The sequence below is a fragment of the Ruegeria sp. YTSC192 genome (assembly GCF_059609705.1).
Genome location: NZ_JBXWMG010000012.1, coordinates 1 through 56942 on the forward strand (window position 1 = coordinate 1; position 56942 = coordinate 56942).

The 56942-nt window shown below is 59.2% G+C and carries 53 protein-coding genes, 1 tRNA gene and 1 pseudogene (1 of these 55 running past the window's edge); 19 read left to right on the forward strand and 36 right to left on the reverse strand.

All coding sequences use genetic code 11. The features are described 5' to 3' along the window. A pseudogene (glyA, locus tag AC2FD8_RS16065) lies at positions 1 to 157 on the forward strand (serine hydroxymethyltransferase); the annotation flags it as partial. Positions 158 to 227: 70 nt separating this feature from the next. On the opposite strand, the gene AC2FD8_RS16070 reads toward glyA, so the two are convergent. Further along, positions 228 to 602 carry a hypothetical protein gene (locus tag AC2FD8_RS16070; RefSeq protein ID WP_496857758.1) on the reverse strand — a complete coding sequence of 125 codons (375 nt, stop codon included), beginning with the start codon at positions 600 to 602 and terminating at the stop codon, positions 228 to 230. A 47-nt stretch (positions 603 to 649) separates the two neighbouring features. Between AC2FD8_RS16070 and AC2FD8_RS16075 the strand changes: the two genes are divergently transcribed. After that, on the forward strand, positions 650 to 1450 hold the full coding sequence (locus tag AC2FD8_RS16075) for an alpha/beta fold hydrolase (protein WP_496857760.1): 801 nt from the start codon (positions 650 to 652) through the stop codon (positions 1448 to 1450). A gap of 9 nt (positions 1451 to 1459) precedes the next feature. Here the strand turns inward: AC2FD8_RS16075 and AC2FD8_RS16080 are convergent, their stop codons facing one another. The 5 genes from AC2FD8_RS16080 to AC2FD8_RS16100 form a co-directional block, all read right to left on the reverse strand. Next, positions 1460 to 1837: a rhodanese-like domain-containing protein gene (locus tag AC2FD8_RS16080; protein ID WP_496857762.1), complete on the reverse strand. Its 378-nt coding sequence runs from the start codon at positions 1835 to 1837 to the stop codon at positions 1460 to 1462. Positions 1838 to 1910: 73 nt separating this feature from the next. Further along, the gene (locus AC2FD8_RS16085; RefSeq protein ID WP_496857764.1) at positions 1911 to 3263 is read right to left on the reverse strand and encodes an HlyD family type I secretion periplasmic adaptor subunit; all 1353 of its coding nucleotides are present in this window, start codon (positions 3261 to 3263) and stop codon (positions 1911 to 1913) included. A 2-nt stretch (positions 3264 to 3265) separates the two neighbouring features. Beyond that, a complete protein-coding gene (locus tag AC2FD8_RS16090) occupies positions 3266 to 5482 on the reverse strand; it encodes a type I secretion system permease/ATPase (protein WP_496857766.1) in 2217 nt (738 codons plus the stop codon). 38 nt (positions 5483 to 5520) lie between these two features. Further along, positions 5521 to 7452, reverse strand: a complete 1932-nt coding sequence (locus AC2FD8_RS16095; RefSeq protein ID WP_496857768.1) for a type I secretion protein — start codon at positions 7450 to 7452, stop codon at positions 5521 to 5523. 131 nt (positions 7453 to 7583) lie between these two features. After that, positions 7584 to 10166, reverse strand: a complete 2583-nt coding sequence (locus AC2FD8_RS16100) for a beta strand repeat-containing protein (protein WP_496857769.1) — start codon at positions 10164 to 10166, stop codon at positions 7584 to 7586. Positions 10167 to 10766: 600 nt separating this feature from the next. On the opposite strand from AC2FD8_RS16100, the gene AC2FD8_RS16105 reads away from it, so the two are divergent. Together AC2FD8_RS16105 and AC2FD8_RS16110 are read left to right on the forward strand one after the other, a co-directional pair. After that, entirely contained in the window at positions 10767 to 11519 is a 753-nt protein-coding gene (locus AC2FD8_RS16105) for a response regulator transcription factor (RefSeq protein ID WP_496857771.1), read from the forward strand. Further along, positions 11494 to 12009: a hypothetical protein gene (locus tag AC2FD8_RS16110; protein ID WP_496857772.1), complete on the forward strand. Its 516-nt coding sequence runs from the start codon at positions 11494 to 11496 to the stop codon at positions 12007 to 12009. Before AC2FD8_RS16105 ends, AC2FD8_RS16110 begins: the two co-directional genes overlap by 26 nt. 11 nt (positions 12010 to 12020) lie before the next feature. On the opposite strand, the gene AC2FD8_RS16115 is transcribed toward AC2FD8_RS16110, so the two are convergent. From AC2FD8_RS16115 to AC2FD8_RS16135, 5 genes are all read right to left on the reverse strand, one after another. Further along, positions 12021 to 12106, reverse strand: a tRNA-Leu gene (locus AC2FD8_RS16115). A gap of 120 nt (positions 12107 to 12226) precedes the next feature. After that, a complete protein-coding gene (locus AC2FD8_RS16120; protein ID WP_496857774.1) occupies positions 12227 to 13345 on the reverse strand; it encodes an alanine racemase in 1119 nt (372 codons plus the stop codon). Beyond that, on the reverse strand, positions 13342 to 14589 hold the full coding sequence (locus tag AC2FD8_RS16125; protein ID WP_496857776.1) for a D-arabinono-1,4-lactone oxidase: 1248 nt from the start codon (positions 14587 to 14589) through the stop codon (positions 13342 to 13344). Before AC2FD8_RS16125 ends, AC2FD8_RS16120 begins: the two co-directional genes overlap by 4 nt. 88 nt (positions 14590 to 14677) lie before the next feature. After that, positions 14678 to 15199, reverse strand: coding sequence for a DUF2478 domain-containing protein (locus AC2FD8_RS16130; protein ID WP_496857778.1), 522 nt, complete (start codon positions 15197 to 15199; stop codon positions 14678 to 14680). A 69-nt stretch (positions 15200 to 15268) separates the two neighbouring features. Beyond that, complete coding sequence (locus AC2FD8_RS16135; protein WP_496857780.1) at positions 15269 to 15934, reverse strand: NnrU family protein; 666 nt, start codon at positions 15932 to 15934, stop codon at positions 15269 to 15271. Between the two features lie 141 nt (positions 15935 to 16075). Here AC2FD8_RS16135 and AC2FD8_RS16140 point away from each other — a divergent pair, with 141 nt between their 5' ends. Then, positions 16076 to 16762, forward strand: a complete 687-nt coding sequence (locus tag AC2FD8_RS16140; RefSeq protein WP_496857782.1) for a hypothetical protein — start codon at positions 16076 to 16078, stop codon at positions 16760 to 16762. A gap of 4 nt (positions 16763 to 16766) precedes the next feature. Here AC2FD8_RS16140 and AC2FD8_RS16145 read toward each other — a convergent pair whose 3' ends face one another. Then, positions 16767 to 17126 (reverse strand): c-type cytochrome, encoded by a 360-nt coding sequence (locus tag AC2FD8_RS16145; protein WP_496874322.1) that lies wholly within the window; start codon positions 17124 to 17126, stop codon positions 16767 to 16769. Positions 17127 to 17269: 143 nt separating this feature from the next. Here AC2FD8_RS16145 and AC2FD8_RS16150 point away from each other — a divergent pair, with 143 nt between their 5' ends. After that, positions 17270 to 17707: a DMT family transporter gene (locus AC2FD8_RS16150; RefSeq protein WP_496857786.1), complete on the forward strand. Its 438-nt coding sequence runs from the start codon at positions 17270 to 17272 to the stop codon at positions 17705 to 17707. Here AC2FD8_RS16150 and AC2FD8_RS16155 read toward each other — a convergent pair. From AC2FD8_RS16155 to AC2FD8_RS16165, 3 genes are all read right to left on the reverse strand, one after another. Beyond that, positions 17691 to 18377, reverse strand: coding sequence for an ABC transporter ATP-binding protein (locus AC2FD8_RS16155; protein WP_496857788.1), 687 nt, complete (start codon positions 18375 to 18377; stop codon positions 17691 to 17693). The genes AC2FD8_RS16150 and AC2FD8_RS16155 overlap by 17 nt on opposite strands. Continuing rightward, entirely contained in the window at positions 18370 to 19665 is a 1296-nt protein-coding gene (locus tag AC2FD8_RS16160) for a lipoprotein-releasing ABC transporter permease subunit (RefSeq protein WP_496857790.1), read from the reverse strand. Before AC2FD8_RS16160 ends, AC2FD8_RS16155 begins: the two co-directional genes overlap by 8 nt. Before the next feature lie 76 nt (positions 19666 to 19741). Then, positions 19742 to 20728: a DUF6492 family protein gene (locus AC2FD8_RS16165; RefSeq protein ID WP_496857792.1), complete on the reverse strand. Its 987-nt coding sequence runs from the start codon at positions 20726 to 20728 to the stop codon at positions 19742 to 19744. Between the two features lie 332 nt (positions 20729 to 21060). Here AC2FD8_RS16165 and AC2FD8_RS16170 point away from each other — a divergent pair, with 332 nt between their 5' ends. After that, positions 21061 to 21417, forward strand: a complete 357-nt coding sequence (locus tag AC2FD8_RS16170; RefSeq protein ID WP_496857793.1) for a hypothetical protein — start codon at positions 21061 to 21063, stop codon at positions 21415 to 21417. Here AC2FD8_RS16170 and AC2FD8_RS16175 read toward each other — a convergent pair. Further along, a complete protein-coding gene (locus AC2FD8_RS16175; protein ID WP_496857795.1) occupies positions 21414 to 22295 on the reverse strand; it encodes a glycosyltransferase family 2 protein in 882 nt (293 codons plus the stop codon). The two genes, AC2FD8_RS16170 and AC2FD8_RS16175, sit on opposite strands and share 4 nt — an antisense overlap. Beyond that, positions 22279 to 23619, reverse strand: a complete 1341-nt coding sequence (proS, locus tag AC2FD8_RS16180) for a proline--tRNA ligase (protein ID WP_496857797.1) — start codon at positions 23617 to 23619, stop codon at positions 22279 to 22281. Before proS ends, AC2FD8_RS16175 begins: the two co-directional genes overlap by 17 nt. Positions 23620 to 23785: 166 nt before the next feature. On the opposite strand from proS, the gene AC2FD8_RS16185 reads away from it, so the two are divergent. The 5 genes from AC2FD8_RS16185 to AC2FD8_RS16205 all read left to right on the forward strand — a co-directional run bounded on the left by AC2FD8_RS16185 (position 23786) and on the right by AC2FD8_RS16205 (position 29571). Continuing rightward, positions 23786 to 25150: an FAD-dependent oxidoreductase gene (locus AC2FD8_RS16185; protein WP_496857799.1), complete on the forward strand. Its 1365-nt coding sequence runs from the start codon at positions 23786 to 23788 to the stop codon at positions 25148 to 25150. After that, complete coding sequence (locus AC2FD8_RS16190; protein WP_496857801.1) at positions 25150 to 26124, forward strand: isopenicillin N synthase family dioxygenase; 975 nt, start codon at positions 25150 to 25152, stop codon at positions 26122 to 26124. The genes AC2FD8_RS16185 and AC2FD8_RS16190 overlap by 1 nt, the downstream gene beginning before the upstream one ends. A gap of 89 nt (positions 26125 to 26213) precedes the next feature. Further along, on the forward strand, positions 26214 to 27287 hold the full coding sequence (locus AC2FD8_RS16195; protein ID WP_496857803.1) for an AI-2E family transporter: 1074 nt from the start codon (positions 26214 to 26216) through the stop codon (positions 27285 to 27287). Then, positions 27288 to 27977: a P-loop NTPase family protein gene (locus tag AC2FD8_RS16200; protein WP_496857804.1), complete on the forward strand. Its 690-nt coding sequence runs from the start codon at positions 27288 to 27290 to the stop codon at positions 27975 to 27977. Positions 27978 to 28026: 49 nt separating this feature from the next. Further along, positions 28027 to 29571, forward strand: coding sequence for a Ppx/GppA family phosphatase (locus AC2FD8_RS16205; protein WP_496857806.1), 1545 nt, complete (start codon positions 28027 to 28029; stop codon positions 29569 to 29571). A 7-nt stretch (positions 29572 to 29578) separates the two neighbouring features. Here the strand turns inward: AC2FD8_RS16205 and AC2FD8_RS16210 are convergent, their stop codons facing one another. The 6 genes from AC2FD8_RS16210 to scpA all read right to left on the reverse strand — a co-directional run bounded on the left by AC2FD8_RS16210 (position 29579) and on the right by scpA (position 35064). Then, positions 29579 to 29953 (reverse strand): hypothetical protein, encoded by a 375-nt coding sequence (locus AC2FD8_RS16210; protein ID WP_496857808.1) that lies wholly within the window; start codon positions 29951 to 29953, stop codon positions 29579 to 29581. 37 nt (positions 29954 to 29990) lie between these two features. Beyond that, positions 29991 to 30983, reverse strand: a complete 993-nt coding sequence (locus AC2FD8_RS16215) for an endonuclease/exonuclease/phosphatase family protein (RefSeq protein WP_496857810.1) — start codon at positions 30981 to 30983, stop codon at positions 29991 to 29993. A gap of 3 nt (positions 30984 to 30986) precedes the next feature. Then, entirely contained in the window at positions 30987 to 31667 is a 681-nt protein-coding gene (locus AC2FD8_RS16220; RefSeq protein ID WP_496857812.1) for a TerB family tellurite resistance protein, read from the reverse strand. Between the two features lie 45 nt (positions 31668 to 31712). Further along, positions 31713 to 32201: a GNAT family N-acetyltransferase gene (locus tag AC2FD8_RS16225; RefSeq protein ID WP_496857814.1), complete on the reverse strand. Its 489-nt coding sequence runs from the start codon at positions 32199 to 32201 to the stop codon at positions 31713 to 31715. After that, the gene (locus AC2FD8_RS16230; protein ID WP_496857816.1) at positions 32198 to 32800 is read right to left on the reverse strand and encodes a VOC family protein; all 603 of its coding nucleotides are present in this window, start codon (positions 32798 to 32800) and stop codon (positions 32198 to 32200) included. The genes AC2FD8_RS16225 and AC2FD8_RS16230 overlap by 4 nt, the downstream gene beginning before the upstream one ends. Positions 32801 to 32937: 137 nt before the next feature. Further along, entirely contained in the window at positions 32938 to 35064 is a 2127-nt protein-coding gene (gene scpA / locus AC2FD8_RS16235; RefSeq protein WP_496857818.1) for a methylmalonyl-CoA mutase, read from the reverse strand. A 165-nt stretch (positions 35065 to 35229) separates the two neighbouring features. Between scpA and AC2FD8_RS16240 the strand changes: the two genes are divergently transcribed. Beyond that, positions 35230 to 35676, forward strand: a complete 447-nt coding sequence (locus AC2FD8_RS16240; RefSeq protein ID WP_496857819.1) for a DUF4174 domain-containing protein — start codon at positions 35230 to 35232, stop codon at positions 35674 to 35676. Between the two features lie 76 nt (positions 35677 to 35752). Here AC2FD8_RS16240 and AC2FD8_RS16245 read toward each other — a convergent pair whose 3' ends face one another. Together AC2FD8_RS16245 and AC2FD8_RS16250 are read right to left on the reverse strand one after the other, a co-directional pair. Beyond that, positions 35753 to 37798 carry an ATP-binding protein gene (locus tag AC2FD8_RS16245; protein WP_496857820.1) on the reverse strand — a complete coding sequence of 682 codons (2046 nt, stop codon included), beginning with the start codon at positions 37796 to 37798 and terminating at the stop codon, positions 35753 to 35755. Positions 37799 to 37914: 116 nt separating this feature from the next. Beyond that, positions 37915 to 38118, reverse strand: a complete 204-nt coding sequence (locus AC2FD8_RS16250; RefSeq protein ID WP_496857822.1) for a hypothetical protein — start codon at positions 38116 to 38118, stop codon at positions 37915 to 37917. 650 nt (positions 38119 to 38768) lie between these two features. Here AC2FD8_RS16250 and AC2FD8_RS16255 point away from each other — a divergent pair. After that, on the forward strand, positions 38769 to 39941 hold the full coding sequence (locus tag AC2FD8_RS16255; protein ID WP_496857824.1) for a DcaP family trimeric outer membrane transporter: 1173 nt from the start codon (positions 38769 to 38771) through the stop codon (positions 39939 to 39941). Positions 39942 to 40022: 81 nt separating this feature from the next. Here the strand turns inward: AC2FD8_RS16255 and AC2FD8_RS16260 are convergent, their stop codons facing one another. From AC2FD8_RS16260 to AC2FD8_RS16270, 3 genes are all read right to left on the reverse strand, one after another. Beyond that, on the reverse strand, positions 40023 to 40373 hold the full coding sequence (locus AC2FD8_RS16260) for a hypothetical protein (RefSeq protein WP_496857825.1): 351 nt from the start codon (positions 40371 to 40373) through the stop codon (positions 40023 to 40025). A 130-nt stretch (positions 40374 to 40503) separates the two neighbouring features. Beyond that, positions 40504 to 40890: a DUF6497 family protein gene (locus AC2FD8_RS16265; protein WP_496857827.1), complete on the reverse strand. Its 387-nt coding sequence runs from the start codon at positions 40888 to 40890 to the stop codon at positions 40504 to 40506. Positions 40891 to 41094: 204 nt separating this feature from the next. After that, positions 41095 to 42627, reverse strand: a complete 1533-nt coding sequence (locus AC2FD8_RS16270; protein WP_496857829.1) for an acyl-CoA carboxylase subunit beta — start codon at positions 42625 to 42627, stop codon at positions 41095 to 41097. Between the two features lie 181 nt (positions 42628 to 42808). On the opposite strand from AC2FD8_RS16270, the gene AC2FD8_RS16275 reads away from it, so the two are divergent. Further along, positions 42809 to 44014: a multidrug effflux MFS transporter gene (locus AC2FD8_RS16275; protein ID WP_496857830.1), complete on the forward strand. Its 1206-nt coding sequence runs from the start codon at positions 42809 to 42811 to the stop codon at positions 44012 to 44014. A gap of 65 nt (positions 44015 to 44079) precedes the next feature. Further along, positions 44080 to 45480, forward strand: a complete 1401-nt coding sequence (locus AC2FD8_RS16280) for a helix-turn-helix domain-containing protein (RefSeq protein WP_496857832.1) — start codon at positions 44080 to 44082, stop codon at positions 45478 to 45480. A 57-nt stretch (positions 45481 to 45537) separates the two neighbouring features. Here the strand turns inward: AC2FD8_RS16280 and AC2FD8_RS16285 are convergent, their stop codons facing one another. From AC2FD8_RS16285 to AC2FD8_RS16310, 6 genes are all read right to left on the reverse strand, one after another. Next, the gene (locus AC2FD8_RS16285; RefSeq protein ID WP_496857834.1) at positions 45538 to 45777 is read right to left on the reverse strand and encodes an HP1242/YdcH family protein; all 240 of its coding nucleotides are present in this window, start codon (positions 45775 to 45777) and stop codon (positions 45538 to 45540) included. Positions 45778 to 45856: 79 nt separating this feature from the next. Continuing rightward, entirely contained in the window at positions 45857 to 47515 is a 1659-nt protein-coding gene (betA, locus tag AC2FD8_RS16290; RefSeq protein ID WP_496857836.1) for a choline dehydrogenase, read from the reverse strand. Positions 47516 to 47597: 82 nt separating this feature from the next. Beyond that, entirely contained in the window at positions 47598 to 49106 is a 1509-nt protein-coding gene (gene betC / locus AC2FD8_RS16295; RefSeq protein ID WP_496857837.1) for a choline-sulfatase, read from the reverse strand. Next, positions 49085 to 49675, reverse strand: coding sequence for a choline-binding transcriptional repressor BetI (gene betI, locus AC2FD8_RS16300; RefSeq protein ID WP_496857839.1), 591 nt, complete (start codon positions 49673 to 49675; stop codon positions 49085 to 49087). The genes betC and betI overlap by 22 nt, the downstream gene beginning before the upstream one ends. Positions 49676 to 49762: 87 nt before the next feature. Continuing rightward, positions 49763 to 50632 carry a DMT family transporter gene (locus AC2FD8_RS16305; protein WP_496874323.1) on the reverse strand — a complete coding sequence of 290 codons (870 nt, stop codon included), beginning with the start codon at positions 50630 to 50632 and terminating at the stop codon, positions 49763 to 49765. A 79-nt stretch (positions 50633 to 50711) separates the two neighbouring features. Next, positions 50712 to 51311, reverse strand: coding sequence for a LysE/ArgO family amino acid transporter (locus tag AC2FD8_RS16310; RefSeq protein ID WP_496857842.1), 600 nt, complete (start codon positions 51309 to 51311; stop codon positions 50712 to 50714). A gap of 86 nt (positions 51312 to 51397) precedes the next feature. On the opposite strand from AC2FD8_RS16310, the gene AC2FD8_RS16315 reads away from it, so the two are divergent. Next, on the forward strand, positions 51398 to 52315 hold the full coding sequence (locus AC2FD8_RS16315; RefSeq protein WP_496857844.1) for a LysR family transcriptional regulator ArgP: 918 nt from the start codon (positions 51398 to 51400) through the stop codon (positions 52313 to 52315). A gap of 4 nt (positions 52316 to 52319) precedes the next feature. Continuing rightward, positions 52320 to 53009, forward strand: coding sequence for a nitroreductase family protein (locus tag AC2FD8_RS16320; RefSeq protein ID WP_496857846.1), 690 nt, complete (start codon positions 52320 to 52322; stop codon positions 53007 to 53009). A 17-nt stretch (positions 53010 to 53026) separates the two neighbouring features. Here the strand turns inward: AC2FD8_RS16320 and AC2FD8_RS16325 are convergent, their stop codons facing one another. Both AC2FD8_RS16325 and AC2FD8_RS16330 read right to left on the reverse strand, forming a co-directional pair. Next, the gene (locus tag AC2FD8_RS16325) at positions 53027 to 54307 is read right to left on the reverse strand and encodes a permease (RefSeq protein ID WP_496857848.1); all 1281 of its coding nucleotides are present in this window, start codon (positions 54305 to 54307) and stop codon (positions 53027 to 53029) included. Positions 54308 to 54463: 156 nt separating this feature from the next. Further along, on the reverse strand, positions 54464 to 55204 hold the full coding sequence (locus tag AC2FD8_RS16330; RefSeq protein WP_496857850.1) for a YebC/PmpR family DNA-binding transcriptional regulator: 741 nt from the start codon (positions 55202 to 55204) through the stop codon (positions 54464 to 54466). Positions 55205 to 55314: 110 nt separating this feature from the next. Here AC2FD8_RS16330 and AC2FD8_RS16335 point away from each other — a divergent pair, with 110 nt between their 5' ends. Continuing rightward, on the forward strand, positions 55315 to 56942 hold the 5' portion of the coding sequence (locus AC2FD8_RS16335) for an SLC13 family permease (protein WP_496857852.1). The gene runs 145 nt beyond the window's last position; the window shows 1628 of its 1773 coding nt (coding positions 1–1628); its start codon is at positions 55315 to 55317; its stop codon lies off the right edge, out of view.

Sequence of the window (56942 nt, forward strand, 5' to 3'; positions counted from 1 at the left end):
TGGCGAGGTCGAATTCCGCCAGATCGCGGACTGGATCATCGAAGTGGTCGACGGTCTGGCCGCCAATGGCGAAGACGGAAACGCTGCGGTCGAGGCCAAGGTCAAGGCCGAGGTCGCCGACCTCTGCGCCAAATTCCCGATCTATCCGAACCTGTAATTCTTTTCGGATATTCAAACAAAAAACGGCGTCAGAAATGGCGCCGTTTTTCATTGCGATACCGCTTGGGTCAGATGAACCCGCGCCAGCGCAGCACGACCAAAGCCAATGCCGCCAAAGCGATCAGACCCAGCGCGACCGTGCCAAGAAAGCTCAGAAACCATCCCCATCGGCGATCCGCCAGATTGATGGCATTCAGATGGCTTTGCACCTCATCCGAGGCTTTCTCAAGCTGCGGCCCGTCCAGAACCAGACGCAGTCGCGGATGTTCAGCCATCTGCTCAGCCTGCGCCAACACCATGGCCTGCTTGTAGACTTTTTTCGGCAAACGTCGCTTGGCACGACGCACCGAGGCGATCAGCGTCTTGTCCTTGATGCCCAGCTTCTTGCGCAGCAACTGAATGGTTTGTGCGATCTGGGTCTGGATTTCTGTTTCCTGCGTCATCTGCGCCTCCTGACGGGACAACTTAACCGGCCTGAACTGGGGCGACAATGGGGCTGGTCGTTCAGCGCCGTCGCGCGTATCACAAGGCTATGCTGAACACGATTATCCATGGCGACCCGACGGACACCCCTCCCCTGTTGATTGCGCACGGGCTTTATGGCTCGGCCCGCAACTGGGGTGTCATCGCGCGGCGTCTTTCAGACGAGCGGCAGGTGATTGCCGTCGACATGCGCAACCACTCTCAGAGCCTTTGGAGCGATGAGCATGGCTATTCCGATCTTGCGTCCGATCTGGCAGAAGTGATCGAGAGCTTTGGCGGATCAGCCGATGTTGTGGGGCATTCAATGGGGGGCAAGGCCGCCATGATGCTGGCCTTGCAGCATGGCGATCTGGTCCGCAAACTGGTGGTCGCCGATATTGCGCCCGTGACCTACGGCCACAGTCAAATCCAGTTCATCGAAGCGATGCGCGCCGTCGATTTCTCGCAAGTTACACGCCGATCGGATGCGGCTGAACAGCTGGCAGAGCAAGGGGTTGATCCGGCATTGCAGAGCTTTTTCACCCAATCGCTGGATGTCGAAGGGAAACGCTGGCTTCTGAACCTTGAAGCTCTGGCATCCGAGATGCCCAAGATCATGGGGTTCCCTGAGGTTGACGCCCAATGGGATGGCCCGGCGCTGTTTCTGGCCGGGGCCAATTCTGACTATGTTCTGCCCGAACACCGCGACAAGATCAAAGCCCTGTTTCCCGCCGCGCGTTTTGCCAAAATCCCCGGGGCCGGGCATTGGCTGCATGCCGAAAAACCGCGTGAGTTCGAGGCCGCCGTCCGGGCCTTCCTGAACGCGTAACCTGCGGCCCTATGCGGGCGCAGTCTCGCCGCCGCCATTGACCCAATCCGACAGGCCGCCAAGGTTATAGACCTCGTCATAGCCCATATCCTTCAGGAGCCTCCCAGCCAGCGCCGCGCGCCCTCCGGCAGCGCAGTAGAGGACAATGGCCCGGTCCTTGCGCAGCTCGGGGTCATGGGATTGCAATGTGTCATCGGCACGGAACTCAAGCATGCCGCGTGGGATGTGATGCGCGCCGGTTGCACGACCTGATTGCTGAAGCTCGACCATGTCGCGCACGTCCAACAGCAGCGCTCCGCCTTCGATCAGCGCCTTGGCCTGATCCACATCGATGCGCGCGACCACAGCATTGGCCGCTTCCATCATATCCTTGACTGTCAGTGGCATTTGCACCGCCCCTTTTTTTGCCTACACATGCGAGGGTTAGCATGCGATGACGGGTTGGTGTAGCCAAATCGGCCTATTGTTCACGAAACGCGCGCGACATGCTGTCTGAGACGGGCTTGGCGATATAGGCGGCAAATGTGCGTTCTTCAGTCTGGATCATGATCTCGGCTGGCATGCCCGGAGTGGGCACGAACCCCCGGACGCGCTTCAGCTCCTCGGGTGTCAGTGAGATGCGCGCCAGGTAGACCTCTTGTGGAATGCCCTGGGAATCTTCGATCAGCGAATCAGCCGAAACATAATAGACTTCACCACTCAAAACCGGAGTTGTGCGCTGATTGAGCCCAATCAGGCGTACTGTCGCCTCTTGCCCGGTTACGACGCTGTCGATCTCGGTGCGGGGAATTTGCGCCTCGATGATCAGCGGGGCGTCTGCTGGCAGGATCTCGGCGATGGGCTCGCCGGTCTCGATCACGCCGCCGGAAGTGTGGTAATGCAGGCGCACAACGGTCCCGGTGACGGGCGCACGCACGACCGCGCGGGCCAGAACGCTGCGGGCCTGTCGGGATTTCTCGCGTACACTTTCAAGGTCGGCTTCGATCACGCCCAACTCATCCAGCGCGGCCTCGCGATAGGCGGAACGGGTGCGGGAGATCTGCTCTTCGTATTTCAACAGCATCTGGTTGATTTCGGCGGCTTCGGCCTGCAAGCGGGCCTGCTGACCATCGGCCTCGGCCTGAACGCGGCGGATCGTGTTGAGATCGCCTTTGCGCACCAGTCCTTTTTCGAACAGGGCTTCCTTTGTCTCGAACTCTTCTTGCAGAATATCCGAACGTCTCTGCATGCTTTTCAACTGGGCCTCAAACCCGCTGGCGCGGATCTTTAAGGCCTCCATGTTGCGTGCCAAAAGCGCGACGTCGTTCAGCAGCGTTTTGCGCGAGACATCAAAGCTGAGCCGTTGGCCATCGAGGATCGTCATTACCTCGACATCATTTGACGCCTCGATCAGGTCGGGCGAGAAATTGAGCTTTTCACGCTCACCATATTCCGCCAGCAACCGCTCGGTCATGGCTTGCAGGCGGATTTTGCGAATGAACAGCTCTCTCTCATTAGCCTCAGCCGAGGTCTGATCCAGCGTCATCAGTACCTGACCGGCCTGTACGGCCTCACCTTCCGAGACTTTGATATCCTCGATAATCCCCCCCTCAAGGTGCTGAACGATCTTGTTGCGGCCGGTGGCAACAAAACTGCCCTGCGCGATGACGGCCGCCGCCAGCGGCGCGCTGAAGGCCCAGACACCGAAGCCGCCGAAACACACGACCAGCATCACGAACCCCACCACGATCAGACGGTTGATCGAGCGCGGCACTTCGGAATACCAGACGGTCGGCTCGGACGGAGACGTGTTGACGGGTACGATATCGTTCATGATCAGCCCCCCTGCTGGCCTTCAATGCCGGTTTGTTTGCGCGGCGCGTTCAGTTGCTGCAGCACTTGTTCACGCTGGCCGAACAAGGCGACGCGCCCGTCGGTCAGCAGCATGATCTTGTCCACCACATTCAGAAGCGTTGGTTTTTGCGTGATCACGATGACGGTGATCTTGCTGTCCTTGGCCTGCGCAATCGCCCGCGCCAGCGCCTGATCCCCCGCCACGTCGAGGTTCGAGTTCGGCTCATCCAACACCACCAGACGCGGGTTGCCAAAGAAGGCGCGCGCCAGCGCAATGCGTTGTTTCTGCCCACCCGAAAGGGGCGATCCGTCAGCGGCGACAACGGTTTCATAACCTTGCGGCAGGGTTGCAATCATGTTGTGGACATCGGCGAGCACGGCAGCATCGTGGATTTGTTCGTCGGTCGCGTCCTCTCGCATCCGGCCAATATTGTCTTTGATAGTACCGGGGAACAGCTGCACGTCCTGCGGCAGATAGCCGATGCTTTCACCAAACTGGCGAGGGTCCCAGTTGCGGATATCCATCAGGTCCAACCGCACACTGCCCGAGGTCGGCAGGATCGACCCAACAAGCGTCTTGCCCAGCGTCGTCTTGCCCGCGCCGGAATTGCCGATGATCGCCAACGTCTCGCCGGGATTGAGTGCGAAGGTAATCCCGTTCAGCACGACGCGTTTGGTCCCGCCGGGCACATAGAGCAGGCGTTCAACATCCAGTCGCCCCTCCGGGCGTGGTAGCCGCAGTTTTTCGAACTGAAGCGCGGAATTGGACAGAAGCGCATTGATCCGCCCATAGGCCCCGCGGGTCAGTAGAAAGCCGTTCCACCCTTCAATCGAGCCTTCGATCGGCGCAAAGGCACGCCCGGCGATGATCGAGGCGGCAATGACCATGCCTCCGGTGATCTCACCTTGCAGCGCCAGAAATGCGCCCCACCCAAGAATGGCGATCTGTGTCAACAGACGCACGGCCCGCGAAATAGCAGCGAAGATCACATTGCGATCCTGCGCACGCACCTGCCATGTCAGCGATTGCGCGGTATCGCGGCCCCAGATCCGCACGGCCTCGGGGATCATCGCCAGCGCGTTGATGATCTGGCTGTTGCGAGACATCGAATCCAGATGCTGGTTCGCCATGGATTGGGCCTTGTTCGCCTCGGCAAATGGTTTCGCGGTTGTTTTTTGGTTGATCAGCGCAATCGTCATCAACAGCAGGGCCGTTACGACAACGATCATGCCAAGCTGCGGATGCACCAAGAAGATCATCAGGATGAAAAGCGGTGCAAAGGGCACATCCAGAAATGAGATCAGCGTACCTGAGACCAAAAAACCCCGCACCTGCTGCAGATCCCCAAGTGTCTGATATTCGCGCCCATTGCCGTGCAATGAGGCATGGGCCGCAGCACTCAGGACAGGGGCGCCCAGCCGCGCGGCCACTTCGACCGCCGTGCGCATCAGCATGAACCGACGAACCGCATCAAATGCCGCTTGAAAGATCACCGCACCGGCAACGATCGTGGTCAGCATGATCAGCGTGTCCAGTGATCGGCTGGTCAGGACCCGGTCGCTGATCTGGAACAGGTAGATCGGAATGGCGAGGATCAGAACATTGGTGGCGCAGGTCAGCACCAGAACGAACACCAGATTGCGATAGATCGCGCGCATCGAAACCCGCAACGTACGCTGGAAATCCTCGGGCGGGGTTCGCTTGTGAAAGGTGTGGGGTGGCCCATTGCCATCACCGCCGCCGGATTTGGTCGGCGGCAACGGCTCGTTTGCCTTGGCCTCAATCGTAGTGCCTATGCGACCCCCACCATCGTTGCGCGCAGAGGGGGTCTTGCGCGCTTTCGGTGTGTTGGTGTCAACAGGATCAGAGGCCCCGGCATTGGCCACCCCAGAACCGCAACCTTCAGAGGTTATATCTTGCAAAGGGTGCGGCTGTTCGCGCCGAAGGGGAGGATCGGCGCGGTGAGTGTTCTTTGGTTCTGTAGTACAGCGCTCAGCTGCGATTTGCTCCTTGTTCGTCGACGCGTCAGGCGTATCGACGCGCAGCGCATCATGCAGCAGAAGCAGGGCTGAATCTTTGGGTTCTTGCGGCGCATTCAATCCTTTTTCGGTACGCGGCGCTCTGGACACGGCAACGCCACCATTTCGATCCAGAGGGCTGGAACAGATGGTGCGGCGCGACGAAAACACAATCGACATAAACTAACCTTCCGGTCACTCGTTATGATTTCAGGAATTCAGGCCAGCATGGTCTGCAGGCCGTCGTCAGCGCCCGCCATCTCGGTCGGGGCTGTTTGTTTGGCGACGGTTTCGTGGATCTTGGCCAATTCGCTATTGGCCTCTTCCATCAACACGGCGATGGCATCATTCGTCAGCTCAGCGATGTCGTGCTGATCAGGTACATCATACAGGCTGGCCTGATGCAGAAGCAGGTCCGAATAGGTCTCCTCAGCCGCCATCACAACCGAGTCGATCCCCGCCTTGGCAACGTTGGCCGCATTCAACAGGGCATTGCTGCCCGCGATGATTTCCGTCTCGGCAGCCTTGGGCCCAGACACATGCACATCGTCCTGATCCAGTAGCATGGTGACCTGTTCCATGATGTTGACCTGAAGCAGGTCGCCCTCGATTTTCAGGGCGCGGATCTGCTCCATCCCAGCGAACATCGGATCGTTGAGCAACGCATCCTCAAGCGCGTCCATATCCGCTTCACCCAGCGCCATGGCATCGGCCATGTCCTGGTGAAGCTCCTTGTGGCTGTCCTCGCCCGTTTTCGAAACAGAGGCCTCGTTCATGACAAGGTTTTCATCACCCTGCGCCGAGATTGAGCCGCCCGATACGATATCGTCATCCATCAACACGTTGGTCTGGAACAGCATATCGACCGAGATCATGTTGCCGTCGATCATGATCACATCATAGTAGCTGCCCAGCTGGACAATCTCGGTGACATTGACCATCTGATTGTCGCCCATCGCATAAAGCGTTGTGCTGGCCGAGATTTCGGCCTGGATGTGGTCGATATCCGTGGCGTCGATCTCTTGCTTGATGAAATTCGCAACGACCAGATCGCCACTGATCCAATCGACCGAGGCAAAGGCGGGCTGCCCTTCAGCCCCCTCAGCCTGATTCAGCCAATAGGCGGCTTTCGCCTCAAACCCGACCGAGGCTGACTGCACCACCTTGGTTCCGCTGCCCCCGCCTTGTTCGATCTGATCCCAGTCGGAAATCACAGCGACCTGGCTGATCACGGTCAGATCCATCGCCTTGCCGCCCACGGCAATATAGGGTGCATCAATCCAGGCAATCGTTGCCGCCACTTCGTTGACCGCAAGATTTCCGCCCGCGATGACCATATGGCCGTCGGCAAAGTCCTCATCATCCGAACGGTCCCATTCTGCGGGCAGCATATCCGGGGTGTCGGTTTCCTCATCCGGTTGGTGATAGGCTGGAAGCAGATCGTCCCATTCCAAGGCCTCTTCAAACTTTTCGCCGTTTATGATCACTCCAAGTGCATCTTCGCCTTGGAACTGATGAACCGTGACACCTTCGATATCGGGGTTCATCGGGTTCACGATCTGCTCGGCGATCTCAGAGAGCAGTTCAAGCGACGCATAATCGGCCAGCGCGAACGAAGGCGCCGCGACTGCATGGAAAGTCAGCGCGGCTTCGAGCATGTCCTGCCCTGCACTTATCAGGGCCTCGACATCGCGGAACTCCCCTTCTCCGACAACGTCGTTGTCGCGCAGGAATAGTGTCTGGAAGGTGTAAGTGACTGCTGATCCGATCAGTTCGTTCTGAAACTGGAACAGCATCAAAGGCGGTGCATCTGCCGGACCCAATGCCGCTTCGCGGACCGCCTCAGAAGGACCCGTCGGTGGGTCGAGGAAAACGCTTGTCTCATAGTTCGGGCCGTTTGCCGGGGGTGGTGGCGGCAGCTCGGCCAGAGGAGTTTTGAATTTGAAAGGGATCGGGCCATAGTCGCCCGGATCAGCCTTCAACGTGGCCTTGACCTGAATTCTCGTGGGGTCTGACAATTCTTCAAGCTCGACTTTCCGCCGTAACGCGGTGAACTCTTCATACTGGTCTCTCAATCGGGCTTGTTCGATCGTCAGTTCAAAAGTTCCAACAAAATGTGCAATCGTTTCGGTAATACTGTCGAGGGACATATTAGGATTCCTTGTCACCCGTGGCGGCCGAAAATTTCCGCTTTGGGTTTGCTAAGCCGGGGCCACATGGCGCGCCCCCGGCGGTTTTGAAAAAGCTCGGGCTCTGATAATGGCAGAGCCCGAAACGGGTCTTAGACCTCGGTATCGTCGCTGGCGTAGGAAGACGTCATCGAGCCGCCCACCATGGTCGTGTCGACCGAGTTGCCAAGGACGTTTGCGCCCATGACGATCGACTGGTTGAACGCCGCCGTATCGACAACAGCCGCAGCCGAGGCATAGGATTCGCCGTTCACGATGCCATCGCCAGCGTTGTCGGAACCCCAGGTCCCGGCATTGCCGCCTGCACCACCTGCACCGGAATTGGCACCCGAGGCTTCGCCACCAGTATTGGTCGCGCCGGTTGTCATACCACCGGTCGAGCTGCCCGAGACCGCGCCGCTGGTTCCGCCAGCCGCGGTGGCCGCGCCACCATAGCCGCCATCACCGGACATGGCCGAACCTGTCGCACTGCCGGTTCCGGTCGAGGTCGCATCGTTGTCAGCCGACCCCGCGCCGCCATACCCGGCAATCGCTTCGGCCAGACTGTCAGCGGTTCCATCGGTGTCAGCTTCTGCAAACACCTCGTTGTCACCACCATCGCCAGCGGTATTGGTCGCATCCGCAGATCCAGCACCACTACCGGTCGAGGTCGAAGTCGGCGAGGTCGTTCCACCTGCACCGCCGGTCCCTTCAGCAGTCGATTCACCGGTTCCGGTTGCTTCGGCTGTGCCGTCGGTCGCATTGCTGCCACCGGCTCCGCCTGAACCATCGGGGGTTTGCAGGTTGTTGGTCGCACCTGTCACGTCACCCGGGCTTTGCGAGATGTCAGGACCTGTCGCAGACTGGTCGCCAACGCCTTGCGCGTCCGAGCTTGTGTCAACGCGGCCGCCACCTGCGCCACCGGCACCTGCACCGCCGGGACCATTCCCGCCCATGCCCATGCCACCGGTACCTGCACCGCCCGGACCATTACCGCCGGAACCGGCACCACCGGGGCCGTTGCCGCCAGCACCCGTACCACCGGGGCCGTTACCGCCCGAGCCTGCGCCGCCGGGGCCATTGCCACCAGAGCCTGCGCCACCCGTTCCGGCACCACCAGTTCCGGTTGCATCGCCGGCTGTTCCGCCGCCGCCCGTTGTCGGATCAGGATCGGCCAGATTCAGGCCAAGACCCAGATTTTGCTGGTTCAGCGCAGACAATGCGCCTTCGGCCGTCCCAGACGCTCCGCCCGAGCCTGTGCCGCCGGGGCCAGCGCCGCCCGGACCATTGCCGCCGGTCCCTGTGCCGCCCGGTCCGTTGCCACCGGTGCCCGAACCGCCCGGTCCGTTGCCACCTGTGCCAGCTCCGCCCGGACCATTGCCGCCAGTCCCGGCACCGCCCGGACCATTGCCGCCGGTCCCAGCACCACCAGAGCCGCTACCGCCCGGACCATTGCCGCCATCTGCGTCATTGGCACCCAGAGCGCCAGAGCCCGCGATACCCGCAGCATTGTTGCTGCCTGCGGTCGCGCCGTTGGCCTGATTGCTGCCAGAGCTTGTGTTGTTGGCATTGCCGCTGGATTGCGCATTGCCGTTGCCAGCGTTTGATCCCTGCGCGGACGCATCTGTTCCCGCCAGACCTAGGCCGGTTCCTAGCGAGCCAGACGTATTGTCGCCGCCATTGGCATTGCCGTCAGCGTTCGAACCAGACAGGCCAAGACCCAAGCCAAGACCCAACGATCCGGCCGCGCCGCCTTCTCCGCCATTGCCTGCGCCGCTTGCATTGGACGACCCGGAGTTCGTCGCGTTCGAGTTGCTGTTGGCATTGCCACCAGCCGCGCCAGTACCGTCACCATCTGCTTGAGCCCCAGACAGACCCAGACCGATGCTGCCGTTATGCGCCTCGCCCGAGCTTGCGCCCGCACCACCGGTTGCCGCGCCGTTGGCATCTCCGGAGTGGCCACCGAGAGCCATCGAAGTGCTGCCATGGGTATCACCCCAGGCTTCGCCGCCATGGCTGGTGCCACCGCTGCCAGACGCTCCACCATCAGACGACGCGTCGATACCCTCTTCTGCGGTTGCGTTGCCGCCAGTGGCATCGCCATTCTGTTGGAACGTACCAGTGTTTGACACGGACGCGCCGCTCAACGAGTCATTGTCGGTCAGGCTGGCATACTGATTGTTGATCGAAGACATATCGTTGCCTTCGCCATTCAGCGAAATATCCAGGTTCAGATCATCACCGGGATCATAGTTCACGTCGTCTCCGGCTGTGATCACATCACCGGTCGAGGCAGAATCGGCGATGTCCACGTCGACCTTGTCATCGTCGCGCGGAATCCATTCGCCTTCGCCAAAGTCGATATCAACCCGGTTCACGTTGTCATTGGTGCTGTTGCCATTGTCGCGAACGGTATTGCTGTCATTACCACCATTGGTGTTGCTGTCGTTGCCGCCGTTCGTGTTGCTGTCGTTTCCGCCATTGGTGTTGCTGTCATTGCCACCATTGGTGTTGCTGTCGTCACCACCGGTTGTGTTGTCGACAGACTGACCTTGCTGCTGTTGCTGCTGCTGGGCGTTACCAGCCATCTCCATTTCGGGATCTTCAACAACCGGTTCATCAACAACCGGGTCCATGTCTTCGACATCAATCTCTTCGACGGTTGTAACTGGGGAAAGAATTCTACGGTCAGACATATTGATTTCCACTCTATTGACGCACCTGACCACCATTCATCTCAAAGGTGGTTACCTGTGCAGTTGAAACAAAAATCCGCACGGTATGCCTGAGCGCATATCCCTGCGGTCTACTGGTTCCGAGCTTTCTGCACCTCCCTTCCCGGCTAAGCCGACGACCCCGCAAAAAGAGATTCGCGAAATTGCGCGAGGAGCGGGCGTTAAAGGATAAATCTTCGCAATCTGAAGTAATGAAAGCGTCGCAGCCTTTAGCAAAGCTGCCAAGCTGTCGAAAAGCGCTAGAAATGTTAACAGCTTGAAATTTATTGTTATTTTGGAATGGATCGGGTTTTTGGCCGAAAATAGGAGCTATAACCCTGCCGATTGGGCCTATGCAAATGAAGCCGTTGATTTAACTCAACGAACCCGAAATGGCCGCTAAACGACCTTAATCAATGGTTCTAGGACCTATTGTCATATCCGAATATAAGGTTGCTGAAACCCCATATTTCGTCTACAATATGTCTATAATTTATTGACTATTTCGAATTTTGAACTGCCTGAATTTCTTGTGCGAAACTGCAAAAATGCAGCTCGGTTTCATCAGTGGGGGGGACAGTAATGATTGACCCGTCTGAACGTGACTACGCCTACCAGAATGCCAAGACCGAAGACCTTTCAATTCACTTCATAGGGAAAGAGCTTTTTCTCTCCAACCAAACTCTCAGAAGCGTCCAGAACGAATTTGATGTTCACGCATCTCGATTCGATTCTCTGGACGACGTGACCTCGGCCAAAGCGCAGGCCAGCCGCGTTCTGGTTGTGGATCAGGTCATGCTTGAAGACCTGCTGAAACGACCTGATCAGTATGTGGAACAGGTTCCGTTCGGCTGCCTCGCGTTTTCCTACCGTAAGGACGCCGCAGCCCGGCACCTGTTTGAACGCTGGGATCGCAGCCGATATGGCGAGATCGGCTTTCTGCCCATGAACGTCGCCCCTGATGTCTGGCGATCGATCCTGAGGCTGCTGATGCATGAACAACTTCACCTGCCCAGCTTCCTAGCGGATTGTGTCGCAGGCAATCAGAAGAACCCGTGCAAGTCACCGGCATCACCGGTCGCGTCCAAGCCCGTCGACACACAGCAGATGTCCCTGTTCGAAAAACTGACAAACCGCGAAAAACAGGTCCTCAGGCTGGTGTCTCAGGGGCAGAGCAACAAGGTCATCGCGGCCGGGCTGGGGATCACGGAACACACCGTCAAACTGCATATGCACAATGTGGTCGGCAAAATCGGGGTCAGCAACCGTACTGCGGCGGCTCATTTCTATTTCGAGGTTGCGCCGTTTGATGCGCAAAGCCCCCGTGTCGGCTGATCTCGTGGAAGAGCGTTTTGACCGGCTGATCCTGCTGGTGGGGCGGTTGAACTATATGTGGACCAACACCGAAAGTCTGCTGATCCACCTGATTGCCGGTCTGACTGGCACCAGCAAAGACGCGGCTGTTATCATCTTTCTGACCTTGAACACGACCCGTGCCCGGATTGATCTGGTTGAACGTCTGGCCAAAATGGATGGCCGTCCCGAGGACATTCGGGACCCGATCCTGGAACACACGAAACGGCTTGGAAAACTGTCCGGCATCCGCAACCGGTTCAATCACTGCATCTATTCCTTCGATCCAGAAAGCGGCAACCCCAAGACCATCCTGATGCGCATCGCGGACCGGAAAACTGACATCAAAATGGGTCGCGCGGATACTCTGGATGGTGAAGCACTGCGGGATATCGAACAGGTTGTCAAAGATCTATCGAACCTGAACCGAGATATCTGGCATCTGATCACAAGGCTCGGTTATCCAATCTAGAGAGTTGTGTGTGGTACCCGCGGCCGGGCTCGAACCGGCACGGCCTTCCGGCCCAGAGATTTTAAGTCTCTTGTGTCTACCATTCCACCACGCGGGCAAGCTGTGTCGACACGTGGCCGACACGGGTTGAGAACTACGCCCATAGCTTTGCGAATTCAATGCGCTTCGGGGTGAAAAACGGCTGAAAAATCGCGTAAGTATCGCTGTGCCTTTGGGGTCAATTCGGCAAGCATGACCATTCCGCGATCACCTGCCCCTCTCGCACGGCCAAAACCGATCCGAACAAGTTCAGAACAGCCTCGCTCTGGCTCGGGCGGACCAACGCGATGTCACCGGGTTTGACGGCATGGCTAGAGCGGCCAGTCCAAACCTCCTGATTGCTCGACCGCCCGAAGACAGAGGAATAGGTGAAGCCAGCGGGGTATACAGGTTGGCCGGGGAAGTACCCTCCGAAGATCGCGATATGGGTTTTGCGCTGGGGCAGGAACTCCAATCCCGGCAGAGGGTTTGACGGCATGGTCTTGAGAACAGGGCTGGCCAGAAATGCAGCCGGTTGAAAACCTGTCGTTGTCGCGTGGTCGAAATCGGATGGCTTCACGAGGATCGAGCCAAACGCGACCTCGGTCGCTGGCCCGGGTGCGCGGTAGCTTTGGAATGTCAGGCTACCGCCAGTGTTCAGACAATAACCCACGCTATCAGGCAGTGCAGCCACAGCCTGCGCGAAAGCCGTGGCACTGGCTTTGCTCGCCCGTGATTTCAGGACGCCGGGCAATTTCGCCAAATGCGCCTCATAGCCCATAAGCCCGCTTAAGCGCGCGTTTGGATGCGACAAGATCACCCGCGCAACCTCGGCAACCTGATCGGCTTTAAGCCCCCCACGATGCAGGCCGATATCCACCTCAAGCGACAAACGCAGGGCGGTTTGGCTTGTCTCCGCCAAGGTCAGATATTCGCGCAAGCGTTCGGGCGTGTCGATCAGCCATTGCACCCGGTCCGCAGCATCCGGGCAGGTCTGCAAGACACGCGCGGCAGAGGTGACGGGTAGCGGTTTTCCGATCAGATGATCCGTTTCTTTTTCCGCCTGTAGCAGAGCCATCAGCATCGGTTCGGAAAAGCTCATCAGGCCTGAGCTGGCGATCAGCCCACGGATGTGGTCCAGCAACGGCAGGCAAGGCAGGGATTTTGCGACCAAGCGCCGGTCCAATCCGGGGTCAGCTGCAGCCTGTGCTACCCGGCAATTGGCCTCGACCCGATCCAGATCTATTGCAACGACAGGCTGGTCGACCCCGTACTTGCGCAGGGTTTCGGACAGAAGGCTGAGGTAGGGATCGCTCATGGCCGAAACAACCGGGCCAAGGCGGGCGTCATGAATTTGCCCTGTGGGTCCAATTCCTCTCGCAGGGCGCAGAAGCGGTCGAAATCGGGGTAGAGGCCAGAGAGTTCCTTGTATCCAAGGCTGTGCATCTTGCCCCAATGCGGGCGCCCTCCGGCCTCAAGAAACAAAGGCTCCAGCGCGTTGAAATAGCGGCTGTGATCTTCACCCGCATCCGTATGAAGCGCAATCGAGATTCTCGGGCCGCCCTGAAACGGCGACAGGCAGGCCGTGTCACCTGCTGTCTGGCGCACTTCGATCGGAAAATAGATGTCCTTGTGGTCGCGCTCTAGTCGGAGAAAGACCTCGGCCAGCACATCACCAGCGATATCGGCGGGCAGATGATACTCCATCTCCTTGAACCGAATATGCCTATCGCTGCAAAGCACCCGCCAGCTTTCGCCCACGTAATCCTCATCCGACTGAGCCAGCGTGAGCAGGCTCAGCAACAGCTTGCGCAAACCGGGACTGAAGCGCCCCGCGTTGCGGGCGAGCTTCAGCACCTTGACCGCCAGCATATCCAGATCGCGCGGGGCCTTGCTTTCGAGGGCGTCGGTGACGGCGTGGCGCAGCTCGACCGCTTTGCCGGTGAAGGGGATGTAGAAGAACTCAAAATTCCGGTTCTCGGCCCAGTTCTGATGCATGTTGGCCAAGACATCCGGCAGATCGGTCAGCGTGACCTGACGGCGCAGATTGTATTTCAGCACGACATTGATCCGCGCCTCGGTCAGAATACCCAGCAAGCCAAGCGTCACCTGCGCCATCTCGAGCGGGATTTGCGAGGTGGTCAGAACATCGCCGGTCGCCCCTATGAACTTGGCATCCGTGATCTCGGCCGCAAGGCAGGGCAAAGTGCGTCCGGTGCCGTGAGTAGCCGTAGATGCAGCCCCGGCCAGAGACTGCGTGTTGATGTCGCCCAGATTGCGGAACGCCACGCCCTGTTCGGCCAAGGCGGGTGAAAGGTCGCGCAGGCGCGCATTGGCATTGACCCAGACCTGCCCATCTTCGACAGGTCCGACCGTAGGTACGTGCAATTCCGACAGATCCAATATCCGCTCGGCGCCGCCTACGATTGGGGTAAAGGAATGCCCCGCGCCAACGACCCGCAGGTTTTCCGGTTTGGCCACCGTCGCCCGAAGCTGCGCCAGCCCCAAAGGGCGCATGATCGGAGCAGTAGCGGTTTCGTTTCCGGCCCAGTTTGTCCACATGCCCATCATCCTCCGTTTCTGAGGATTGCAGCCGGGGCACAACCAAACAAGTCAGGATATCAGCGCATTACGCAACGTGAATCTGCCCTTAAGCGGCATCCGCCCGCTGGGCCGAGACCTTTTCGAACCAGCTGACAATCGCCTCAAGATCCGGGGATAGCTGTTCTGCCGCGCCGCCCGTGAAGGCCTGAAACTTCTCATCATTCAGCCCGTTCACGCCCAGCAGAACAGGAATGTCCTGCGCCAGCGCCTCGGCGATGACCGGGCGGAAACCGCGCCCGTCGGCCTCGTGCTTGCCGAACTTGTTGATGATCATCAGCTGCGGGTCATCGGCAAGCGTTGCTGTGACCTGCCCAACAGCCTGCTCAAGCGCCGCCGGGTCCAGACGACAGCCGCGTGAATGTTCACCCAAGGATTGCGAGATACGGATGGTCTCGCCATCGGGCAGAATTTGCACATCCATATCGCATTTGCTGTTGTCGGCGCATTCCGTGTTGGTTTGCACCACCCCGGCCAACCTCGCGCCAGCCGCCAGTAGCTGCGTGGCCACAGCGCTTAGCAAGCGGTCAGTCGCGCCGCGATCGGTTGTGGTAACATAGGCCAGATACATATTGGACCTCGCAAGTCAGGCATTGGCGTACCAGATAGCACGGGACAGGCGGACCTGCCACTCTTTGCATCATGGAAGTGGCGTGAGGCCGATCACAGCACCGTGCAAGCTGATCAGAGCTACAAAGACGACAAGCGCAGAAAACCACACGTGAAGGGGCGGCCACGGTGAGGGCGCGCGTAGCGAAAACCGTGCGGTATTGCGCGACAAGCGCTGCCAATCCGCCCCCAAAGACCGGGCTGTTCGGCGGTCGATCAGCGTCATACCCAGCGCGGCAAAACCGGCGAACAGGCCGAACAGGATCACATGGGACAAGCTGCCATTCGCCAGAAGATGCGCCAAAGCCCACAGCATCAGCGCCGCCAAAATCGGGTGGCGGGTGGTACGCAGAATACCGGGGCGGTCCGGGTCAAAGCCTGCCGCCCCCAGCCCGCCGAACGAAAACGGGTTGGTGATGGTCAGCCCTGCCACAGCCAGCCAGCACACCAGCGGCATCACAACCAACGGCACCCAACGCAGCACCGGCCACGGAGGGATAACCTCGACATAGGGCGCATTCGCCGCGGCCACGATCAACCATGCAAGGGCAATGAGGGATAAAAGCGAATACGCCAGCAGATACCCCTTCTGCCCCAGAACCGTGATCAATCTGGCCCGCACCGGTGCCCGCGTGGGAATGGCGTGGCTTAGGAAAAATGCCGTCAAAGCCGATATGAATGGCACCCAACTGGACATGGACTCTCCGATAGATGTTTCGACCCGTGTAGCGGTATCGTGCCGATTTGGTCTTGCGCCAGATCAAGTACCGGCTGCGACCCGGCCACGTCTACGTGAAATCGCCTTGCGCAACGCAAGTGACGCATTAGGGTTGACCTCATGGCTTTGCGCATTCTGTTTATGCTCCTTTTGCTTCTGTCCTCCTGCGGGCGTCCCCTGACCGAACAGGAGCGCGGCTTTGCAAGCGCGGTGCAAGGCACGACGCTGGATCTGGATAGCGTCCGACTGGTCAAAGGGGCCCCTGTTGTGCCAGTCACCTATTTCCGCGAGGCCCGCCCGCGTGAGGCTTGTCGGGAACGTATCCTGCCCCCTGTTGAGGCAGGCGTGGTCACCGGCAAACCAGCCGCCGTAGCCCTTTTCAACAAGGTCTATTTCGCACGCGATTGGTATCTTGACGATTACATGTCCGACTACCCCGAAGAGATGAACCTGATCGCCGCGATGCTGCTGGCGCATGAACTGACCCATATCTGGCAATGGCAGAACCGCGAGACCACAGGCTATCACCCTCTGCGCGCCGCAGCGGAACATGGCGGACGCAAGGATCCATATCTGTTCGATCTGGAAACCTCGCCCGATTTCCTGTCTTACGGGTTTGAACAGCAGGGCGCGATTGTCGAGGAATACGTATGCTGCCGCGCACTGGACCCTCAGGCGCAGCGCACCAAACGATTGCACGATATGTTAGGGGTACATTTCGATCTGTCCCCGCTGCCACAGACCGGCCGCGAGCGTGACATCGCAATCCCTTGGAGCGAGGCAAAGATCGAAGGCATCTGCAGCTGAGCGTTTAGCTGCCCTGCAGGGTTTTCAGATACTCCACCAGATCGACAATGGGCTGGCTGGTGAGGATCGGCTGCCCATCGGGCGTTTTGATCGCCGTGTCCTGCCCTTCGAAATACGGGCCATAAACTGGCATCGGACTGCCATGGCTCACCAACGGATCACGCCCGTCAATCCGCCCCACCACGCGGGCCGTAGGGAAAACACCGTCTGCATTTGCCAGTTTCTTCAGGTTAGTCGGCTGAATGACAAGCACTCCGGCCATCGGCCCATGGCCGGTCGCGTCAATCCCATGGCAGGTGGCGCAATAGTGCTGGTAAAGCTCAGCGCCTTTCTCTGCATCCTGTGCCCACAGGGGGACAGACATAGCAATCAGAGCTGACGCCGTTGCAAAACAAAGCTTTGTGATCATCGCATCCTCCTACCACAATTGCTGCCAACAGGCTTGCCCGCTGCGCGGCTTGGCGCAATGATCCAGATCAACGAAGACGGGGAAAGAGGGTTCGGGCCATGACACAATACGCAGCCATCATGTTGGCCGCCGGGATCGGAGTCCCAATCCTTGCAGCTTTGAATGCAGCGCTCGGCAAGCTTATCGGCTCGCCGACCACAGCGGCGGTGATCCTGTTCGCCATCGCCTTCGGGTTTTCCGCTCTGGTGATGGTGGTCTTTCCCGGTTTTGAGGCGCTTTCAAAAGTGGCACAGGCCCCAAAGCACCTGTTGCTGGCGGGCGTTCTGGTTGCCTTCTATGTCCTGTCGATCACCCATGTCGCCCCGCATTTCGGCGTCGGCAATGCCGTGTTCTTTGTCCTACTGGGGCAATTGATCAGCACGGCCGCCATTGACCATTTCGGCCTGTTCGGCGCGCAGGTCACACCGCTCACCTTGATGCGCGCAGGCGGTATTGCGGTGATGGCAATCGGGGTAGCGATCACGCAACTGGCTTGAGCACTCCACCATCCAGCCTGACGATCCGGTCCATCCGCGCGGCCAGGTCCAGATTGTGCGTGGCGATCAGCGCCGACAGGCCCTGGTCGCGCACCAGGGTCATCAGGGCCTCAAACACCTGATCCGATGTATCCGGGTCAAGGTTACCCGTCGGCTCATCCGCCAGCAAAACGCGCGGCGCGTTTGCCAAAGCGCGACAGAACGCGACCCGCTGCTGTTCCCCCCCGGACAGCGCCGCCGGACGGTGATCGGCGCGATGGGCAACACCGACGCGGTCCAACAGGGACATCGCCCTGCCCTGCGCATCGCGTTCGGACACACCATTGGCGAGTTGCGGCAGAGTGATGTTCTCAAGCGCTGTGAACTCGGGCAGCAGGTGGTGAAACTGGTAGACGAACCCAACGTCCTGACGCCGAACCGCCGTACGCGTGCGGTCGCCTTTTCCTGCGAGGTTCTGCCCCGCGATCTCGACCGTGCCGTTGTCCGGCGTATCCAGCAGCCCGGCGATATGCAACAGGGTCGACTTGCCCGCGCCCGACGGCGCAACAAGGGCAACAGCCTCACCCGCCTTAAGCTCCAGATCAATCCCGCGCAAAACCTGCACTTCGCCCGGAGTACCTTGAAGGTACGTTTTAGTCAGGCCCTTCAACCGCAAGCTCACATCACTCATAGCGCAGCGCCTCAACCGGGTTCAGCCGCGCGGCGCGGCGGGCGGGGAAATAGGTGACCAGAAAAGACAGGCCCAGAGACAGGCCAACCGCCTTGAGAACGTCGCTCAGGTGAAGTTCAGCGGGCAAGGCGTAGATTCCGCGGATCGACGGGTCCCAGACACCGCCGCCCATGACGTAGTTCACAAACGAAAAGATCGGGTCGATATAAAGCGCGAACAGGCAACCAAGGATCACGCCCATGAGCGTGCCAATGATGCCCGTGAACGCGCCGCAGATGAAAAACACCCGCAGGACCGAGCCTTCGCTGAGACCTATGGTGCGCAGGATACCAATGTCGCGGCCCTTGTTTTTGACCAGCATGATCAGGCCCGAGACGATGTTCATCGCCGCAATCAGAACAAGGATCGACAGGATGATGAACATCACGTTGTCCTCGACCTCCAGCGCCCTCAAGAACCCGCCCGAGGCATCCTGCCACGTCCAGATCTGACTGCGCTCGCCTGCGGCCTCAAGGATCGGGATCAGAATCGGGCTCAGGTCTTCGGGACGTTCGACCATGACCTCGATCTCGTCGGCAACGCCCTCTCGGTTGAAGAAACTCTGCGCCTGTGAGAACGGCATATAGACCCGCGTGCGGTCAATATCGTAGCGCCCGGCCGAGAACACATAGACCACCCGATATGCATTCACGCGTGGCGAGGTTCCAAAGGCGGTTTTGACCCCATTCGGCGAAGTCAATTTGATGGTATCGCCGACAGTGGCACCAATGCTGCGCGCTACGCCGGAACCGATGGCGATGACGTCCTCACCGGTCTGGAATTGGGAGAGATCGCCAATGGCCTCGTCGCTTTGGGCGATCCCCGGCAGGTCGCGCAGATCGTTCGGTCGCATGCCGAATACCTGAACCCCACTGCTGCGGTCGCGGTTGGTGATCAGCACCTGCCCTTTGACCAAAGCTGCGGCCCGTTCAACGCCGGGCACCTGCGCCAGTCGCGTTGCTCTTTCCTCAAAGTCCGCAATCGTCCGGTCGACCCGCCCCTGCGCGTCGATCTCACCCGAGGAATAGACCGTCACATGCGCGTTGGCCCCCAGAATGGTGCCTACGAATTCCGCCCGGAACCCCGAGCGCACCGCAAGTGTCGCAATCAGGGCAAAAACAGCCAGCGTGATCCCGATCAACGAGATCCAGGTCATTACACTGACGCCGCCCTCGGCCCGGCGCGCGCGTAGGTAGCGCCAGGCGATCTTCCATTCAAAAGGGGCGAAAGGCGGGGGTGCTTTGGCCATGCCTGCTCCGGTTTTTTTGGTTTGGCGCGACCCTTTCGGCATTTCGCCCAAGGGTCAAGCCGCTTGTTTCTATGGGTCAGCCCGACAGCGCGGAAGTTTGCTTTAGAACCTCTTCGGTCACTTGCCGATCGCAAATACCGCGCATTTCAAGGGCCGCATAGACCTGCGCGCGCAAGTCCTCCGGAAGGTTCGCAACCGCCCTGTTGTGCAGCCCGAGGGTCAGCGATCTGTCGTCCTGCAGCCGCGCGACCAGATTGGCCAACTCATCCGCGGAATAGGTCGGCCACATCCCGATATGCGCAGGGTCAGCGGGTTCGAACCACGGCGCATAGCCATCAGGTGACTTCAGGCAAAACGCGTTCATCAACATGAATTCCGATGGCCGCCGTTTCGACGCAAACAGCGCCTGAACCGAGCCGTAACGCGTATTGATCTCATTAAGCAACGAAAGAACCAGCGTCCGGCGCACCGGGAAAGGCGTTGAAAACGTCGTGGTGCGCAGGTCGTCTGTCAGCGTTTGTTCTACATCCAAAGCCTCAAGGCTCTGGAGCAACCAGTTGCGGTGATAGTCGCTGTGAACCGGCATGAACTGGATGCGGGCTTGTCCTTGGGGTGAGAAGAACTCGCTTTCTTCGAACGACCGCAGGAACAGGTTCTTGGTGTCGAGAATGACGATGCTCTCGGCCTCTGCCACCCGCGCCGCGCCCAGTTTCAGTACTTGCTGCATGCGGTAGCCATTGTTGCCCCGCCATCCGCCTTTGCGGATCAGGGGAAGGCGATAGCGGTTTTCGATCAGGATCCGATCTTTAAGAGGCCGCCTTGCAGTGTGCCCTTCGCCCAGCAGGACATCTTCACCCATCAGAACGCGCACCTTAGGGCGCAGCGGACCGTAGTGCTGAAGGATCGGTTCGATCTTGGCGGCCAGCCCGACCTCATCCACATCGTTCAGAACAACATGGATCGAGGCCACCTGATCCGGCGCAACAAACCGGGCCATAGACATCGCCTGAAGCCTCAGCAGCGGATAATCCTTGGAATAGACGATAGTGGCGAAACTCAGCACGAACTTGCGGCCTTTCTCTGGGGCGTGCCCTCGTCTAACAGCAAATCCGCCGAGGTCAAATTTGCACAATCTCACCTTCGAAACGAATCACTTGCCGATCCTCTGGCAATGTAAAAGTAATCTTGCCCGCCAAACGGTTACACCAGAGGTTGTGACACCCTTCACAGACAGACAGCTATTGTTTCATCTATGAAGTCAATATCGGCATTGCGTGAGGCACTGAACTCAAAATGCCACAATAGTTAAGCAATTTTATTTCATTTTTTGCTTAGTAACGGAAACTTTGTCACCCTGACTTTGGGGGAACACATTTAAAAGAGCGGGGGTCGCTCATGAATATTCAAAATACAACACTTGGGATGGGCCCGATTTTGGCCCACAAACCTTCATCAGATCTGGATTGTGAGACTGCGGCACTGCTTCGTGCCGCGATCCGACCGATCTTTGCCAGCGCAGTTAGCTGGAACAATCTGGCCGAGGTCCTGAGGGACAAAGGCTATCGCCTTGCCTTTCGCGAAGGGCGCCTTTGCGTGACGGACCGCGACACCGACATCCACGTCTGTGGAATACGGTTTCTGGGCTTTGAGCTTCGGGAACTGGTACGTCGCATGGGGCGCCCGATCGTTGTGGCCCGTGGAAACCGCGCAGACGGCGACATTCTGACTGCGCGTCCGGTGGCACAGGCCTAGTAACTGCGCCAGAATTGAACGGATCGGCGCAGGGTTTTTGCCAGACTGTGGCGCGCGGCGATCTTGATCGGCTCGGACGTTCCGGATCGGCGCAAGAGTTCCCAGATCAGACCGGCCGGCATGTGGCCACGTCGATAGAACCCGGCTAAATCGTCCAGAGTCAGCGCTTTCGCGGATTTGAACCCCGCGTAGTAGTTCATCCAGACCCGGGCGTAATCTTTGCCGGTCGCATCCTGATCACTGGTCGCGCCACGATCCCAGAACAGTGAAATCGGCTCATCCATACGCTCGCCTTGATAGCCCGAACCGATCAGGCGCAGCATCAGGTCATAGTCGGCAGCGATACGGAATTGGCTATCGTGCCCGCCCAGCGCCTGAAACACATCACGACGAATAAAGACCGAGTTATGGCAGAACGGCATGCGCTGCAGGATGGCTTTCAGCGACATCCGCTTTTCCATCGTCTCGCCGCCATCCTCATAACGGCGCAGCGTTGAGCCATACAGGAAATCCGGTTTCGTCGCCTGCAGCCGATCTGCGGCTTGATTGAGGATATCATCCGAGGCCAGCGAGTCGTCGGAGTTCAGGAACAAGAGGTACTCACCCTTTGCCGCCTGCGCGCCCTTGTTCATCGCGTCATACAAACCGCCATCCGGTTCACTGATCACACTCGTGCGCGGCATCCCTTCAGTCAACTCGTACAACAGAGCGACGGTGCCGTCGGTTGAGGCGCCGTCTTGAACTATATGCTCGGCCCGCGCGCAATTCTGGCGCTGCATACAATCGACAACGCCTTTGAAACTGTCCTGCCGCCCTTGGGACAGCAGGTTGTAGGTCGCGGTGATGACCGAGATGAGCGGATCAGGCGATCTGCTCATAAATCCCGGCAATTTTGGTGACGGCGGCTTCGGGGCTCAGCTCTTCGCTTTCGCCTGTGCGGCGGCAGGTCAGCTCGACCACACCGTTCTTCAGGCCGCGCGGCCCGACGGTGATGCGCCATGGCAGGCCGATCAGGTCCATGGTGGCGAACTTGCCCCCTGCACGTTCTTTACGGTCGTCATAAAGCGGCTCAAGCCCCAGTGCTGTAAGAGCACCATAGAGCTTGTCACAAGCCGCATCCGCCTCTTCATCACCCTGTTTCAGGTTGACGATGCCACAGTGGAACGGGGTCACGCCCTCGGGCCAGATGATGCCTTTGTCGTCATGGCTGGCCTCGATAATCGCGCCGATCAAGCGACTGACACCGATGCCGTGGCTGCCCATGTGAACAGGGGTCGGTTTGCCATCGGGGCCTTGGACGGTTGCGCCCATCGCCTCGGAATATTTCGTGCCGAAGTAGAAGATCTGCCCCACTTCGATCCCGCGCGCCACGCGTCGGCGCTCCTCTGGGATCTGGTTGAACAGAGCCTCATCATGGGTTTCGTCGGTGCGCGCGTATTTCGAGGTGAACTCTTCCAAGATCGCCTGACACTGCGCGCGGTCGTCATAGTCGATCTGACGGTCGCCAAAGGTCAGGTCAGTGACCGCGCTGTCATAGAAGACCTCGGACTCACCCGTCTCGGCCAACACGAGGAATTCGTGGGTGTCATCGCCACCAATGGGGCCGGAATCGGCGCGCATCGGAATCGCCTGCAAACCCATGCGTTCGTAGGTACGCAGATAGCTGACCAAATGACGGTTATAGGCGTGCAGCGCGTCTTCTTTGGTCAGGTCGAAGTTGTAGCCGTCCTTCATGTAGAACTCACGCCCCCGCATCACGCCGAAACGCGGGCGGATTTCATCGCGGAATTTCCACTGGATTTGATAGAGGGTCAGCGGCAGGTCCTTGTAGCTGCTGACATGTCCGCGAAAGATATCGGTCACCAATTCCTCGGCCGTTGGCGTATACAGCATGTCGCGCCCGTGGCGGTCCTGCATGCGCAGCATCTCTTGGCCGTAGTCATCATAGCGACCGGATTCTCGCCACAGGTCCGCCGATTGCAGGATCGGCATCTGGATTGCGATATGCCCAGCGCGCGCCTGTTCCTCATGCACGATGTTTTCCAGCTTGCGCAGAACCTTGAAGCCCAACGGCAGCCAGGAATAGATCCCAGCAGCAGCCTGCTTGATCATCCCCGCACGCAGCATCAGCCGGTGGCTGACGATCTGGGCCTCCGAGGGGTTTTCCTTGAGAACGGGCAGAAAGTAACGGCTCAGGCGCATGGGATGACCTTCAAAGGTGAGAATTTCGCTGCATGGTGATTATGCCAAAGCCTCGCCGGGGGCAATCACGCAATGCCGTTTTACGACCCCGACGCGGTCGCATTTTTATTGACCCGCCAGTCAAAAAAATCAAATGTGGCCTGAATGTCTAAAACATGAGGCCCCGATGCAGACAATCTCGGAACCCGCCCGTCAAATTCCTGTCGTTCACCAGACGGATGTTCTGGTCGTAGGCTCTGGCCCCGCAGGGCTTGCCGCCGCGTTGGCCGCTGCACGTGCGGGGGCCGAAGTGTCGCTGGTCGACCGCTTTGGCTGCATGGGCGGCAATATCACCGCCGTGGGGGTCGAAGGATTCGCCTGGTATCGCCATGAACAGACCGTCGAGGCAGGCGGCATCGGTATGGAGTTCGAAACCCGCGCCAAGGACATGGGCGCCGCCGTGCCGGAAAGCCAGTCGCTCAGCTATGAGCTGGACAGCGAAGGGTTCAAGCTGGTGGCTGACAAGCTGGTCGAAGAGGCGGGCGTGCATCCGATGCTGCACCGTCAGTTCGTCGCCCCCATCATGGACGGCGACCGGATCACCGGCATCATCACCGAATCCAAAGCCGGGCGCGAGGCGATTCTGGCCCGCGTCGTGATCGACGCGACCGGAGACGCCGATGTCGCCCACCGCGCCGGTGCCCCCACCCACAAGACCCCGCGTGAGGACATGATGGCCGCGTCGGTCATGTTCCATCTGGCTGGCGTCGACAAACGCGCCTTTATGGAAGGCGTCAAAAGCGATCCGCAGACCTACAAGGATTGGGGCGGTGGTGGTGAATGGAACATTGAAACCTCGGGCAAAGAGGACGACATGTTCTCGCCCTTCGTTCACAAGCCCTTTCAGCAGGCAATTGACGAGGGTCTGATCCCGCCTCATCTGAACACGATCGCAGGCACTTGGGGCGCAATGCACGACACGGGCGAGCTGACCTATATGAATCTCATCCATCTGGCTGAAATCGACGGCACCGACCCCGACAGTCTGACAATGGGTGAGATTGAGGGCCGGCGTCAGTCCATGCTCGCCATCGAGGCGCTGCGTCGCTTCATGCCCGGCTGCGAAAACGCGCGGCTGCGGAATTTTGGCATGACCATCGGCATCCGCGACACCCGCAAGATCGACGCGATCTACAACATGACCGAAAATGACGCGCGCCATCAGGGCCGGTTCGAGGACACGATCGGCATCTATCCCGAGTTCATCGATGGTTATGGCATCCTGATCCTGCCGACCACTGGCCGCTATATGCAGGTGCCATACCGGTCGATGCTGCCCAAGGGGATCAAGGGGCTTTTGGTTGCCGGACGCTCGCATGGGGCAGACAAGGTCGCCCATGCGGCCACGCGCAACATGGCGTGCTGCGCGGTCATGGGGCAAGGGGCCGGTATCGCGGCGGCGTTGTCGCTGAAAAGCAATCAGGACCTGCACAGCATGAACCTCGCCCCTGTTCACGCTGAATTGGACCGGCAAGGCGTCAGGATTCATTGATGGAGTATATCCCGACAATCGACCTCAGCCCTCTGCGCGGCGCCACGCATCCTGATCGGGACCAAACCGTACAACAGATCATGGAAGCCTGCACTGAGATCGGCTTTCTGTCCATCACAGGCACTGGCATTCCCCAAGCAATTGTTGATGAAGTGCGCGACACGGCGCGCGCGATCTTCGCGGTTGAAGAGGCCGCTAAATGGCAACAAGCCATCACTCGCGAGAACTATCGCGGGTTTATCCCAATGGGGTTCTTCACGCCCAACGACGGCTCGGGCGAAGCCGACAAATACGAAGGCTACAAGCTGCATCACGAAGTCGACGCCGATGCTGCGATCCGTCAAGACTGCGGGCTGTACGGCCCAAACATCTGGCCGGTCGAAGTGCCGCGGTCGCGCGATGTCATCCTGACCTACTGGTCGATGCTGGATGACGTGGCAGACCTTCTGCTCGCGGCACTCGAAACCGGGCTGGGTTTGCCGAAACGCCAATTGCGCGACGCATTCCGCGATCCGATGACAAACATGACCCTGCTGCATTACCCTCCGCAGGCACCGGATGAGGGCGGCTATGGCATCCACCCGCACAAGGACACGGATGCCCTGACCATCATCGCTCCAGACCCCGTCGGTGGGCTAGAGGTGCAAACCCGCACCGGTGACTGGATCACGCCCGACTGCCCGCCAGGCGGCTTTGTTGTCAATATCGGCGACATGTTGGAACTGTGGTCGGGCGGCAGATTGAAATCCACGCCGCACCGCGTGGTCAACCGGTCAGGGCGCGAGCGGTATTCGTTCCCCTATTTCGCCGTTCCGCGCCATGATGTCGTTGTTGAACCTCTGCTGCCCGCCCTGCCCGGCTTTGACCGACCGGCGGTGCATTGCGGCCATTGGTCCGCTGAAATCTGGCGCACCAACTGGCCTGACGAAACCGCAAAGGGGGATACTCCGGAACTGGGCACGCTGACCGACTGACCCGCAGAAACCGAGGCCCATGAACCGCTTGCATCGCCGCGCGGCATGGGCCAAGAACATGGTAGCGCTGTGCAACAAAGGGATGCGTCATGGCTTTGCCGGTTAAGGATCAGCTAAGATACTGGGGCATCGCCGCCGTCGTCTTTGTCGTGATCCTGTGGGCCTTGGGCGATGTTCTGCTGCCCTTCGTGATCGGCGGCGCAATCGCCTATTTCCTTGATCCTGTCGCGGATCGGCTGGAAAAGCTGGGGCTGTCGCGGATGGCCGCCACAGGGATCATCACCGTGGTTGGGGTCCTTGCATTTGTTATTGTGATTCTGATGGTTGTGCCGGCTCTGGTCACGCAGTTGATCGAACTGATCGACGTATTGCCCAGCTTGTTCCAGGAACTGCGCGCCTTCATCGAAAAACAGTTCCCGTCGATTCTGGACCGCGAATCCAGCTCGCACCAGTTCTTGGTCGGGCTGGGTGAGACGCTAAAATCCAAGACCGGAGACGTGCTGCAATCTGTTGTGGCCTCGCTTGGTTCGGCGCTCAACGTGGTGGTGTTGCTTGTCATCGTGCCAGTCGTCTCGGTCTATATGCTGCTGGATTGGGATCGCATGATCGCCCGGATCGGAGAGCTGCTGCCCCGAGACCACGCCCCCACCATCAAACGCCTTGCAGGCGAGATCGACAATGTGCTGGCCTCATTCGTGCGGGGTATGGGCACGGTCTGTCTGATTCTTGGTACCTACTATGCCGTTGCCCTGATGCTGGTGGGCCTTCAATTTGGCCTGATCGTCGGCTTCATCGCCGGGCTGGTGACCTTTATCCCCTATCTGGGCGCTTTGATCGGCGGCACTCTGGCCATCGGGCTGGCGCTGTTCCAGTTCTGGGGGGATTGGGCGCATATCGGGCTGGTCGCAGGCATCTTTGCGCTGGGACAGGTGACCGAGGGCAACTTCCTGACGCCCAAACTGGTCGGCAGCTCGGTCGGCTTGCACCCGGTCTGGCTGTTGCTGGCCCTGTCGGTCTTTGGCGCACTGTTCGGCTTTGTCGGGATGCTGGTCGCCGTTCCCGTTGCCGCAGCGTTGGGTGTGCTGGCTCGGTTTGGTACATCGGTCTATCTGGATAGCCGCCTTTATACCGGCCTCGAAAGCCAGGATCAGGACAACGCGTAAATGGCCCGACAATTAAGCTTCGATTTGCCCGCAAAAACCGCGCTGGGGCGAGAGGATTTCTTTGTTTCTCCGGCGAACGCGCTTGCGGTTGCGATGATATCGGCCACCTCCTGGCCCGGCAACAAACTGGTGCTGAGTGGCCCGGCTGGCGCGGGCAAGACCCATTTGGCCCATGTGTGGGCGGCCGAGACGGGCGGGCGTATCATCAAAGCCGGGGCTCTGCGCTACGAGGACGTGCCCGATCTGGCACGCAGCCCGATTGCGGTCGAGGACGTTCCGATGATCGCGGGCGATATCGAGCAGCAGAAAGTGCTGTTTCACCTACACAACCTTGTACTGGCCGAGGGCCACGCCCTGCTGATGACGGGTCGTCTGGCCCCGAAGTTCTGGCAATTGCCGCTGGCAGATCTGCAAAGCCGGGTCGAAGGCGCGCATCACGTGGCGCTCGACCCGCCGGATGATGCACTACTTTGCGCAGTGCTTGCGAAACTGTTTGTCGACCGGCAGTTGAACCCTGGCCCCGAGGTGATTGCCTATTTGGTCAAGCACATGGATCGACGCTTTGAAACCGCCGCCGATGTGGTCGCGCAGCTGGACGAATTCGCGCTGTCCGAGAAACGCGATATCACACGCGCCTTGGCGATCCGCGTCTTGAAAACGGACCCGGACAAAGGCGATACGAATGATTGACCCAAGCGCGCCAATTGCGCATTCTGACTGCGAAATTTCCGGGTAAGACATGGACCAGACAGTCGAAACCGACATTCCTGATTGGGGGCCTTTCGGAAGACCTCTGTTCGACGACCCCGGCACAAGTGCGCTGTCGCGGGTGGGCGTGGTCGATGTCGGATCGAACTCGGTCCGGATGGTCGTCTTTGATGGCGCGGCCCGTTCGCCTGCCTATTTCTACAACGAAAAGGTCATGTGCGAGCTGGGCGCGGGACTGTCCGAGACCGGCCACCTGAATCCACGTGGGCGTGAGAGGGCGATGGCCGCCCTGCAGCGTTTTCAGCGGATCGCAGAGGACCTCGGCCTGCCGGGGCTACATGTCGTAGCCACCGCAGCCGTGCGTGAGGCGAAAGACGGGTCCGAATTCTGTCAGGACGTGAAGGCAAAAACCGGCCTGCATGTGGCCGTAATCGACGGTCAGGAAGAGGCGCGTCTTTCGGCCCAGGGCGTTATGCTGGGCTGGCCCGGAGCGTATGGCCTGATCTGCGACATTGGTGGCTCATCCATGGAACTGGCCGAGATCGGAGGCGGCGATGTTGGCCGCCGCGTGACCTCGGCCCTTGGTCCGCTGAAACTGCGCGATATCAAGGGCGGGCGCCGTGCGCGCAAGGCCCACATCAAATCCACCATGGAAGAGCTGCACAGCCAAATGGGCCAGCAGCGCGACCGACTGTTTCTGGTAGGCGGCAGCTGGCGTGCCTTTGCCCGGCTCGACATGCTGCGGCAGGGCTATCCGCTGAACGTCCTGCACGAATACCGTATGACCACCAAGCAAGTGCGCGAAACGATCAGGTTCATCGACGCGAACGATCATGACAAACTGCGCAGTCAGGCCGGGGTCTCAAGCTCTCGTATGGCGTTGATCCCTTATGCAATGGACGTGCTTGCGCGGCTGATCCGCACCTTCAAGCCCAAGGACATCGCGATCTCAAGCTATGGTATCCGGGAAGGCCTGCTTTATGAGCAGATGTCGCAGGAACAACGCGACCGCGACCCCTTGATTGAGGCCAGCCGTTTTTCCGAGGCGAAAGACGCCCGTCTGCCGGGCATGGGTCGCACGCTGTTCGAATTTGTGATGCCGTTGTTCAAGTCAGCACCTGCGACGCAGGTCCGTCTGATCAAGGCCGCCTGCCTCTTGCACGATGTCAGCTGGCGTGCGCATCCCGACTACCGGGCCGAGGTCTGTTTCGACTATGTCACCCGCGCCAATCTCGGGGGGCTGAAACACTCAGAACGCGTTTTCATAGGCCTTGCGCTGCAACATCGCTATCGCAACAAGCGCGAAGGCAACCGATTTGCGCCGCTTTACGAGTTGCTGGATGAAAAGGACCAGAAACAGGCCGAGATTCTGGGCAAGGCGATGCGGTTCGGGGCCATGTTGTGCATGGACAGCGACGCACATGTGGGCAAGCTTCGCTTTTATCCCAAAAAGCGTGAGCTTGATCTGCTGTTGCCCAAATCCGTGCAGCCGCTGTTCAACGAAGTGGCCGAGTCCCGCCTGAATTCACTGGCAAATGCCCTGAAATCCGAAATGCGTGTGGTCATCAAGGGCTGAACTACCCCTAGATGTCTGTGGCTCCGTCCGGAGCCTCAGGCAAAGCTTCAGGCGTTTCCGGCGCATCTTCGGTCTGTTTCTTGCGGATGATGATATCGCCATTTGGAAGGATCTCGGGCATCTCGTAGACGCTCCAATCCTTTACCTCGGCTGCAAGCTCTGCCAGCGCGGGGCCCATTTCCTGCATGAAGGATTGCATCGCGGGACCAAATTGATCGGCAAGGCCAAGCAGCTCATCCAAAGCCGGCTCCATCTCGCGGCGCAGGCCTTCGAAAAACAACTCGGCCCCCTGCTCCATCAAGGTTGGGGCATCTTCTTCCTCGGCCGTTGCGGGCAATGCAAAAGCGACCGCCACCGCGCCGATCATCAGAACATGTTTCATATGCTGAATATAAGTCCTTCCGCGCCCGGTTGAAAGGTCACAGCTCAAAATCCAGCGTGACCGGGAAGTGATCCGAGGCAGTCAACAGGGCCTCGCGCAGCTCGGGTTTGGCCCGGCAGTCGGCATCCTGAAACGGATGCCAGATGCGCCAGACGGGCCGACGGGACTGCAAATCCGCGCTGACCATGATGTAGTCCAGCAACGCCTCAAGGAACGTGCCTTTCTCGGGTCGCGCAAACCGCGCGGTCGAAGGCACCGACCCGGGGCGCGGCCCATGCGCGGTAACGGCATGAGGATCAAAAAGGCCCGCCTGCAAAACGATCTCGACCGAGGACCGCCCGAACAGATGCTCGAACTCATCCAGCCCGGGCCCGTCATTCAAATCCCCCAGCAAGACCACCGGATCGCCCCCGGCCACATGATGCGCGACCCGACGGGACAACCAGATCGCCTGAGCCAATTGCTTGCGGCGGTTGGCGATCGAGATGCGGATCGCCTCATCCCGCGACCCCGCCCCATGCGGAGCCTTGGATTTCAGATGCGCGCCGATCAGGCGAAACGCAAACCCCGCTTTGGTCTGAACCGACAGCTCCATAGGCGGCTTGGAAAACCGCACCACGTCCTGCGTCGCATCAACGTCCAGATCGATGCGAAACTCCGCGTCAAAGCGCGGGGCATCATCTGTCGCCCGTGGATCATGGCGTACCGATAGAACGTCCGGGTCGTAGAGAAGCGCCAGTTCCTGATGCGTATCATTGGGAAATCCCATGATCGCCTGCGAGGTGCGAAGGTCGAAAACTTCGGCAAATGCCTGCAATGCGCGCACCGTGTTCTGCCGTTTGCCCGTATTCGGCGCCTCAACGACCAGAATCGCATCCGCGTCAATCGCGGTAAGGACCTTGGCGATCGCCTCGACCTGCTGGGCCTTGGTTACGTCATGCCGTCCCGACCAGCTGTCATCCACGATCAGTTTGTCATTGCGATCAAACAAGTTGGCAAACCATTCAATATTGTAGGTCGCCAGACGCATCACTCAGACCGAAGCGCCGTTGATCTCATCCCAGGCGCGGTTGATGTCGATCATCTTCTTCTCGGCCAGGCGGATCGCCTCTTCCGGAACACCGCGCGACATCATTGCGTCGGGATGAGTTTCGCGCACCAACTTGCGCCAGACCTTTCGGATCTCAGCAACCGGCATATCGCGCGAGACGCCCAGAACCACATAAGGATCGTTCGGCGCATCCGGCACAAACCGCGCACGCAGGGCCAGAAACTGCGCGTCCGTCTGTCCGAAAATTCGGCTAACCTCTTCCAGAAACTCATTCTCGTTCGGGTGATAGAACCCGTCAGCCATGGCGATATGAAACAGCCCTTCCATCAGGTCGCACAAGGTAGTGCTATCTTCCGAGAACATCCGCGCGATTTTTCGGGCATAGTCCTGAAACCCCGCCACATCCGTTCGGGCCATGTTGAAGACGCGGGCCGCGCCCTCCTCATCGTCGCGCGCAATCTGGAACACGTCGCGGAAGGCCGTCACCTCATCCCGCGTGACCTGTCCATCGGCCTTTGCCATCTTGGCCCCCAGCGCAATCACAGCGATGGTAAACGCCACCGAGCGTTCAGGCGGCGAGCGCAGCTTTTCGAAAATGGCTGTCAGGCTCTCACCTTGGGCAAGGGCACTCAGCGCGTCAGATATCCGGGTCCAAATCGACATGGGCGTAACTTAGCGTCCCATTGCGGGACTGTCAGGTGCGATAGATCATTCGGGCGAAAGAATTTTCTGCATCAGTACAAGATCCAGATACCGTCCCCATTTGCACCCCACCTCAGGCATATGCCCCACCTCGGCAAACCCAAGCGCGGAATGAAAGGCAATCGCCCCCGGGTTGGCCGACGAGATACCGGCGACCAGAACATGCACCCCCTCACTGCGGGCCACCTGCTGCAACTGCTCCATCAGGGCACGCCCCATGCCACGGCCCCGCGCATCATCTGCCAGCTGGATCGAATGCTCACGGCACTTGGCATATCCCGGCCCGGATCGGAACGGGGCATAAGTTGCAAAGCCAATGACGTGCCCCTGATCCTCAGCCACAAGATAGGCCGCCCTGCGCGCCTGGATATCACGAGCAATCGACTCAATGCTGCGTTCATCGGTGGTGAAGGTCACCAATGTGTCGCGAATAATCGCGTTGGAGATCAAAGCGATCTCTGCCGCGTCCGATGGCCGGGCCTGACGGACCCTCATCCCAAAATACGTACCCCAAAAGGTGTTTCGATCTCGGCCTGCATAGACGCCGGACCCGTATCAAAGACAACCGGATCAAGCGGACCCAGCTGCTCTGCCAGGCGCAACGCATCCGGATGATAGACAACCAGACGTTTCAGGCGGCATCCTCGATCCTCCAACATACGCGCAGGATGAAGATCCCCCTGCCACTGGATCAGCGCCGGAAAAAAGTTGTCAAAGGGTAAACGCCCATTTGGCGGCACCGCCATACGCCACCGCAAAGCCCCTCGGGCCAAATCAATCGGCGTCCCGACACCATCGGGAAACACGGCAAGAGAAGCCTCGATATCGGGGACACGGCAAATCCAATTGGTCAGACGTGGCGCGCCTTCGAACCGGTCCAGATCGAACCACCGCGTCCTGTCGGGCCGAGGTGCATCCGGGTCGATGGCAATCGCCTCCAGATACAGCCCCTCCTTCAGACCAAGCAACCGATTGTGCGTACCAAACGCTTCATGTGTGCCACCCGCCTGGAGACTGACACCCAAGGCGTCTTCCACATGCGCCGTGGCCTCTTCCAACGTGGCACCCGCCACGGCAATATGATCCAACTCCATCGCGCCCTCCACGATGACACCCTAAGCACACAACAAAAGGGCGCAAGCCAAACCCGCGCCCTTCTTCTGTTTGAAAATACCTTCGGGGGTGAATTTGCCGTCAGGCAAAGAGGGGGCAGACAGCCCCCTGCCCCGCCTCAGTCCCGCGCGTCGCGGATCAGGCGCAAGATGTCCTGCGCAGCATCCGGAATATTTGTCCCCGGTCCAAAGATCGCCTTGACCCCGTTGTCATACAGGAACTGATAGTCCTGCTGCGGGATCACCCCACCGCAAATCACGATGATATCCTCAGCCCCGGCTTTCTTGAGTTCCTCAACAAGCTGCGGAGCCAGCGTCTTGTGGCCCGCCGCCTGAGACGAGATACCCACCACATGCACGTCATTGTCCACAGCGTCCTGCGCCGCCTCGGCAGGTGTCTGGAACAGAGGGCCAACGTCCACGTCAAACCCGATATCGGCAAAGGCCGTCGCGATCACCTTGGCGCCCCGGTCATGACCGTCTTGCCCCATCTTGACCACCAACAGACGGGGGCGACGCCCCTCGACCTCGGCAAAGTCTTCGATGGATTTCTGGATGGCGGCAAAGCCTTCGTCGCCCTCATACGCAGCGCCATAAACGCCCGCCAAGGTCTTCACTTCGGCGCGGTGGCGGCCGAACTCTTTCTCCATTGCCATACTGATCTCTCCTACCGATGCGCGGGCGCGGGCGGCCTCGACCGCAGCAGCCAGCAGGTTTCCGCCTTCTTGGGCGGCCTTGGTCAGCGCGTCCAACGCGGCCTGACAGGCGGCCTCGTCGCGGGTGGCGCGGATCTCTTCCAGCCGCGCGACCTGAGATTCGCGCACGGCCACGTTGTCGACGTCCAGAATGTCGATCGGATCTTCCTGTTCCTTGCGGTATTTGTTGACGCCAACAATCACCTCATCGCCCCGGTCGATCATCGCCTGACGGCGCGCAGCGCTTTCCTCGATCCGCAGCTTGGGCATGCCCGAGGCGACAGCTTTGGTCATGCCGCCCATTTCCTCAACCTCTTCCATCAAGGACCAGGCTTTCTCGATCAGATCATTGGTCAGGCTTTCCACATAGTAAGAGCCCGCCAGTGGATCGACCACATCGGTCACACCCGTCTCTTCCTGCAAGACCAACTGCGTGTTCCGCGCTATGCGGGCCGAGAAATCGGTGGGCAGGGCAATCGCCTCATCCAGAGCGTTTGTGTGCAGCGACTGTGTGCCGCCCAGAACCGCGCTCATCGCCTCATACGCAGTGCGGATGACGTTGTTATAGGGGTCCTGCTCCTGCAGCGAGACGCCTGAGGTTTGGCAGTGTGTCCGCAGCATCTTGGAGCGTTCGGACTTCGCCCCGAACTCGGTCATCACGCGATGCCACAGGGTCCGCGCGGCGCGCAGTTTCGCAATCTCCATGAAGAAATTCATGCCAATGGCAAAGAAGAACGACAAACGGCCTGCGAATTTATCGACATCCATGCCCGCATCCAGCGCAGCCCGCACGTATTCGCGCCCGTCTGCGATAGTATAGGCCAGCTCCTGCACAAGGTTCGCGCCAGCCTCTTGCATGTGATAGCCCGAGATCGAGATCGAGTTGAACTTGGGCATCTCGTTCGAGGTGTACTCGATAATGTCCGAGATGATCTTCATCGACGGCTCTGGCGGGTAGATGTAGGTGTTGCGCACCATGAACTCTTTCAGAATGTCATTCTGAATGGTGCCGGACAGGACCGATTTATCGTGCCCCTGCTCTTCACCTGCCACGATAAAGCTTGCCAGAACCGGGATGACCGCGCCGTTCATAGTCATCGAGACCGAGACTTTGTCGAGCGGGATGCCGTCGAACAGGATTTTCATATCCTCCACGCTGTCAATCGCCACACCGGCCTTGCCGACATCGCCGACAACGCGCGGGTGGTCGCTGTCATAGCCGCGGTGCGTCGCCAGATCGAAAGCGACCGAGACACCCTGCTGACCCGCAGCCAGATTGCGCCGGTAAAAGGCGTTCGATTCCTCGGCGGTCGAGAACCCGGCATATTGGCGAATGGTCCAAGGCCGCCCGGCATACATCGTCGCCTTCACACCGCGCGTGAACGGGCCAAACCCCGGCAGAGTGCCCATATGCGGCAAATCGGCGGTGTCGTCCTGAGTATAGAGCGGTTTGACGTTGATGCCTTCCAGCGTTTCCTTGGTCAGATCGTCCAGTGGCCGTCCGCGCAATTCTTTCTCGGCCAGCGCGCGCCAGTCATTCTTATCGGTCATCGAGGTGTCCTCTCGTCAGTTCGGCCTGCAGCAGCCTGCAATCCTTGCGTATCGTGGTTCAGCAGATGTCGGGCATGGCCCACGCGCGACAAATTGAGCATCTTGTGCAATTCGCCGGTCGCATTCGCGCGCGTAAAGGCTATATTCAACGGGACAGGAGGCCCCATGAACAAAACGCTTGCCCTTGTTTTCTCGGCACTTATCCCGCTGGCTGCCATGGCCGCCGACGGAACAGCACCTGCTGATGATGAATATGTTCGCCCTGTTGGCGACAGTGAGTTGAGCGATTTCATGTGGACCCACCGGCCCATTGTCGTCTTCGCCGACACTCCCGCCGATCCCCGGTTCCAGCAGCAGATCGACATGTTGCTGGAAGGTGAGGACGAGATGCGGGATCGGGATGTCGTGGTGCTAACGGATACCGATCCGTCCGCACGATCCCCAATCCGGTCCAAGCTGCGCCCGCGCGGGTTCCAGATGGTCTTTGTTGACAAGGACGGCGTGGTCAAACTGCGCAAACCGTCCCCCTGGAGCGTGCGCGAGATCGGCCGCTCGATCGACAAAACCCCCCTGCGCGAACGCGAAATCCGCGACCGGCGCGAGGGCGGTTGAACGCTTTTGCCACGCCCCAAGCCACCGGCGCAGAACACCGGTGAGACCTGAGAATATGCCAAAAGCGCGCTCATGATCATTCGAACTCGATGATCACTTCGTCTACGGCGAGGCTGTCGCCCGGACCTGCATTGATCTTGGCAACGGTACCCTTCTTCTCGGCGCGCAGGATGTTTTCCATCTTCATCGCCTCGATGGTGCACAGCGCCTGGCCTTCCTGGACCTCCTGACCGACTTCCACGTCGATCTTCACCACCAGACCCGGCATCGGGCAGAGTAGCATTTTCGACGTATCTGGCGGCAGTTTCTCCGGCATCAGCTTAGCCAGCTCGGCCTGATGCGGACGGCGTACCAATACCTTCAGGTCAGCGCCTCGGTTGCGAATGCGGAAACCGCCCGTAACCTTGCCTACCTTCAGAACCAGAGGGCTTCCATCTACATCCAGCACCGCCAGCTGATCGCCCGGTGTCCAGTCAGATGCGACGCGAACGGTCGAGCCGTCCTCGAATTTGACGGTCGCGCCTTCCTTGTCTGCATTGACCTGAACGGCCAGCTCTTGGCCTTCCAGTGAAACGACCCAGCGCTTGCCGACCTTGCGTTCGTGGTTGTCCATCCGGCCCGAAACACGGGTACGGCGGATCTCGGCAACCCGGTGCATCGCCGCGCATGAGGCCGCGATCCGGCGCAGGTCGTCTTCGGGCAGCGTTACGCCTTCGAATCCGTCCGGGTATTCTTCGGCAATAAAGGCTGTGGTCATGTCACCGCTGACGAATTTCGGGTGATCCATCACGGCCGACAGGAACGGCAGGTTGTGGCCAATTCCTTCGACCTCGAAACTGTCCAGTGCCACGCGCATCGCCTCAATCGCGGCTTCGCGGGTTGGGGCCCATGTGCAAAGCTTGGCGATCATCGGGTCGTAATACATGCTGATTTCGCCGCCTTCATAGACGCCGGTATCGTTGCGCACCGCGGCCTCACCCTCGGGCGCGTCGCCTTGCCATTTTCCATTGACCAGCAGCGGACCGGCAGCAGTTTCCTGCGGCGGGCGATAGCGGGTCAGACGACCGATCGAAGGCAGGAAGCTGCGATAGGGATCTTCCGCATACAGACGATTTTCAATCGCCCAGCCTGTCAGGGTCACATCATCCTGAGTGATGGTCAGCTTTTCGCCATTCGCCACACGGATCATCTGTTCCACCAGATCGACACCGGTGATCAGTTCCGTAACCGGGTGTTCCACCTGAAGACGAGTGTTCATCTCAAGGAAGTAGAAGTTCTTTTCGCCATCGACGATGAATTCCACCGTACCCGCGCTGGAATAGCCCACGGCCTTGGCCAGCGCGACCGCCTGTTCGCCCATGGCCTTGCGGGTCTCGGGATCAAGGAAGGGCGACGGGGCCTCTTCCACGACTTTCTGGTTCCGACGCTGGATAGAGCATTCGCGCTCCCCCAGATAAATGCCGTTGCCATGGCTATCGCAGAGAACCTGAATTTCGATGTGACGCGGTTGGGTCACGAATTTCTCGATAAAAATCCGGTCATCGCCGAACGAGTTCGCGGCCTCGTTCTTAGAGGACTGGAACCCCTCGCGGGCCTCTTCGTCATTCCAGGCGATCCGCATGCCCTTGCCGCCGCCACCGGCACTGGCCTTGATCATGACGGGGTAGCCGATCTCATTCGAGATCTTGACTGCCTCGTCAGCGTCTTCGATCAGGCCCATATAGCCGGGGACAGTAGAAACATTGGCCTCCTGCGCGATCTTCTTCGAGGTAATCTTGTCCCCCATGCTTTCAATCGCACCAACCGGAGGGCCGACAAATGCCACGCCTTCGGCGTCCAGTGCCTCGGCGAATTTGGCGTTTTCCGACAAGAAGCCATAGCCGGGGTGGACAGCCTGTGCGCCGCTCTGGCGGATGGCGTCCATGACCTTGTCGATCACGATATACGACTGGTTCGCAGGCGGCGGGCCGATATGGACAGCCTCATCCGCCATCGACACGTGCAGAGCGTTCTTATCCGCGTCCGAATAGATGGCGACGGTGCCGATACCCATTTTACGGGCGGTCTTGATAACCCGGCAGGCGATCTCGCCCCGGTTGGCGATCAGGATCTTATTGAACATGGAACGTCCTTTGGCTTGGTGTTCTGGAAACGCAAAAAGCCGCCGCAGGGAGGGCATCCCCACGTCGGCGCAATGCGTGACGACGGACGGGGCGACTTGCGCCCCGAAAATTCGCGTTAGTTACAGGTGTTCTGCGTCTTGCAATACAGCACGTTGCCTGCGGCACCGACAGCGGCACCGAACAACGGATCGGCGCTGAGAACGGCTGCTCCGACAGCGCCCGCGCCACCGCCCAGGATGGCTTGTTCGCCGAGAGTATCGCCGCAGGCCGAAAGGCCCGCACAGATTGCCAGTGCAAGGAACACTTGAGAGATTCGCATGATGTCTGCCTCTTGCTTTTTTGTATTGTTCTTGCAGACAGATGTCGGAATTCCGCGCCGTTATTCAATAACAACTGGGCAAAATCCGCATTTTGCGCAGCTTTATGCCCATTCAGAACAATCCGAGGCGCAAAGAAAAACGCGGACAGGACGATGTGGGGAACACAAGCCTGCCCGCGCAAGGAAGGGGTACGGAATAGTAGGTGCATGTGCGACGCAGGCAAAGTCGTGTCGCACGGCTGGGTCAGGATGCACTGCACAATCTCGTCTGCAAACAAAGTATTGTTTCCACCCAAGATTCCGGCCAGAATCTGCCCAGCAGGCGAAACTCCGCGCAAATTCATGCCGACAGGACCTATGCAGTTTTGCTGAGCCGAAGCCGCCCAAACCGTCACAGTTTCGTTACATTTCTCTGCCGCTGTTCTTTTTTCTGCACCTGCAACATCACGGGCCATCACACCCGTTCGCAAATTATTTTTACGCCAATGCCGTGGGTTAACCGATCTGTACACCTTGCCGTGAACTGTAGCCGACTTCTTAGCACAAATGCGTGAGAGAAAGCGCGTTCTTCGTCCCTTTTTCGTGATTTCCATGATCGTCGAGCGCGTGAAACTTTGATCGCGCACACTCGCAAACAAGGAAACACCCATATGTTTACAAAGAGAAAAAAGGCAATCCTGCTTGCTGCCACTGCGTTTAGTGTGACCAGCACGCTTGCCTTTGCTCAGGACGCTCAAACTCAGGCCGAACTTGACGCTCTGCGCGCCCGGGTCGAGGCCCTCGAGGCCTCCAACGCCGGTCCTGCAAATGGCGATTTTCGTATTGGGAACACCAGCCTGGATCTTTACGGCTACATCAAAGCCGACTTCTTCTATGACTTCGATTTCGAACAGGGCGACACCGCGTTCGTAAACGTCATCGGCGAACCGTCGACCGCAACCAGCGGCACCTTCGGCAGCACGGTACGCCAGTCGCGCATCGGCCTGCGCACCAGCACGCCCAGCGCGTTGGGTGATATCGGCGGTCAGCTGGAACTGGACCTGTTCGCATCCGACAGCACGGCCGAACTGCGCCTGCGTCATGCCAATATCACCATTGGGGATAACTGGCTGATCGGTCAGTACTGGACCAACTTCCAGCCGCTCGACACTTACCCCACGTCGGTTGAATTCAACGGCCCTGTCGGCATCGCCTTCGCGCGTCAGCCGCAGATCCGCTACACCAACAGCTTCGGCACAAACACTCAATTCAGCGTTTCGCTTGAGGAAAACGTTGGTGGGTCCAACTCGAACGACCCGGTCCTGACCGCGGCGGCCGAATATAACGACGGAAAATACGTCGCGCGTATCGCGGGCCTCTACGGTAAAGCCGAAACCAGCGATGGTGCCACCGAAGTGGACCAATGGGGCGTGACCCTGTCGGGATCGGTTCGCCCATGGGCGGGCGGTCTGTTCCAGGTCAACTACGTGAACGGTCAGGCGATCGGTCCCTACCTGATCGGTCTTGGCAACGCCATCGTCAACGGCGAGGCCAATGACGTCGACGGCTACACCATCGAGTTCCGCCAGGACCTGGGTGAGAAATGGAATGTCGGTATCGCCTACGGTAAAGAAGACTATGATCTGGCGACCAACAGCTTCTCGGACGGCACCGGTTCTCTGAACTTCACCGAGTTGGAGACGATCCACGTCAACGCCTTCTATCAGGCCACCGACAGCCTGACGCTGAGCGCCGAATACATCTATGGCGAGCGCAACGATGCGACCACCGGTCGAAGCTTCGACGGGAGCCGTGTTCAGGTCGCAGCCCAGCTGAATTTCTGACGCCACACACCCACCCTGCCCGTTTTCGGGCAGGGTTTCACCCATGCGGGCAAGGATATGCGGCGCTGGGTATATCACCGCTCAGCCCGCTCCGAAAATGTCGGGAAAGGACGCACGTGCCGCGTCCAGATCAATAACCAGCAACGCGTCATAGCTTGCCGGGTCGAATGGGTCTTCGGCTGGCACGACCTCACGCTCGAACAGCCAGCTTAGCCGTCCTGCATCCAGATTGCCGCGCTCGAAAGGTTGATCCGCGAAGTTCTGCCAGAGCGCCTCCATAAAGGCGGCATCGGCGCGGCGGTCGGCTGGCTTACGATCACGAAACCGCTCACGCCGGGTGATCGGTGTCACGCCTTTAGGGTTGGCGCGACGAATGGTGAATTGAAAATCCGTACCCGCCAGACGCCCCGGAAAGCCTCGATGTTTCAGCATCCTGGCACCTCGCGGACTGATGTCATCGGGAATAAGAATTCGCACCCGTAAGGGGTAAAGGTCATAGCGCGCACCTCCAAAGCCGCATCCGTTGTCTGAGACGCCCTGCTATCATCAAGACAGATCATGGTCAGAGCCCCTCCCAGATACACCGGGACTGCTCCAGCCGGTAGGCTTCGAAAAACTGAGTTGCATCGGGGGCAGCATCGCCGAACTGGATCGGGCGGTCGGACAGTGAAATCACCACCAAGGCCGGGTCCAATTCGTGCTGGGCAACATAGGCAACCGCCAGCGTCTGGCACAGATGCTCCATATCGTTCGAGGCGACGTCATAGCCAATCCGCCCGACCGTCGCGCCGATCTTCGGAGCGATGAACCGGAACCGCACCCAAAGTTCGCCGGGGTTGTTGTCCAACAAAACGTTGCTGAGATGCACGGGCTGGCCAGAGGGCACGGGCAGAGAGGCTTCGGCCACTGAAATGCTTGGCAGAGACAGGATGCTGAACATCAGACCCATGGCGCGACCCCGGACCCGCCAGAGGCAGGCTCCTCCTTCCGGGGTCGCGCGCGCAGCGCTTTGAGCCCGCGCGGTTCTATGTCTGATGGATCGGATCATTTGACGATTTTGCGCTTGTTGTCAATTCTGCCTTGATTTCGGGCGGAATGCGGCAAGTTACCGCGATTTTCGGCGGATTGGGGTGGGTCGCGCCACCCCACACGCTTAAAGAGGAATGTTGTCGTGCTTTTTCCAAGGGTTCTTCAACTGCTTGCCACGCAAGCTGGCAAAAGCCCGTGATACGCGACGGCGCGTTGATTGCGGCATGATCACCTCATCCACAAAGCCACGTTCAGCGGCCACAAAGGGGTTGGCGAAACGGTCTTCGTAGTCGGCAACATGCTGCGCCGTCTTCTCGGCGTCCCCGAGGTCAGCGCGGTGGATGATCTCGGTCGCGCCTTTCGCACCCATCACCGCGATCTCGGCCGTGGGCCAGGCATAGTTGAAATCGCCGCGCAGGTGTTTCGAGGCCATCACAACATAAGCACCACCATAGGCCTTACGGGTGATCACAGTCACTTTTGGCACGGTCGCTTCGCCATAGGCATAAAGCAGCTTGGCGCCGTGCTTGATCACACCGCTATATTCCTGCTGCGTGCCGGGCAGGAAACCGGGCACATCCACCAGTGTCAGAATCGGAATCTCGAAACAGTCGCAGAACCGCACGAATCGTGCCGCCTTGCGCGAACTGTCGATATCCAGACACCCCGCCAGAACCATTGGCTGGTTGGCCACAACACCAACGGTTTGTCCCTCAAGACGAATGAAACCAGTGATGATGTTCTTGGCGAAATCTTCCTGAATCTCGTAAAAATCGCCTTCATCCGCGATTTTCGTGATCAGCTCCTTCATGTCATACGGCGTGTTCGGATTGTCCGGAATCAGAGTATCCAATGAGGCTTCGACACGGTTGGGGTCATCAAAGAAAGGACGAACCGGAGGCTTTTCCTGATTGTTGAGCGGCAGGAAGTCGACCAGACGACGCACCTCGGCCAGAGCCTCGACATCGTTTTCAAACGCACCATCCGCGACCGAGGACTTTTTGGTATGAGTCGAGGCACCGCCCAGTTCCTCGGCTGTGACGACCTCATTCGTGACGGTCTTAACCACGTCTGGGCCAGTCACGAACATGTAGGACGAGTCCTTTACCATGAAGATAAAGTCGGTCATCGCCGGGCTGTATACCGCGCCACCCGCACAGGGGCCCATGATCACGCTGATCTGAGGCACCACGCCCGATGCTGTGATGTTGCGCTGGAACACTTCGGCATATCCGGCAAGCGAGGCGACGCCTTCTTGGATTCGCGCGCCGCCCGAGTCGTTGATCCCAATGATGGGCGCGCCGTTCTGCACGGCCATATCCATGATCTTGCAGATTTTCTGCGCGTGCGTTTCCGACAGCGAGCCACCAAACACGGTGAAATCCTGACTGAACACATAGACCATACGGCCATTGATCGTGCCCCAGCCCGTGACCACGCCATCCCCGGCAGGCTTTTGTTTTTCCATCCCGAATTCGGTGCAGCGGTGGCTGACGAACATGTCGAATTCTTCAAAACTGCCTTCGTCCAGCAGCAGCTCGACCCGCTCGCGCGCGGTCAGCTTACCCCGCCCATGCTGCGCGTCGATTCGCTTCTGCCCACCACCCAGACGGGCCGCGTTGCGGCGTTCTTCAAGCTCGGAAAGGATGTCTTTCATGGCGATAGTCCCCTGTCAAATCTGACCGGACCCTACAGCGAGCGACGCCTCAGCCAAAGGCATTTTCGGCAAATTTGCAAAGTTTTGAAAATCTCTTTTGCTCAAACTGTAAATTTGCGAATTATTGCCCTTTGCATCAAGCATCTGGCCTTTGCCCACTCAACAGCTATACATGCAAACTATGCAGTTCAGAACGTCGTCGGCTTATCGCACACCACCCACAATCGGCACTTTGGTTCTTCTCTCGGGACTGTCGGCGCTGAGCATGAACCTGTTCTTGCCAAGCCTGCCGAACATGGCCCTGCATTTCGACACGCATTACAAGGTCATGCAACTGTCGATCGCCCTTTATTTGCTGGTAAACGCGGTCCTGCAGATCATCATCGGGCCAATTGCCGACAAGGCTGGGCGACGCCCCGTTCTACTATGGGGGCTTGCGCTTTTTCTGCTGGCGACACTTGGTTGCATATACGCACCTTCGGCCGAGGTGTTCCTGCTGTTCCGTATGTGTCAGGCGGTCGTGGTAGTTGGGATGGTCCTCAGCCGGGCCGCGGTTCGGGACATGTATGATCAGGACCAGGCGGCCTCGATGATTGGTTACGTCACGATGGGAATGGCTGTTGTCCCGATGATCGGCCCCGCCATTGGTGGCTTCTTGGAAGAGAGCTTTGGCTGGAAAGCCAATTTCTGGCTGCCCTTCGCTTTGGGCGCCCTTACCCTTCTTCTGACCTATGTCGATTTCGGCGAGACATCCGCCAAAAGCGGCAAAACCCTTGTTCAGCAATTTAGGGAATACCCCGAGTTGCTGATGTCGCCCCGGTTCTGGGGATATTCGCTTTCCTCCGCCTGTTCGTCCGGGGCGTTCTTTGCCTATCTGGGGGGCGCGCCTTTTATCGGCACCGAAGTCTTCGGTATGAGCGCAGCCGAAGTCGGCATCTATTTCGGCGCTCCCGCTTTGGGCTATTTTCTGGGGAATTTCTTTAGCGGTCGATACTCGACCAGGGTCGGCATCAACCGCATGGTCCTTTGGGGAACATGGCTGAACGCCGCCGGTGTCGCCCTGTCTGCCGCATTGTTCCTGACAGGCTTCGGAACAGCGCTCAGCTTTTTTGGCTTCATGACCTTCGTCGGGCTGGGTAACGGCATGACGATCCCAAATGCAACGTCGGGCGCCTTGTCCGTACGCCCGCATCTGGCCGCCACCGCCTCGGGCCTCAGCGGCGCAATCATGCTGGGCGGAGGAGCCGGGCTGAGCGCACTGGCAGGCGCCCTGCTGACGGTTGAAACAGGCGCAATGCCCTTGCTCTGGCTTATGCTGGTCACCGCACTCCTTGCCATCGCGGCCATTTCATCAGTCATTTGGCGCGAACGGCAATTGAGCCTCTAAGACGCCTTGCCCAGATGGGTTTGCAAAGTTATCGTGCCAAAATAGAAAAGTTGCAAAGGCACGCCATGGCCACCCAAAAACTCTATGCCGGCGCAAAGCTGCGCGAAATGCGCACACGCCTGACGCTGACCCAAAAGGAATTTGCCACAAAACTGGGGGTCTCCCTGCCCTACCTGAACCAAATGGAGAACAACAATCGGCCGATCTCGACCACGGTTGTTCTGGCTTTGGCGCAGGAATTCGGCATGGACGTGACCGAACTGAGCACGGGCGACAGTGAGCGACTGGTCTCGGACATGCGCGAGGCGCTGGCCGATCCGGTCTTTGCCGACGACATCCCCCCACTGGCTGATCTGCGTCTGACCGCTTCAAACGCCCCAGCCCTTGCTCGTGCCTTTATCGAGCTGCACCGAAGCTATCGCCAAACCCACGAACGCCTCGCTTCACTGGATGAAGCACTGGGCCGCGAGGATTCCCGCACCCAAGCCAGCCCGTGGGAGGAAGTTCGCGACTTCTTCCACTATTGCGACAACTATATCGACGCGGTCGACCGCGCTGCCGAGCTGTTCGCCAAACGCGCCGACGGCCCCGGCGGCATCCGCCAGGCCGCCCTGCAAAGCCTGGAAGAACGTGGCATTCAAGTGATCTTCTCAGACATCAACCCGTTGCGCAGCTACGACAAGGAAAGCAGAACCCTGCGCCTGTCCTCACGCGCTGCGCCCCAAACACAGGTCTTTCAACTACTGCTTCAGGTTGCCCTGATCAGTCAGGACAAACTGTTGGAGGCCACGCTCGATTTCGCCAAGTTCCAGAGCGAAGAGGCCCGCGCCATTGCCAAAATCGGCCTTGCCAACTATTTCGCCGGCGCGTCCCTAATGCCCTACAGCGCCTTTCTGACCGCCGCGCAAGAGGATCGACATGATCTGGAAATGCTGAGCAACCGCTTTGGCGCCTCGATCGAACAGGTCGCCCACCGACTGTCCACATTGCAGCGCCCCGGCGCGAAAGGCATCCCGTTCTTCTTCGTGCGTGTCGATCAGGCCGGAACGATTACCAAGCGCCACTCGGCCACTCGACTGCAATTTGCCCGCTTTGGCGGTGCATGTCCGTTGTGGAATGTCCACCGCGCCTTCGAAACACCGGGGCATTTCCTGCGGCAACTGGCGGAAACACCGGACGGCGTCCGCTATATCTCGCTGGCAAGGGATGTCTCGAAACCCGGCGGCTCATTCGGTGCGCCGGTACGCCGCTATGCCATCGCACTGGGCTGCGAAACCCGCCATGCCGAAGCACTGGTCTACGCTGACAATCTGGATATCAACAACGCAAGCGCCTATGAACCGATCGGCATTTCCTGTCGCATCTGCGAGCGCGCAAATTGCCACCAGCGCTCGGTCCCGCCACTGGAAAGGCGCTTGGCCATCGACACGCATACGCGAGGCACATTGCCCTACGTGGTTACCTGATCTTCATCTGGCCAAAAATACCTCGGGGGTGCGGGGGCAGAGCCCCCGCTGTTGGCCTTACGCCTTGGATACGATCGCCCAGATCTCATCCTTGAGGGCCGCGCGTTTCTTGCGCATCTCACCCTCGGCCAGCTCTTCCACCGGTTCGATATTGGTTTCGGCGCGGTGAACGCGGCGGTTGATTTCATGATATTCATCAGCCAGCCGCGCAAAATGAGCGTCCGTCTGCTTGAGCTGACTCATCATCTCAACCTTGTCCGGAAACTCTTCGGCCAGTTCATGCGGGGTGTGGGACATTCCTGTTCGCTCCTGAATAAATGTCGTTGCGATTCAGGTTTATCGAATGTCGCCTCACCCCACTTTGACGCGGATCAAATCAGCGCTGTGCCACCTCCCAATGTGGGTGAATCCAGGGGCGATCATTGGCTTTTGGCAGTGCATCCTTGCCCAACAGGTGATCGGACATCTTCTCACCCACCATGATCGACGGCGCGTTGAGATTGCCATTGGTGATCTGCGGGAAGATCGAGCTGTCAGCCACGCGCAAACCATCCACGCCGATGACGCGCCCTTCGGGATCAACCACGGCGTTCTTGTCATCCGCACGCCCTATTCGGCAGGTGCCACAGGGATGATAGGCGCTTTCGGCATGCTCTGCGATGAAGGCATTCAGTTCCTCATCCGTCTGCACCGAGGCGCCGGGCTGGATCTCTTTGCCCGCATAGGGCTTGAAGGCGTCCTGACCAAATATCTCACGGGTGAGGCGGATACATTTGCGGAAGTCTTGCCAGTCTTTTTCGTGGCTCATGTAGTTGAACCGGATCACCGGCGCGTCTTCCGCCTTGTTCGACCGCAAAGTCACGGCCCCACGTGACGGAGACCGCATCGGCCCCACATGCGCCTGGAACCCATGCCCCTCTGCCGCGGCCTGACCGTCATAGCGCACTGCAATCGGCAGGAAGTGGTACTGGATGTCAGGGTATTCCACGCCCGGGTTCGACCGGATGAACGCCGCGCTCTCGAACTGGTTCGAGGCCCCGAGACCGGTTTTGGTGAACAGCCACTGCGCCCCGATCAGCCCTTTGCTGAACAGGTTCCAATGCTTGTAAAGAGTGATCGGCTGCAACGAGGCCTGCTGGATATACAGCTCCAAATGGTCCTGCAGGTTCGCACCCACGCCGGGGCGGTCAGCAACAACGTCAATGCCGTGCTCAGCCAGATGCGACGCCGACCCGATCCCCGAGAGCATCAGCAGTTTGGGCGAGTTGATCGACGAGGCGGCCAGAATAACCTCACGCCGGGCACGAATGACCTCTTTCTTGCCGCCACGCACCAGTTCGACACCAACTGCGCGACCCTCTTCCATCACAACGCGCGACGCCAAACCCTTGACGAGGTCGCAGTTGGGACGTTTCAGAGCAGGTCGCAGATAAGCATTGGCCGCCGACCAGCGCCGTCCTTTCCAGACGGTCTGCTCCATCGGGCCGAAACCTTCCTGTTTCTCGCCGTTATAGTCGCCCGTAACTTCATAGCCCGCTTGCTGACCAGCATCGACGAAGGCCTGAAACAACGGGTTTTTGCGCGGACCTCGTGACACATGTAGCGGACCATCTTTGCCGCGCCATTCCGGGTCACCGCCATGGCCGCCATCATGCCAGTTTTCCATGCGTTTATAGTAGGGCAGCACATCCGCATAGGACCAGCCATCCGCCCCCATATCCGCCCAGGTGTCAAAATCCCGCGCATGGCCGCGCACATAGACCATCCCGTTGATCGAGGACGACCCACCGATCACCTTGCCACGCGGACAAGCCATCCGGCGGTTGTTCATGTTCGGTTCGGGTTCCGAGCTGAATCCCCAGTCGTAAAGCGACATATTCATCGGATAGCTCAGCGCTGCGGGCATCTGAATGAACGGTCCGGCATCGGTGCCACCGTGTTCGATCACCAGAACCGAGGCTCCGGCCTCGCTCAGGCGATAGGCCATCGCACAGCCGGCAGAGCCAGCACCCACAATGACAAAATCTGCTTCCATTTCACGTCTCCATAGATCCACCGTGAGAGGTTTCGGAACCTGCTCGGCCTCCGGCGGGCGTATTTTCAAAAAGATAAAGAGGTCACTCGCCGCGCGGGAACCGCTGGCTTTCCTCGACGGTATTCAGGTCCATGTGGTTGCGCATGTAGCGCTCGGATGCTTTTTGCAGCGGCTGGTAATCCCATGGATAATAACCACCCTGCCGCAACGCCTCGTAGACAACCCAGCGGCGCGCCTGACTGGCGCGTACGTCAGCATCGAACTGGCCCAAATCCCAGCGCGCTTCGGACTTGGCGCGCAGGGTTTGTAGGGTGCCGGCATGCGCGGGGTCATCGGCGAGGTTGTTCTGTTCATGCGGATCGGCGTCAAGATCAAACAGCTGATCGGGGTCCAGAGCGCAACGATTGTATTTCCACTTGCCGTAGCGCAGCGACACCAGCGGCGCATAAGAGGCCTCGGCTGCATATTCCATCGCCACCGGGGCTGTTCGTTCCTGCCCCTTGGCCAAAGGCACAAGGTCTTCGCCATCCGTCCATGGGGCAATCTCGGCCATGTCAACACCGGCCAGCGCGCCCAGCGTCGGGGTCACGTCGATGGTGGACACAGGTGTTTCAATCAGGCCGGCAGGTAAATCCGGGGCGGATATCATCAGTGGCACGCGCGATGAGCCCTCAAAGAACGTCATCTTGAACCACAACCCGCGTTCGCCCAGCATGTCGCCATGGTCCGAGACAAACATGATGATGGCCTCTTGGCGCGTCGTCTCCAGCACGTCGAGGATCTCGCCGATCTTGTCATCCAAATACGAGATATTTGCGAAATACGCACGGCGCGACTTGCGGATATCTTCTTCGGTGATGTCGAAGCTGCGCCAGTCGTTGGCGTCGAAAATCCGCTTGGAATGCGGGTCCTGATTGTCATAGCCAAGATCAGCGATCTCGGGGAGAAGATGTTCGCAATCCTCATAAAGATCCCAATACTTGCGGCGCGCAACATAGGGGTCATGAGGGTGCGTGAAGCTGACGGTCATAGCCCAGGGACGGTCGTCCTTGCCGCGCGCCAGATCATAGAGCTTGGCCTTGGCGTGGTAAGCGACCTCGTCGTCATACTCCATCTGGTTCGAGATTTCGGCCACACCCGCGCCGGTGACCGAGCCCATGTTGTGATACCACCAGTCGATCCGCTCACCCGGTTTACGGTAGTCCGGGGTCCAGCCAAAGTCAGCGGGGTAGATATCGGTGGTCAGACGGTCTTCGAACCCGTGCAACTGGTCGGGACCAACAAAATGCATCTTGCCCGACAGACAGGTGTAGTAACCCGCGCGGCGCAGATGGTGGGCATAGGTCGGGATGTCGCTGCGGAACTCGGCTGCATTGTCGTAAACACCCGTGCGTGAGGGCAACTGACCCGACATGAAGCTTGCCCGCCCCGGGGCGCAAAGCGGTGAGGCTGTGTAAGCATTGGCAAAACGGGTCGAACGCTCGGCCAGTTTCTTCAGGTTCGGCGCATGCAACCAGTCGGCCGGACCGTCGGGAAACAAGGTACCGTTCAGCTGATCCACCATCAGGATCAGAATGTTTGGTTTTGGCATTTTTCGCCCTCGAGCAGAGTGTTCAGGACGCGCAAGGCGTGATTGGCAGCCAGCTGAGGCTCTTCCGGGGCGCTCAGCGCCGAGTGGATATACAACCCGTCGATCAAGGCGATCATGGTCTCAGCCGCGTTGGTCGGTTCGGCAATTTGGGGGCGCAGCGCATGGATCAGGTTCGAGCGGATGCGCGCCTGATAGACCTTCCATAGCCGCAGCGCATCATTGTTGGTCTGCGCAAGGACATAGAATGTCATCCATGCCGCAATCACGTCCGGGGTGAAACACGAACGGGCAAAACAGGCGCGGATGATGGCTTGCGCCCTTTGGTCGGGGGCTGCGGCGGCCAGCTCGGTCCGGGCTTCCTTACCGAAATCCGTCAGGATTTGCCGCATGGCGGCCAGAAAGATCTGATCCTTACCGCCAAAATAATGGTGCGCCAGCGCGCTGGACATGCCCGCGCGTTTGGCGATCTGGCTGACGGTCACATCCAGAGATTTCTGTACGCCCAATTCGGCAATCGTTGCACGAACGATCGCATCACGGCGTATAGGCTCCATTCCGACTTTTGGCATCGCGCCCCCCTGGGCAAAAGGACTTCCCGATGACGCTAGGCGCTTTTTATTGACTCGTCAATCAATCTCGTTTTCGGGCGGGTGTATTCATGCTTTGGGTGCAAAAGCCGATGGCGTCACATCGCGCTTGTTCAGCATCGCTTCGCGCCAGGAAATGAAGCTGACGGCGGTCAGGATCAGCGTACCGCCAGCTACGACCCAGATGTCAACGCTTTCGTGGAACACCAAGGCTCCGACAATCGTCGCCCAGATAAGCTGCAGGAAGGTGACCGGTTGCGTCACCGCGACCGGGGCGGCCTGCAGCGCCAGTGTCATGAAGTAATGCCCTGCGGTTGCAAAGCTTGCGACCAGAAACAGCACCCCGATGTCCCGCAGAGTGGGCGGCGACCAGACCGCGATTGCAAAGGGGATCAAGGCCAGCGTCACCCAGATTGACAGATGGGCCACCACAACCGAGGGCGGGATATCCCGCACCAGCAGTTTGGCCAGCAGGTAGGAACCACCCAACGTCAGCGCCGTTCCCAGCATGGCGAGATGCCCACTGGAGACCTCGCGAAAGCCGGGGCGTAGAATGATCAGCACGCCGATCAGGGCGACCAGAATGGCGGCCAATCGGCGAAAGGCCAGCTTCTCACCCAGAAACAGGGCCGCTCCAAGCGTGACATAGACCGGGGTCATGTAGTTCATGGCCGTCACCTCGGCCAAAGGAATGCGTGTCATCGCGTAGAACCACAGCATGACGGCAACCCCGTGGATGACCCCTCTTAGCCCGAATAGTGAGAGATCGCGCTTGCTCAGACGCGTTGCCATGATCGACCGCAAAGCAGGCAACAGAAACACCAACCCAAGGACATAGCGCAAGAACGCGGCCTGTATCGGATCCATGGTTGAGCCCAGCGATTTCACCAGCGCCGTCATGACCACAAAGGACAGGCCCGCTGAGAACATCCAAAACATTCCCATAACAGGGCGCGAAGAAGCGGAAGCTGTTGTCATGTCCCCGGTTGAACACCGAATTCAGCGGCAGAACAACCCTTCACATGACAAGTAACTTCCACGCAATTCCCAGCATCACAATCCCGATCAAAGCGTCCAGCACCTGCCATGCGCGTGGGCGTGCGAAAAACGGCGATAGTATCCTGGCCCCGTAGCCCAGCGTGAAAAAGAAAACAAAGCTTGAGGTCACAGCCCCGACGGCAAAGCTGAACCGATCTTCATACTGGGCCGAGATCGAGCCTATCAGTACCACGGTATCCAGATAGACATGCGGGTTCAGCCAGGTGAAGGCCAGCACGGTCAGCATCGCCGACCGCAGGCTTGTGCGTTGGCTCTCGCCCAACTCCATCACTGCGCCGCCCTGCCAGGCCGACCACAGGCTGCGCAACCCGTACCACGTCAGGAACGCGGCGCCGCCATAGCGCATCACCGTCTCGAACCATGGCGCGGCCTGTGCCAGCGTTCCGAACCCGGCGATCCCGGCGGTAATCAGGATCGCGTCTGATACGGCACAAGTCAGGCACAGGATAAACACATGCTCACGCCGCAGACCCTGCCGTAGGATGAACGCATTCTGCGCACCAATGGCCAGAATCAGACTGAAGCTAAGAACAAAACCAGCGATAAGGGGGGCAGACATGAAACCTCCTGTCGTTTGAAGGTTTGACTAGCGGCTTTGCCTCGGCCTATCAAATTAAAGATACTGAACAGAATTAAGTCTGGCTAATGCTGATCGATCCACATCACCTGAACGCACTGGCCGCAATTCTGCGGCACGGGAGCTTTGACGCGGCTGCGTCCGAGCTGTCCGTCACGCCCTCGGCAATATCCCAGCGGATCAAAGCGTTGGAGGATCGCATCGGCACCAGCCTGATCAATCGCGGTTCCCCTTGCACGGCCACGCCCGCCGGGCTGCGGATTGCCAAACATGCCGAGGATATCGGGCTGCTGGAATCCCAACTTGCACGCGACCTGACCTTGGAGAGCGGCCCTGGTCCGGCGCGGGTGCGCATCGCCCTTCCGGCTGATGTTCTGGCCGCATGGTTCATCGACGTGATGACGCAGGTGCCGGACTTGCTGTTCGATCTGGTGATCGACGATCAGGAGCATTCAGCAGACTGGCTGCGCCGGGGTGAGGTCAGCGCTGCAATCACCGTCGGAGGGCAACCCGTCACCGGATGTGATACCCATGCCCTTGGCGCGATGCGGTATCTCGCGACGGCCAGCCCGGAGTTCACCACGCATTGGTTCAATGACGGTCTGACCGCGCGGTCGCTGGCACAAGCGCCATGCCTCGTGTTCAACCGCAAGGACAGCCTTCAACGGGTCTGGATGTCGGCCCAAACCGGGCAGCGATTGTCGCCGCCATCACATTTCATCCCCTCGTCGCACGGATTTGTCGACGCCGCTATTGCCGGATTGGGTTGGGGTATGAACCCCGAAGCCCTGGTTTGCGAAGCGTTGCTGGACGGCAGGCTTTGTGAAATCGCGCCCGACACGCCTTTGGATGTACCGCTCAACTGGCAGGTCGGTCGCGTGCTGTCATCGACCCTGACACCGCTGACCAAAGCCGTAAAGCGCGCCGCTGCCAAGGCCTTGATCCCGGACGCAGGCCACCAGATAAAGGGCGAAAATCCGGAGTAAGACGATGTTCTCACGCGATGTGCTCAGCTATGATCCGATCCCCTTGCCCGACCGGTGCGAGATGAACGATGCCGAGATGCAGCAGGCTGCACAGGCTTTCCACGACAAGATGCGCCAGCGTCATACTGTTCGAGATTTCATCGACCGCCCCGTTGATCGCCAGGTGATCGAGACCTGTTTGCGAACCGCAGGCACCGCGCCGTCCGGGGCCAATCATCAGCCATGGCATTTTGCAGCCATCGCGGACCCGGCTTTGAAACAACGCATCCGTGAAGAGGCTGAAGAAGAAGAACGTCGTTTCTATGCTGGCGGCGCCGGGGATGAGTGGATCAAAGCGCTGGAGCCCATCGGGACCAACGCGGTCAAAGAACACCTGACCATTGCCCCCTGGCTGCTCGTGGTATTCGCCCAACGCTGGGGTGAGTTCGAAGATGGCACGCGGTACAAAAACTACTACGTCCCCGAAAGCGTCAATATCGCAACGGGCTTTTTGTTGGCCGCGTTGCATCACGCCGGGCTTTCGACACTGACGCACACGCCGAACCCGATGAAGTTCCTAAACGGCGCGCTGGGGCGCCCGGCCTCGGAAAAACCCACGATGATCATCGCTGTCGGCCACCCGTCACAAGCCGCGACTGTCCCATCCGTTGCCAAGCTGAAGAAACCTCTGGACGAGATTTCGTCGTTCTTCTGATTGGTCCAAACGCGACATCAGGTGCCCTGCGCATCGGCCCCCTCGGGCTTGGGCAAGACGACCAGATAACAGGCGGCGGCTGCGATCAGACTGCAAAGCACAATGAACGCAACCGCAAGCGAAACTTCATGCATATGGGCGACCGCCGCCAAAGCGGCTGACATGGCAACTGCGGCCAGCCGCGCAATGCTTTTGATCGCGGCGGAGCCCTGAACCCGCTGCGCTTTCGGGGCGACGTCCAGAAAATAAAGCTTGCGCGCGCTGCTGATCCCCGTGACGGCAACCGTTACGATGAACAGCGCAATGGCGTGCAGGTGAACTTCGTGGTCGATGCCCAGATAGTGAAACGCCAGAAGGACGATCCCTGTAGTTGCCACCATCAGTGTCCCTGCGACCATGACCGCACGATGGGATTTCATGTTCACCAACTGCCAAAGAGGGGCCGAGACCAGATAGCCAGACGCCGAAGACACAATCATTGCGGTCAGCCCCTTGGCCGAACTGTGATGCGCCTCGGCCGCAATCAGGGCGAAGAACGGCACCGACAAGGACACCACGACAAGCGGCATACGCATGACCAGGTAGCGGCGAAACCATGCATGTTCAAACATGTCAAAAACGGACTTGATATTGGCTTTCAACGACAGGCCCAAATGCTTGGGTTCATTGCCTTCCGGGCTGTTGGCCTTGCTGATTTCAAACATCGCAAGAATCGACAGGGCAGACAGGACAAAAAACGTGGCAGACACGGCGATGACAGCCGAATGGCGTGAAAATGGTGGATTGTCCCTGGTGAGTTCGTGCAACAAAAGCGCCAAACCAATGGCACCCAGCCCCCCTGCCCCCAATTGCAAATACTGCATCATCATTCGGGATTTCGAATGCACGTGATCGCCCAGCAGATCGGTTAACATGAGGTTCTGCACCTCATCGAACAGACCGATCAGGAAAAAGACTGCAATGAAGGCAATGGCGATCAGTGGCACGATACCTGTGGCCGCGACCCCCATTGCGACCAGAAGACAGGTTCCGATTGCGATCTCGGTCATCGCGATTCCGCGTTTCTTCTTGGGCCGCGCGGCAATCGAACGCGCCAGAAAGAAATCCGCGATCATGCTGCCAACCATCCGAACCGAAACCAACGCCCCCGCGATGAACATTGGCAGCTCGAATGAGACCGCAAGAAACGGCAAAACCACCGACGGGCTTCCCAATGTCCAAGCGACCTGAGACAGAATGCTCTGCCCGGCCAAAACCGGGACATTGCGTTTTGCCAGATCTGATGGGTTTTGCGCCATTTTTCACGCTGACGCCACGGCCAGCCCTTCTTGTTCTTCGCCTTCGTATCAAAGACCATGCACTTGGGCCGGGTCAACCAAGCAGCACGTCGGATGCCAAAACAAAAAAGCCCGACCGCACGGGCCGGGCTTTTGGGTATCTGATCCCAAGCGCGATCAAAGCTGCGCCATGACCTCGTCAGTAGCTTCGAAATTGGTTGTGACGCGCTGCACGTCATCATCATCTTCCAGCGCATCGACCAGCTTCATCAGCTTCTGCATGTCTTCCAGACCCAGCTCAGTTGTCGTGGTGGGCTTCCAGATCAGCTTGGTGGATTCGGATTCGCCAAGCGCCTCTTCCAGCGCATTCGATACGTCGTTCAGGTCGGAATCGGCGCACCAGATGATGTGACCTTCTTCCGAGCTTTCGACATCCTCGGCACCAGCCTCGATCGCGGCTTCAAAGATGGCATCGGCATCACCTGCATCCGCCTGATAGATCACCTCACCCTTGCGGTCGAACATAAACCCGACCGAGCCGGTCTCGCCCAGATTTCCACCGTTCTTGGAAAAGGTCGAACGCACGGTCGAGGCCGTCCTGTTGCGGTTGTCCGTCATCGTCTCGACAATCACGGCCACACCGTTGGGGCCGTAGCCCTCGTACCGGATCTCTTCGTAATCGTCGCCGTCACCTGCCTGCGATTTCTTGATCGCGCGGTCGATCACGTCCTTGGGGACCGAGTTCGACTTGGCCTCTTTCACCGCCAGACGCAGGCGCGGGTTCTTGTCGGGATCAGGGTCGCCCATCTTGGCGGCAACGGTGATCTCTTTCGACAGCTTGGAAAACAGTTTGGACCGCGCGGCGTCCTGACGTCCCTTGCGGTGCTGGATATTGGCCCATTTGGAGTGGCCTGCCATGGTGCGTCCTCGTCATCATGTTTGCGTATTCGGCGCTCATATAGACGTTTGCAGGGCAAAGGATCAAGAGAGCGGCTTGCGAGACGCTCATCTGACGGTAAGGTGACCGCATGACGACCGACCAAATCATTCTGTTTGCACTTTTCATTTCAGTCTTTGGCATGCTCCTTTGGGGGCGTTTCCGGTATGACCTTGTGGCCTTCACGGCGCTGATGGTGGGCGTGGTATTGGGCGTTGTGCCGGTCGACAACGCCTTTGCCGGGTTCGGGCACCCCGCGACGATCATCGTTGCGCTGGTACTGGTGGTCTCGGCCGGGCTGGTCCGGTCAGGGGCTGTGTTCCTGATCACGCGCACGCTGGTGGATGCCTCGCGCGGGCTTGGCGCCCATATCGCACTGATGGGCGGGATTGGCGCGGTTCTGTCGGCCTTTATGAACAACGTGGCCGCATTGGCGCTGCTGATGCCGGTCGATATTCAGACCGCGCGCAAAGCGGGGCGTGCGGTGGGGTTGACGCTCATGCCGCTCAGCTTTGCGACGATACTGGGGGGCATGGCGACCCTGATCGGGACGCCGCCCAATATCATCATCGCCTCAATCCGGGCCGAGACCTTGGGCGAGCCGTTCAAGATGTTCGACTTCGCCCCCGTTGGCGGAATCGCGGCCATCGCCGGGCTGGCATTCGTCTCGCTGGTCGGCTGGCGTCTGATCCCGAACCGAGGCACGCAGGAAGAAGCCTCCGAGTCACTGGCCGAGTATATCGCTGAACTCACCCTGCCGCCTGAGTCGCCCCATATCGGCAAGCGCGTCAGCGAGCTGTACGAGGATGCCGAAAAGTCCGACGTGGCAATCCTCGGCCTGATCCGCGACGGCAAACGGCGCTATGGTCGTTCCGCGCACGCAACGCTGAAGGAGGGCGACGCGCTGGTGCTGGAGGCGCGACCCGAAGCGTTGGATGAGTTCCGCGCGGCGCTCAAGCTGGATTTCTCAGACACCCGCCGGCAAGAGGTACTGACCGCCGAAGGTGACGGGCTTGAGGTGATCGAAGTTGTCGCCACAGAAAGCGCGCGCATCACCGGCCGTACCGCGCAGGGGCTGGGTCTTGCGTGGCGACAAAGCACAGTTCTGATGGGTATTTCGCGCCAGGGTCGCCGCATTACTGAACAGGTCCGCAAAACCGAGGTGGAGGCCGGCGACATCCTGCTTCTGCTCTGCCCTCGCGACCGGGGTGCCGACGTGACAGAATGGCTGGGTTGTCTGCCACTGGCGCAGCGAGGCCTGAACGTAACGGCCAACGACAAGGCGTGGCTTGCCATCGGTTTGTTCGCTGCCGCGGTTCTGGCCGCAAGCATCGGGTTGATCTACCTGCCCATAGCGTTGGGGTTTGTCGTGGTGGCCTATGTTCTGACCAAGATCATGCCGATCAGTGACATCTACAACCATATCGAATGGCCCGTCGTGGTGCTGTTGGGGTCTATGATCCCGCTGGGCAGCGCGCTAGAGACCTCAGGCGGCACCGAATTGATCGCCAATGCCCTGATCCAGCTGACCAATGGCCTGCCCGCCTGGGCCATCCTGACCGTTCTGATGGTCGTGACGATGACCCTTTCGGACGTGCTGAACAACACGGCCACGGCCATCGTCGCCGCCCCCGTTGGCATCCAGATGGCCCGCACGCTAGAGGTCTCGCCCGATCCGTTCCTGATGACGGTGGCCGTTGCGGCCTCGGCCGCGTTCCT

Coding starts and splice junctions, on each gene's coding strand:
- AC2FD8_RS16135 (WP_496857780.1), bottom strand. CDS start 15,934: ATGTCCAGTTGGGTGCCATTCATATCGGCTTTGACGGCATTTTTCCTA.
- AC2FD8_RS16145 (WP_496874322.1), bottom strand. CDS start 17,126: ATGTCTGTCCCCCTGTGGGCACAGGATGCAGAGAAAGGCGCTGAGCTT.
- AC2FD8_RS16250 (WP_496857822.1), bottom strand. CDS start 38,118: ATGCGAATCTCTCAAGTGTTCCTTGCACTGGCAATCTGTGCGGGCCTT.
- AC2FD8_RS16070 (WP_496857758.1), bottom strand. CDS start 602: ATGACGCAGGAAACAGAAATCCAGACCCAGATCGCACAAACCATTCAG.
- AC2FD8_RS16140 (WP_496857782.1), top strand. CDS start 16,076: ATGGCTTTGCGCATTCTGTTTATGCTCCTTTTGCTTCTGTCCTCCTGC.
- betI (WP_496857839.1), bottom strand. CDS start 49,675: ATGCCAAAAGTCGGAATGGAGCCTATACGCCGTGATGCGATCGTTCGT.
- AC2FD8_RS16155 (WP_496857788.1), bottom strand. CDS start 18,377: ATGAGTGATGTGAGCTTGCGGTTGAAGGGCCTGACTAAAACGTACCTT.
- AC2FD8_RS16260 (WP_496857825.1), bottom strand. CDS start 40,373: ATGCTGAAACATCGAGGCTTTCCGGGGCGTCTGGCGGGTACGGATTTT.
- AC2FD8_RS16075 (WP_496857760.1), top strand. CDS start 650: ATGGGGCTGGTCGTTCAGCGCCGTCGCGCGTATCACAAGGCTATGCTG.
- AC2FD8_RS16325 (WP_496857848.1), bottom strand. CDS start 54,307: ATGGCGCAAAACCCATCAGATCTGGCAAAACGCAATGTCCCGGTTTTG.
- AC2FD8_RS16270 (WP_496857829.1), bottom strand. CDS start 42,627: ATGAAAGACATCCTTTCCGAGCTTGAAGAACGCCGCAACGCGGCCCGT.
- AC2FD8_RS16125 (WP_496857776.1), bottom strand. CDS start 14,589: ATGTGGACAAACTGGGCCGGAAACGAAACCGCTACTGCTCCGATCATG.
- AC2FD8_RS16310 (WP_496857842.1), bottom strand. CDS start 51,311: ATGTCTGCCCCCCTTATCGCTGGTTTTGTTCTTAGCTTCAGTCTGATT.
- AC2FD8_RS16195 (WP_496857803.1), top strand. CDS start 26,214: ATGGCTTTGCCGGTTAAGGATCAGCTAAGATACTGGGGCATCGCCGCC.
- AC2FD8_RS16185 (WP_496857799.1), top strand. CDS start 23,786: ATGCAGACAATCTCGGAACCCGCCCGTCAAATTCCTGTCGTTCACCAG.
- AC2FD8_RS16225 (WP_496857814.1), bottom strand. CDS start 32,201: ATGAGGGTCCGTCAGGCCCGGCCATCGGACGCGGCAGAGATCGCTTTG.
- AC2FD8_RS16275 (WP_496857830.1), top strand. CDS start 42,809: ATGCAGTTCAGAACGTCGTCGGCTTATCGCACACCACCCACAATCGGC.
- AC2FD8_RS16255 (WP_496857824.1), top strand. CDS start 38,769: ATGTTTACAAAGAGAAAAAAGGCAATCCTGCTTGCTGCCACTGCGTTT.
- AC2FD8_RS16210 (WP_496857808.1), bottom strand. CDS start 29,953: ATGAAACATGTTCTGATGATCGGCGCGGTGGCGGTCGCTTTTGCATTG.
- AC2FD8_RS16175 (WP_496857795.1), bottom strand. CDS start 22,295: ATGAGCAGATCGCCTGATCCGCTCATCTCGGTCATCACCGCGACCTAC.
- AC2FD8_RS16090 (WP_496857766.1), bottom strand. CDS start 5,482: ATGTCGATTGTGTTTTCGTCGCGCCGCACCATCTGTTCCAGCCCTCTG.
- AC2FD8_RS16105 (WP_496857771.1), top strand. CDS start 10,767: ATGATTGACCCGTCTGAACGTGACTACGCCTACCAGAATGCCAAGACC.
- AC2FD8_RS16330 (WP_496857850.1), bottom strand. CDS start 55,204: ATGGCAGGCCACTCCAAATGGGCCAATATCCAGCACCGCAAGGGACGT.
- AC2FD8_RS16080 (WP_496857762.1), bottom strand. CDS start 1,837: ATGCCACTGACAGTCAAGGATATGATGGAAGCGGCCAATGCTGTGGTC.
- AC2FD8_RS16160 (WP_496857790.1), bottom strand. CDS start 19,665: ATGGCCAAAGCACCCCCGCCTTTCGCCCCTTTTGAATGGAAGATCGCC.
- AC2FD8_RS16315 (WP_496857844.1), top strand. CDS start 51,398: ATGCTGATCGATCCACATCACCTGAACGCACTGGCCGCAATTCTGCGG.
- AC2FD8_RS16240 (WP_496857819.1), top strand. CDS start 35,230: ATGAACAAAACGCTTGCCCTTGTTTTCTCGGCACTTATCCCGCTGGCT.
- AC2FD8_RS16220 (WP_496857812.1), bottom strand. CDS start 31,667: ATGTCGATTTGGACCCGGATATCTGACGCGCTGAGTGCCCTTGCCCAA.
- AC2FD8_RS16280 (WP_496857832.1), top strand. CDS start 44,080: ATGGCCACCCAAAAACTCTATGCCGGCGCAAAGCTGCGCGAAATGCGC.
- AC2FD8_RS16170 (WP_496857793.1), top strand. CDS start 21,061: ATGAATATTCAAAATACAACACTTGGGATGGGCCCGATTTTGGCCCAC.
- AC2FD8_RS16200 (WP_496857804.1), top strand. CDS start 27,288: ATGGCCCGACAATTAAGCTTCGATTTGCCCGCAAAAACCGCGCTGGGG.
- AC2FD8_RS16150 (WP_496857786.1), top strand. CDS start 17,270: ATGACACAATACGCAGCCATCATGTTGGCCGCCGGGATCGGAGTCCCA.
- AC2FD8_RS16095 (WP_496857768.1), bottom strand. CDS start 7,452: ATGTCCCTCGACAGTATTACCGAAACGATTGCACATTTTGTTGGAACT.
- proS (WP_496857797.1), bottom strand. CDS start 23,619: ATGCGCCTGAGCCGTTACTTTCTGCCCGTTCTCAAGGAAAACCCCTCG.
- AC2FD8_RS16265 (WP_496857827.1), bottom strand. CDS start 40,890: ATGGGTCTGATGTTCAGCATCCTGTCTCTGCCAAGCATTTCAGTGGCC.
- AC2FD8_RS16085 (WP_496857764.1), bottom strand. CDS start 3,263: ATGAACGATATCGTACCCGTCAACACGTCTCCGTCCGAGCCGACCGTC.
- AC2FD8_RS16230 (WP_496857816.1), bottom strand. CDS start 32,800: ATGGAGTTGGATCATATTGCCGTGGCGGGTGCCACGTTGGAAGAGGCC.
- AC2FD8_RS16285 (WP_496857834.1), bottom strand. CDS start 45,777: ATGTCCCACACCCCGCATGAACTGGCCGAAGAGTTTCCGGACAAGGTT.
- AC2FD8_RS16320 (WP_496857846.1), top strand. CDS start 52,320: ATGTTCTCACGCGATGTGCTCAGCTATGATCCGATCCCCTTGCCCGAC.
- AC2FD8_RS16130 (WP_496857778.1), bottom strand. CDS start 15,199: ATGTATCTGGCCTATGTTACCACAACCGATCGCGGCGCGACTGACCGC.
- AC2FD8_RS16120 (WP_496857774.1), bottom strand. CDS start 13,345: ATGAGCGATCCCTACCTCAGCCTTCTGTCCGAAACCCTGCGCAAGTAC.
- AC2FD8_RS16190 (WP_496857801.1), top strand. CDS start 25,150: ATGGAGTATATCCCGACAATCGACCTCAGCCCTCTGCGCGGCGCCACG.
- AC2FD8_RS16110 (WP_496857772.1), top strand. CDS start 11,494: ATGCGCAAAGCCCCCGTGTCGGCTGATCTCGTGGAAGAGCGTTTTGAC.
- scpA (WP_496857818.1), bottom strand. CDS start 35,064: ATGACCGATAAGAATGACTGGCGCGCGCTGGCCGAGAAAGAATTGCGC.
- AC2FD8_RS16205 (WP_496857806.1), top strand. CDS start 28,027: ATGGACCAGACAGTCGAAACCGACATTCCTGATTGGGGGCCTTTCGGA.
- AC2FD8_RS16245 (WP_496857820.1), bottom strand. CDS start 37,798: ATGTTCAATAAGATCCTGATCGCCAACCGGGGCGAGATCGCCTGCCGG.
- AC2FD8_RS16215 (WP_496857810.1), bottom strand. CDS start 30,983: ATGCGTCTGGCGACCTACAATATTGAATGGTTTGCCAACTTGTTTGAT.
- AC2FD8_RS16305 (WP_496874323.1), bottom strand. CDS start 50,632: ATGTTTTGGATGTTCTCAGCGGGCCTGTCCTTTGTGGTCATGACGGCG.
- betC (WP_496857837.1), bottom strand. CDS start 49,106: ATGCCAAAACCAAACATTCTGATCCTGATGGTGGATCAGCTGAACGGT.
- betA (WP_496857836.1), bottom strand. CDS start 47,515: ATGGAAGCAGATTTTGTCATTGTGGGTGCTGGCTCTGCCGGCTGTGCG.
- AC2FD8_RS16100 (WP_496857769.1), bottom strand. CDS start 10,166: ATGTCTGACCGTAGAATTCTTTCCCCAGTTACAACCGTCGAAGAGATT.